The sequence below is a fragment of the Arthrobacter sp. Z4-13 genome (assembly GCF_054792705.1).
On sequence record NZ_CP096459.1, the window covers coordinates 2740547 to 2796501 of the forward strand.

A 55955-nucleotide genomic window follows, 5' to 3' on the forward strand; every position below is an offset into this window, starting at 1 on the left:
GCGATGGACGACGTCGCTCGATTCGACATCGCTGCCACCACCGCACCTAAGAGCGCTGATCAGCTTATCCTCACCGCCGCCGTCGGCATGCACATGCACAGCCAACTGCTGTTGCGACTGCTTGCCTTGGCGCAGGCCAGCCACAGCATCCGCCGCTATGAACCGGACTCGTAATCAAGCCTGCCGGAGGGAAAGTGGTGGGGCGTTCCGCGAAAAGGCGCAGAACGTGATGGGGCGTTCCGCGAAAAGGCGCAGAAGGTGATGGGGCGTCGTGAGAAACGATGCGGGAAGTGATGGGGCGGGTTAAGCGGGGACGCTCCCCCACCCGAAGGTGAGGGAGCGTCCCAAGCGTCAGCAGAACGGGGTTAGCGCTCAAGGTCTCCGCGGATGAAGGCTTCGACCTTTTCGCGGGCGAGGTCGTCGTTGAACTGCTCCGGCGGGGACTTCATGAAGTAGCTCGATGCGGAGAGCAGCGGGCCGCCGATGCCGCGGTCCAGCCCGATCTTGGCGGCGCGGATGGCGTCGATGATCACGCCGGCGGAGTTGGGTGAGTCCCAGACTTCCAGCTTGTATTCGAGCGAGACCGGGGCGTCACCGAAGTTGCGGCCTTCGAGGCGAACGAAGGCCCACTTGCGGTCATCGAGCCACTGGACGTAGTCGGACGGGCCGATGTGGACGTCCTTGGCAGCCAGCTCGGCTTCGACGTTGGACGTGACGGCCTGGGTCTTGGAGATCTTCTTGGATTCCAGGCGGTCGCGCTCCAGCATGTTCTTGAAGTCCATGTTGCCGCCGACATTCAGCTGGTAGGTGCGGTCCAGCGTGACGCCGCGGTCTTCGAAGAGCTTGGCCATAACACGGTGCGTGATGGTGGCGCCGATCTGGCTCTTGATGTCGTCGCCCACGATCGGGACACCGGCAGCGGTGAACTTGTCCGCCCATTCCTTGGTCCCGGCGATAAACACGGGCAGGGCGTTCACGAAGCCCACGCCGGCGTCGATGGCGCACTGCGCGTAGAACTCGGCAGCTTCCTGCGAGCCAACCGGGAGGTAGCACACCATGACATCGACCTTGGCGTCCTTGAGTGCCTGCACAACGTCCACGGGCTCTTCCGTGGACTGCTCGATGGTCTCGAGGTAGTACTTGCCCAGCCCGTCGAGGGTGTGGCCACGCTGGACCGTAACGCCGCTGGGCGGCACGTCGGCGATCTTGATGGTGTTGTTTTCGCTCGCCAGGATCGCATCGGCAAGGTCAACGCCGACCTTTTTGCCGTCCACGTCGAACGCGGCGACGAACTGCACGTCACCCACGTGGTACTGGCCGAACTCAACGTGCATCAGGCCCGGGATCGTGGCCTTGGGGTCAGCGTCCTTGTAGTAGTGGACGCCCTGGACCAGCGAAGCGGCGCAGTTTCCTACGCCGACGATTGCAACACGAATCGGATGTGAAGACACGGAACTCCTTTGAGGACAAACGTCACCGGCCGGGTTCCGCTGCGACTAAAGTACGACGGCGGCCGGCAGGCTCGGCGCCACGCGGCGCCTTTTCATAGTACCCAACAGAGCGGGACCAAGGCTTGTTCCCCGGTCCCGCACACTGGAATGGCAGTAATGAAAATCAGGCGGGCTGCTTCCAGAGGTTGATGTCCGATTCGACGGCGAATTCGTCGATGGCCTCCAGTTCGTCTGAGGTGAACTGGAGGTTGTTCACGGCGGACAGGCTGTCCTCCAGCTGGCTGACACTGGAGGCACCAATCAATGCCGATGTCACGGACGAGCCCTTAGGCTGGTCCCGCAGGATCCAAGCAATGGCCATCTGCGCCAGCGACTGGCCGCGCCCCTCGGCGATCGCATGCAGGCCGCGGATCCGTTCCAGCTTCTCGTCGGTAATGGTGTCCTCGGACAGGAACCGGGCCTTGGCGGCGCGCGAGTCAGCAGGGATGCCGTTGAAGTAACGGTCGGTGAGCATGCCCTGGGCCAGTGGGGAAAAGGCGATGGAGCCGGCGCCTACCTGGTCAAGTGCCTCGTACAGGTTGGGGCTGCCGTTTTCGGTCCACCGGTTGAGCATGGAGTAGCTGGGCTGGTGGATCAGCAGCGGCGTCCCAAGTTCCTTCAGGATGCGTGCCGCCTCAATGGTCTGCTCGGGGGTGTACGAGGAGATGCCCGCGTACAGCGCCTTGCCCGAACGCACAGCGTAATCCAGGGCACCCATGGTCTCTTCGAGCGGGGTTTCGGGGTCCGGCCGGTGGCTGTAAAAAATGTCCACGTAGTCCAGGCCCATCCGCTGCAGCGACTGGTCCAGGCTGGAAATCAGGTACTTGCGGGATCCCCATTCACCGTAGGGGCCGGGCCACATGTAGTAGCCGGCCTTCGTGGAGATGACCAGTTCGTCACGGTACGGCTTGAAGTCGTCTTTGAGGTGCCGGCCGACGTTGGTTTCGGCAGAACCATCCGGCGGGCCGTAGTTGTTGGCGAGGTCGAAGTGGTTGACGCCAAGGTCGAAGGCACGGCGGAGGATGGCGCGCTGCTCGTCAAAGCGCTTGTCGTCACCGAAGTTGTGCCAGAGGCCGAGCGAGATGGCCGGGAGTTTCAGGCCGCTGCGGCCGACGCGGCGGTAGGGCATGGAGTCGTAGCGGTCTTCCGCCGCGGAGTAAGTCATACGTTCCATCCTGCCAGTTGTGACCCGCGCAACAGGTCCAGCCCGGTAAGTTACGCCGCGGGCTGACAACATCAGCCCGCGGCGCAACATTGCGTCCGCAAGAATCAGGACTTCAGGATCGCCGCGCTCCAGGGCGCCAGGGCCAGGGCCTCACCCTCAAGGCCGGTTCCCTCATCCGTGGCCAGCAGGACCGATCCGGAGACGTCGTCCAGCCTGACCTTGGCGTCGGACAGGTTCAGCAGCACCTCGACGCTGCCACGCCGGAAACGCAGCCAGCCCTGGTCGTCGTCGAACGTTACGTCCGTCTCGCCGAAGCCGAGCCCGGCAAGCTCGGCGTGCTCCCGGCGCAGCGCCGTCAGGGAGCGGTAAAGCTCCAGCAACCGGGCGTGGTCACCGCCGGCGGCTTCGTCCCAGTTCAGCTTGGAACGGCGGAAGGTTTCCGGGTCCTGCGGATCGGGCACGACGGCGGGATCCCACCCCATGCGCTCGAACTCCTTGATCCGGCCTTCTGCGGTGGCCTTGCCCAGCTCCGGTTCCGGGTGCGAGGTGAAGAACTGCCAGGGCGTGCTGGCGGCGAACTCCTCGCCCATGAACAGCATGGGTGTGAAGGGAGACGTCAGGGTGAGTACCGCGGCCACGGCCAGCTGCCCGTAGGACAGCGACTGCGAGAGCCGGTCCCCCGTGGCCCGGTTGCCGATCTGGTCGTGGTTCTGGTTGCACACCACCAGGGCGGCAGGGTGAACCAGGGCGGCATTGATGGGCCTCCCGTGGTGGCGGCCGCGGAAGCTGGAGTAGCTGCCGTCGTGCAGGAAGCCGTCCTTCAGCACTTTGGCCAATACCGCCAGGGACTGGAAGTCCTCGTAGTACCCAGTGGTTTCGCCGCTGACGCTCACATGCACGGCGTGGTGGAAGTCGTCACTCCACTGCCCGGCCAGCCCATAGCCGTTCGCATCCCGCGTATAGATCAGGCGCGGGTTGTTCAGGTCCGACTCGGCGATCAGGGTTTTGGGCAGCCCGGTTTCCACCGAGACTGCATCAGCCAGGGCGCCGAACTCCTCCAGGATGTGCACGGCCCGCTCATCGCGGAGCGCGTGCACGGCATCCAGCCGGAGGCCGTCCACGTGGTAGTCCCGGAGCCAGAGCGCGAGGTTATCCAGGATGTACTCCCGCACCACGTCCGAGCCGGGACCGTCCAGGTTGACGGAGTCGCCCCAGGTGTTGGCGTCCCCTTGCTTCAGATACGGACCGAACTTGGGCAGGTAATTGCCGCTCGGGCCGAGGTGGTTGTACACCACGTCCTGGATGACGCCGAGGCCGGCAGCGTGGGCTGCGTCCACAAAGCGCTGGTAGGCGGCGGGCCCGCCGTAGCCTTCATGGACCGCGTACCACTGCACGCCGTCGTAGCCCCAGTTGTGGGTTCCGTTGAAGCCGTTGACCGGCAGCAGTTCAACGAAATCAACGCCAAGATCGGCCAGGTAGCCGAGCTTTCCGGCCGCCGCGTCCAGGGTGCCCTCCGGGGTGAAGGTCCCCACGTGAAGTTCGTAGATCACCGAACCCTGCAGCTCCCTGCCCTTCCAGACGCCGTCCTGCCACGCGTGGGCGGCGGGATCGAACGTCCTGGACAACTGATGGACGCCGTCGGGCAGCCGCCGCGACCGCGGATCGGGCACGGGCTGGCCGTCCCCGTCCAGCAGGTAGCCGTAATCCACGTCGCCCTCAGCCGGAGCGTCCGGGGCGGTCCACCACCCTTCCGAGCCGGGGGCCGTCTCCTTCTTCAGCATGGGATACTGCCGGCCGTCGGCCACCAGGATCACAGAATGAGCGTCCGGAGCCCAGACATCGAAACGCTCGGGCCCAACATTGACGATGGTCATGCCTTTTCTCCATCCACCGGTACCAGCAAAGCCACCGGGTAGGTACCCAGCACGTCAGCCACCGAAACGGTGCCCGGCCCGTACGCGGCGCCAGTCAGCTCGTCACGCACAGCGGCGGGCAGTTCGACGGCGGTGTCCCGCCATCCGCCGGCGGCTGCCAGTCCCGCCGGAAGCCGGGTGGCCAGTGTCAGGGCACCGGTGGCGCCGACGCCGCCGCGATGGAAGGCGAGCAGGTGATCTGCCGCAGCACCTGTCGCTGCCACCGGGCTGTAGCCCTGGAACAGTTCGGGCCGGTCGCGTCGGAGCCGCAGCGCCCGGGAGGTGACCAGGAGCTTGCTGGTCTCGGTACCCGCCGCAGGCAGCGTGCCGGCGTCGAGCTTTGCCAGCTCCGCCTGGCGGAGCTCAAAGTCAACCGGCCGCCGGTTGTCCGGATCCGTCAGGGACCGCTCCCAGAATTCGCTGCCCTGGTAGACATCCGGCACGCCTGGCATGGTCAGCTGGACCAGCTTGGCGGACACGGAGTTGGACGCGGCGCAGGAATCAATCCGTGCCACGAACTCTTCCACCACCCTGGTAACCCGGGCGTCGTCGAACGCAGCGTCCACTGCCGCCTTCACGGACGACTCGAACTCCTCGTCCGGGTCCGTCCATTTAGTGGAGTTGCCGGCCTCCCGGGCTGCCTTCTCCGCGTAGCCCTGAAGCCGTTCCCTGCTCGCCGGCCAGGCACCGATGATGGCCTGCCAGAGCAGGTTCTCGTACGGCCCGTCCGGAATCGGGGCCAGCTCGCGAAGAGTGTTCAGCGTGGCAGTCCACTCCTGCGGCAGTTCGGCGATCACCGAGATCCGGGCCCGGGCATCCTCGCTGCGTTTGGTGTCGTGCGTGGACATGGTGGTCATGGAAAGCGGAAGTTCTTGCTGCCGCCGGGTCATCCGGTGGTGGAACTCCTCGGGAGAGACAGCGAACTCGGTGGGTTCGGCGCCCACCTCCGTCAGCGTGCCCAGCCGGGTGTAACGGTAGAACGCGGTGTCCTCCACACCCTTGGCCATCACCATGCCGGAGGTCTGCTGGAACCGGACCGCGATGGGGTTGGCCGGGTCCAGGAGCAGCGGAAGCAGCGTGCCGATGGCAACCTCCAGCTCAGGCCGGCGGGCGGCTGCGGACTCGCAGGCTTCCTTGAGGATCTCCCCGCCGGTGGGCAGGTATGTCCGGTAGACAGGGAAGGCGGCGATGATTTCGGCCAGAGCGTCTGCCGCCTGTTCGCACGGAAGCCCGTAGGACTCCGGAACCAGGCGCGCCAGCCGCAGCACCTCGGAGCGGAGGATGCCGTCGGCGATCATCCGCTTGGTGCCGCGGGTCATCTCGGCGTAATCAGCGGGGGCTGCTGATTCCCGGAGCTTGGCGTCGAGGTCATCGAGCGCCTGCTGGCCGGCGGGATCAACAAAGACCCGGTCCACGTCTGCCAGGGCGTCGTACCCGGTGGTGCCCTCGGTGGCGAAGTCCTGGGGCAGGACCTCGCCCGGCTCCAGGATCTTTTCCACCAGGATGTAGGCTCCGCCACTGAGGTCTTTCAGCCACCGCAGGTAGCCGGCAGGATCCGCCAGACCATCGGGGTGGTCAACGCGGAGCCCGTCCACAAGGCCCTCATTGAACCAGCGGCCCACTTCGGCATGGGCTTCCTCGAAGACGCGTGGGGTTTCCACCCGGATCCCGGCCAGCGTGGTGACCGCGAAAAAGCGCCGGTAGTTGAGCTCCGCATCTGCGCGCCGCCAGTCAATCAGCTCGTAGTGCTGGCGGCTGTGGACCTCCTGGGGCGAGTCGCCGTCGGAATAGGTCCCTTCGGCGAGCGGGAACCGGTGGTCGTAGTAGTGCAGTTCGCCGTCCTTGACCTCCAGATTGTCCAAGTCCTCACCGGAGCCGAGCATGGGCAGCCGGATCTTTCCACCGGCCAGCTCCCATTCGACGTCGAAGGCTTCGGCGTAGGGCGAGCCCTGCCCTTCCTTCAGCAGCGACCACCACCAGGGGTTCTGCGCCGGCGTTGCGACGCCCACGTGGTTGGGCACGATGTCCACGAGGACACCCATGCCGTGCTCGCGGGCAGCCTTGGACAAGGCCAGGAGGCCTTCCGGGCCGCCCCGCTCCGGATCCACGGCGGAGGGGTCGGTCACGTCGTAGCCGTGGTCCGAGCCCTGCTCCGCCGTCAGGATCGGCGAGAGGTAGATCCAGTCAACGCCCAGGTCCTTGAGGTACGGGACCTTGTCCGCAGCATCAAACAGGGTGAAGCTGCGGCGGATCTGCAGGCGGTAGGTGGATGCCGGGACCCTCATTTCTTCGGGGCCTTCCGTTCGCCGACCTTGGTGGTTTTGCCCGGTTCGGCCACCGCGGGGGTACTGATGGATTCCGTCTCGGCGCTGGCGGTCTGGGACAGCGCGGCGAGGGATGCGGCCACGGAGTGGTCCGGCTCCACTTCAGGAACAGTGTGGGCGCGCAGGACCACCAGGGACTTGGCTTCGACGGGCAGCGGCTGTCCGGCGGAGACGGGTTCGGTGTCCGCGTTCTGCCCGGCGGTGTCGATGATGACGTCCCAGGCCGGCGCATATTCGTCGGACGGGAGCGTGAATTTGACGGTGTCGTCGTGCGCGTTGAAGTACATCAGGAAGTTGACGTCGGTGATCCGGCGGCCGCGGCTGTCCTTGCCCTGGATGCCGTCGCCGTTCAGGAAGACGCCCACGGAACGGCCGAACCCGGCCTCCCAGGCCTCCGGCTTCATGTTCTCGCCGTCCGGATCCAGCCATACGATGTCCGGCAGCCGCTCGCCTTCGCCCCGGAGGACGGGCCGGCCGTCGAAGAACCGGCTGCGGCGGAACGTGGGGTGCTTGGCGCGAAGGGCGTTGACCGCAGAGGTGAACTCCACCAGCGGCTGGTCAATATTCTCCCAGTTGATCCAGGTCAGCTCGGAGTCCTGGCAGTACCCATTGTTGTTGCCCTGCTGGGTGCGTCCCAGCTCGTCGCCGTGCAGGAGCATGGGCACGCCCTGGGACAGCAGCAGCGAGGCGATGAAGTTGCGCTGCTGGCGGGCGCGCAGCGACAGGACCTCAGGATCGTCCGTGGGCCCCTCCACGCCGCAGTTCCATGAGCGGTTGTGGGATTCGCCGTCGTTGTTTCCCTCGCCGTTGGCGTCGTTGTGCTTTTCGTTGTAGGACACCAGGTCGGAGAGGGTGAAGCCGTCGTGGGCGGTGACGAAGTTGATGGACGCGACGGGGCGGCGGCCGGAGTGCTCGTACAGGTCCGCTGAACCGGTGATGCGGGAGGCGAATTCGCCCAATGTTGCAGGCTCGCCGCGCCAGAAGTCGCGGACGGTGTCGCGGTACTTGCCGTTCCACTCGGTCCACTGCGGCGGGAAGTTGCCCACCTGGTAGCCGCCGGGCCCAACGTCCCACGGCTCAGCAATGAGTTTGACCTGGGAGACCACCGGGTCCTGCTGGATGAGTTCGAAGAAGGTGGACAGCTTGTCCACATCATAGAACTCGCGGGCAAGTGTGGAGGCGAGGTCGAAGCGGAAACCGTCCACATGCATCTCGGTAACCCAGTAGCGCAGGGAGTCCATCAGCAGCTGCAGCGAGTGGGGCTGGCGGACGTTCAGGGAGTTGCCGGTGCCGGTGTAGTCCATGTAATGCTTTTCGTCGCCCTCCATCAACCGGTAATAAGCGGCGTTGTCGATGCCCTTGAAGGACAGCGTGGGGCCAAGGTGGTTACCTTCGGCGGTGTGGTTGTAGACGACGTCGAGGATAACCTCGATGCCGGCTTTGTGGAGTGAGCGGACCATGGCTTTGAAGTCCTGGACCTGCTGGCCGGTATCGCCGGTGGAGCTGTAGGTGTTCTGCGGCGCGAAGAAGCCGATGGTGTTGTAGCCCCAGTAGTTGTTCAAGCCCTTGTCCTGCAGGGTGCCGTCATTGACGAACTGGTGCACGGGCATAAGCTCGATCGCGGTGACGCCCAGCTTCTGCAGGTGGGAGATGACGGCGGGGTGGGCCACGCCGGCGTACGTCCCGCGCTGCTCCTCGGGAATCTCCGGGTGCAGCTGGGTAAGGCCCTTGACGTGGGCTTCGTAGATGACCGACTGGTGGTAGGGAATCCGCAGGTTCTGGTCGCCGTCCCAGTCGAAGAACGGGTTGATGACCACGCCCATCATCATGTGGCTGGCGGAATCCTCGTTGTTGATGGTGTCCGGCTCTTCGCCCAGATTGTAGGTGAACAGCGACGGGTCCCAGTCCACCTGGCCGTGGATGGCCTTGGCGTAGGGGTCCAGCAAGAGCTTGTTGGGATTGAAGCGGTTGCCGGAAGCTGGATCGTACGGGCCGTGTACCCGGTAGCCGTACTTCTGGCCGGGCTGGATCTGCGGGATGTAACAGTGCCAGACGTACCCGTCCACCTCGTCCAGCGGGATGCGGGTCTCCTTGCCGTCGTCGTCGAAAAGGCAGAGTTCCACTTTTTCGGCACGTTCGCTGAACAGGGCAAAGTTGGTGCCGGTCCCGTTGTAGGTGGCGCCAAGGGGATAAGCCGATCCAGGCCAGACTTCCATAATGCTCCTCGTGATATTCGGCAGCAGAAGGACATGGGCCCCTGCTGCCGGTGCGAACTAATGCTTACCGTAACGGCTGGGTATGACTATTACGTTTCCGGACCCCAGAGTTACTAAGCGTGCTTACTTTACCCCAAACATAGGGTAAGGAGTCGGCGATTCCGCCAGCAGCGATCGGCCCGCCGCCGCAGGCGGCCGATGCCGCCCTCCCGGCAAGGCCATGCAGTGCGGCTCCCTGCGCGGCCACCACAGCCCAATGCACCTCCGCTTCTGCACCCGACTCCCGGGAGCGTCCGACGCCGAAATCGGATTGGGCGAGCAGCGCGCCAATGATGCCTGCGAGTACGTCGCCGCTGCCGGCGGTGGCGAGCCAGGGCGTGCCGTCCGCCTGGCTGTACACGTCCCCGGAGGGTGCGGCTACCAGGGTGCTGGCGCCCTTGAGCAGGACCGTCGCTCCGGTCAGCGTGGCGGCTCGGCGGGCGGCACCGAGGGTTCCGGCCTCCACAACCGCGCGGTCCGCCTCGACCCCCAGACGCTTCAGCAGTGCGGCGAGCTCCCCTGCGTGCGGGGTCAGGACCACCCGCGGGGCGAGGACAGCGGGAAGGGCGGGCAGGGCGCCGGCATCAGCCACCACGGGCAGGCCGGACCTGACGGCGTCCCGGGCGCGCTGCAATTGTTCGTGGTCCTCGGGCCCCATGCCCGAGCCCACCAGCCACGCCTGCACCCGGTTCTCAGCCACAGTGCCGGTACTGCAGACCACTTCGGGGCAGGACTGCCGGACCAGCTCGGCAACCTCGGGCGGCCCGAGGTACCGGACCATCCCCACCCCAGCTGCCAGGGCACCCCTGCAGGCCAGCACGGCCGCGCCGGGATAATCGGCTGATCCCGCCACCACTCCCAGGACTCCCCGTGAATACTTATGCGCCCGCCGGGCGGGGTTGGGAAGGAGGCCCGCAAGGTCTGCATCTTCGAGCCGGCGCAGGGCGGGGCGGTCAAAATTGTCTTCGATGCCGATGGGCACCACGTGCACCCTGCCGGCGTGATCGGCGCCGGGATCAGCCAGCAGGCCCGCCTTAGCCGCCCCGAACGTTACTGTGACATCCGCGGAAAGCACCGGTTCAGACACCCCGCCGGTATCGGCGTCGACGCCGCTGGGCAAATCACAGGCGACGACAAAACCCGGGGCAGTGCCACCAACCCTGTCCTCGGCGAGGGCGCTGACCAAGTGCGCCGCACTCCCCCGCAGCCCGCCTTTGGCACCGGTCCCCAGCACGGCATCGATGACGACGTCGGCGCGCGCCGCTTCTGCGGCCAGTTCGCCGAGTGCCGCATTGGTAAGGTGCAGGACCCGGCCGCCGGCACGCTCAAAAGCTGCCAACGCCTGGGGATGTGCCGAATCAGCGGTGAGCACCGCCGTCGTCCGCATGCCCCTGGCCGCGAGGAAAGCGCCCGCGTACAGGCCGTCCCCGCCGTTGTTGCCTTTACCGGTGAGCACCACAACGCTCGCACCGTAGACCCGGCGGCTGCGGGTTTTGAGCTCGAGTACCACCGCGAGGGCCAGCCCGTGGGCCGCGCGTCGCATGAGGACGTCGCCCAGGCCGGCAGCGAGGAGTGGTTCCTCGGCTTCGCGAACCTGAACTCCGGTGTAGGCGCTGATCACGGTGTCAGTTGTACCGGTCGGGCGGCCGGTTCAGCCCTCGGCCACGACCGTGGCCGTGGCGATGCCGCCGTCGTGGCTGATGGAGAGGTGCCAGCGCTTGACGCCCTTGGACTCGGCGACTGCCAGCACGGTGCCCTTGACCTGGACAGTGGGGCCGTTGTGGTCCAGGCCGATCCAGCAGTCCTGCCAGTTCATGCCGGCGGGCGCGCCGAGGACTTTGGCCACCGCTTCCTTCGCGGCGAACCGTGCGGCCAGCGACCGGGTGTTCAGCTCCCGCTCGGCGGGGACGAACAGCCGGTCCTTCAGGCCCGGGGTCCGCTCAAGCTGGCGGCCGAACCGCTCGATGTCTACAACGTCTACGCCAATGCCTACGATCATGGCACTACTCTACGGTGAAGCTCCTGTGCTCCCGGTCACGGCTCTCCTGCACGCCCGGTGCGCCGTGACAGACCTCGGGTACAGAGAACGCCCCAGGCCAGTGGCCTGGGGCGTTCAATGGAAAACCGGAGCCGGTCCGCAGTTACTCGACGGTGACGCTCTTGGCGAGGTTGCGGGGCTGGTCCACGTCGTAGCCCTTGGCTGCGGCGAGTTCCGCGGCGAAGATCTGCAGCGGAACGGTGGTCAGCAGCGGCATGAGCAGCGTTGGGGTTTCAGGGACGTAGAAGACGTGCTCGGCGTAGGCCTTCACGGCTTCATCGCCTTCCTCGGCGATCACCAGGGTGCGGGCGCCGCGGGCACGGACTTCCTGGATGTTGGAGACCACCTTGGCGTGCAGCGAATCGCGGCCGCGCGGGGACGGGACCACCACGAACACCGGTTTGCCTTCGTCGATCAGGGCGATGGGGCCGTGCTTGAGTTCGCCGGCGGCGAAGCCCTCGGCGTGGATGTAGGCGATCTCCTTGAGCTTCAGCGCACCTTCCAGCGCAACCGGGTAGCCCACGTGCCGGCCCAGGAACAGGACGGACTGCTCATTGGCCATGCTGCGGGCCAGTTCGCGGAGCGGCCCGGCGCCGTCGAGGATGGTCTGGATCTTCGCCGGGATCTTGTTCAGGTCGGCCAGGACGTCCTTGATCTGCCCGGAGAAGATGTTCCCGCGCAGCTGCGCCAGGTACAGGCCCAGCAGGTAGGCCGCCGTGATCTGCGCCAGGAACGCCTTGGTGGAGGCCACCGCGATCTCCGGACCGGCGTGGGTGTAAAGGACGGCGTCGGACTCACGGGGAATCGTGGAGCCGTTGGTGTTGCAGATGGAGATGGTTTTGGCGCCCTGTTCCCGGGCGTACCGGACTGCCATCAGGGTGTCCATGGTTTCGCCGGACTGGCTGATGGATACCACCAGGGTGTTGGCGTCCAGGATCGGGTCGCGGTAGCGGAACTCGTGCGCGAGCTCCACCTCGGTAGGAATCCGGCACCAGTTCTCGATCGCGTATTTCGCCACGGTGCCGGCGTAGGCGGCCGTGCCGCAGGCCAGGACGATGATCTTGTTGACCTGCTTCAGCAGCTCCGGGTCGATCCGGAGCTCGTCCAGGGTCAGCATGCCGTTGAGGTCAGAACGTCCCAGCAGGGTCTGCCGGATGGCGTCCGGCTGATCGTGGATTTCCTTCTCCATAAAGGAGCTGAAGCCGTCCTTCTTGGCGGAGGCGGGATCCCAGTCAACGTGGTATTCCTTGCCGACGGCCGGGTTACCGAAGAAATCGGTGATCTCCACGGCGTCCGCGGTGATGGTGACGATCTGGTCCTGGCCCAGCTCCACGGCACGGCGGGTGTAGTCAATGAAGCCGGACACGTCCGAGCCCAGGAAGTTCTCGCCCTCGCCCAGGCCCACCACCAGGGGTGAATTGCGGCGGGCGGCCACCACGACGTCGGGCTGGTCAGCGTGGACGGCCAGCAGCGTGAAGGCTCCCTCGAGGCGCTGGCAGGCCAACTCCATCGCGCGGGTGAGGCCGCCGTCGGAGACATCGCCGCCGAGCTTGTCCCGGAAGATGTCTGCCAGCAAAGCGGCGGCCACCTCGGTGTCGGTCTCGGACAGGAATTTCACGCCCTTTTCAATCAGCTCAAGCTTGAGCTCGGCGAAATTTTCGATGATGCCGTTGTGGATGACGGCCAGCCTGCCCTCATCGGCAAGGTGGGGGTGCGCGTTGCGGTCCGTCGGCCCGCCGTGGGTGGCCCAGCGGGTATGGCCGATCCCGGTCACCGTCTCCGGCAGCGGTCGTTCCTCCAGCTCGGCGATCAGGTTGCTCAGCTTCCCCGACTTCTTCCGGAACTCGATCAAGCCCTCGGACACCACGGCGACCCCCGCGGAGTCGTAGCCCCGGTACTCCAGGCGGCGAAGTCCCTCAAGGACAACATCCAGCGCACTGTGACTTCCACCGTTATTAGAACGGCCCACGTATCCTACGATTCCACACATAAGGTCAAGACTATCGGCAGGGACCGTCAGATCTAAACCCAGGCGTCGCCGTGGAGCCGCTTCCGTGGCGCACTCCGCCCGTGCGGGCGCGTACCCGCATTTCGCTCTCAGCCGGGCTGGGGGCAGAATCTCTAAAGTGACTGTGCAACGCAATGACGCGAACGGCGAAGGCGTCTCCCCGTTCGTTGAGCTGGACCGGCAGACCTGGTCCCGGCTCGCAGACGAGATGGAACAGCCCCTTAACCAGGAGGACATTGTCCGTCTGCGCGGCCTTGGCGACCCGCTGGATATCAAGGAAGTCCGGGAGGTCTACCTGCCGCTCTCCAGGCTGCTGCACCTGTATGTCGAGGCCGCCGGCCAGCTGCACGCCGCCACCACCACGTTCCTGGGTGAGCAGACCCAGCGCACTCCGTTCGTGATCGGCGTGGCGGGGTCAGTCGCTGTCGGAAAGTCCACCATCGCCCGCGTGCTCCGCGAAATGCTGCGCCGCTGGCCGGGCACCCCGAATGTGGAACTCATCACCACTGACGGTTTCCTCTACCCGCTGGCCGAGCTGAAGCGCCGGCAGCTGCTGGAGCGCAAGGGCTTTCCGGAGTCCTACGACCGGCGTGCGCTGCTGCGCTTTGTGAGCGAAATCAAGGGCGGTGCCGAGGAAGTGCGGGCGCCCTGGTACTCCCACGTCACGTACGACATCGTTCCCGGCAGGGAAGTGGTGGTCCGCCGCCCCGATGTTTTGATCGTGGAAGGGCTTAACGTTCTGGCTCCGGCGCGGCCCCGGCATGACGGCCGGCAGGGGCTGGCGCTGAGTGATTTCTTCGACTTTTCCATCTACGTGGACGCCAAGACCTCCTACATCGAGGAGTGGTACGTGGACAGGTTCCGCAAGCTCCGCACCACGGCGTTCGCGCAGCCGGAGTCCTACTTCCACCGCTACGCAGCGCTGTCCGACGACGAGGCCGAGAGCACTGCCCGGGACATCTGGAAGCGCATCAATGAGCCCAACCTGGAGGAGAACGTCCTGCCTACGCGCGGCCGCGCCCAGCTGGTGCTCACCAAAGAGGCAGACCACTCGATCCGCCGCATGCTGCTCCGGAAGGTCTAGCACAGGTGTGCTACAACTGCGCGTCCTCCTCTGGATCTGCTGAAACTGGGTCCAGCCGCCGCAGCTTTGCGCGCTTCCTCGCGGCGGCAGCAGGCCTCACTGTGCTGACCGCCTGCACGCCGGAGGCACCCGGGGCGGCGGCGCCGTCGTCGGGCTCCCCTTCTGCTTCACCTTCGCTGCCGCAGCCTCCCTCTGCACCCCCGACGCCGACGCCGACGGCGGAGGCCACGACGGCGGCAGCGGCCCCTCCAGAGCCGTCCCCGGCGCCGTCGCCCTCCTCCGCCTTGCCGCGGCAGTTCTCCCTGACGGATCCGGCAAGTCCTTGGCTGGTGGTCAACAAGCACCGGCCGCTGGTCCCGGCCGAGTACGTGCCCGCTGACCTGGTGCAACCCGCCGTTGCGGCGACGGTTTCCGGCGAGGCTGCGCTGCTGAACAGCACGGCGGCGGCCGCAGCCGAAGCGATGTTCGCGGCAGCCATGCGGGACGGCGTGTCCATGGTGCTGGCGAGCGGCTACCGCTCCCACGCCACGCAGGTGGTCACGTACAACGGCTACGTTGCCGCGCGTGGCCAAGCCGACGCGGACACGGCCAGCGCCCGGCCGGGATACTCCGAGCACCAGACAGGGTGGGCGTTCGACATCGCCGACGGCGGGGGCGCGTGCGCTTTCCAGCCGTGCTTCGCGGACCAGCCCGCGGCCGTGTGGGCGAAGGCGAACGGACACCGGTTCGGGTTCGTGGTGCGCTACCCGTGGATGTTCCACCCGGTCACGGGCTACTACTACGAGCCGTGGCACCTGCGGTACATCGGCGTGGAGGCCGCCACGGACATGCTGAACCGCGGCATCAGCACGCTGGAAGAGTACTTCGGCGTGGAGGCCGCGCCGGGGTATCCCTAACTGTCATATGCAGCTCAGCGCGGTGTACTACGTTGGATCGTATGTTGACAGGATTCAAGAATTTCATCATGAAGGGCAACGTCGTTGACCTTGCCGTGGCCGTTGTAATGGGTGCCGCGTTCGGCGCCGTCGTGACATCTGTTGTGGAAGGCCTGCTCACCCCGCTCATCGGACGCCTCTTCAGCGCAAAGGGCATCGAGGACATGCAGTGGGAGGGATTCATGTACGGGTCCGTCATCTCCTCCATCATTTCGTTCCTACTGATCGCCGCGGCCATCTACTTCGTTGTGATTCTGCCGATGAACCTGATGATCGAGCGGCGTAACCGGCAGCTCGGGATCAACCAGGACGTGAAGGACGAGTCGGCCGAGGACCCCCAGATCGCGCTCCTGACGGAAATTCGTGACGCACTGAAGGACCGCACGGCCTAGGCACTGCTACCGAAAAGAGCGTCCCACCTCCTGGCGGAGGCGGGACGCTCTTTATCTGTTGGGGGGGGGTTACTCGGAGACGAGTTCCAAAGCGAGTTCCGCCCGCACCACCTGGGCCAGGTGGTCGGCGATGGAGTGGGCAGTCTCTTCGTCGGCAGCCTCTACCATCACGCGCACCACGGGCTCGGTGCCGGAGGGCCGGAGCAGGACGCGGCCGGTATCGCCGAGGGCGGCCTCCGCCGCTGCCACGGCCTGGGCCAGCACTTCGCTGCCGCCAACCCTGGTGCGGTCCACGCCCTTGACGTTGATCAGTACCTGCGGCAGCTTGGCCATCACCGTGGCCAGTTCCTTCAGCGGCTTTCCGGTCAAGGCAATCTGGGCTGCAAGCTGCAGTCCGGTGAGCACGCCGTCACCGGTGGTGGCGTGGTCGGCGAAAATGACGTGCCCGGACTGTTCGCCGCCCAGGTTGAAGCCGCCGTCGCGCATTTCCTCAAGAACGTACCGATCCCCTACTGCAGTTTCGCGGATGCTGATGCCGGCTTCGCGGAGCGCGATCTTCAGTCCGAGGTTGCTCATGACCGTGGCCACCAGGACGTCGTCCTTGAGCTTGCCTGACGCTTTCAGTGCAACCGCGAGGATGGCCATGATCTGGTCGCCGTCCACTTCGTTGCCCTCGTGGTCTACCGCGAGGCAGCGGTCAGCGTCGCCGTCGTGCGCGATCCCCAGGTCGGCGCCGTTCTTCACGACGGCTTCCTTGAGGGAATCCAAGTGGGTGGAGCCGACGCCGTCGTTGATATTGTGGCCGTCCGGGTCTGCGCCGATGACCACGACGTGTGCGCCGGCGTCCTTGAACACCTGGGGCGAGCAACCGCTGGCGGCGCCGTGGGCGCAGTCCAGGACAACCGTGAGGCCGTCCAGGCGGTGCGGCAGGGTCTGGAGGAGGTGGACGATGTAGCGGTCCTCGGCGTCGGAGAATCGTTGGATACGGCCGACGTCGGCGCCAACGGGACGCACAGCCGCCTTGGACATCTGCGCCTCGATGGCGTCCTCCACCTCGTCGGGGAGCTTCTGGCCGCCGCGGGCGAAGAACTTGATGCCGTTGTCCGGTGCAGGGTTGTGGGAGGCGGAGATCATCACACCGAAGTCTGCGTCCAGGTCGGCTACCAGGTAAGCGGCGGCGGGGGTGGGCAGGACGCCGGCGTCGTAAACGTCAACGCCCGAGCTGGAGAGCCCGGCCTCCACCGCAGCGGCGATGAATTCGCCGCTGGCCCGCGGGTCGCGGGCCACCACGGCGCGCGGCCTGGAGCCGTTCGTATTGCGGTCGTGGCCAAGCACGACGGCGGCCGCTTGGGCCAGCTGCATGGCCAACTCGGCTGTCAGCAGGCCATTGGCCAGCCCCCGGACACCATCAGTTCCAAATAATCTAGACACCGGTCAAGTCTAGAGGATTGGGGTGCTGCGGCTTGAAACGGCTGGCCAGGAGCACTTTAAGGCGGCTTCAGCAGCGCAACATTGGCGGCTTAACGGCAGAAGCCCGCCCCGCCAAAGGGCGGGACGGGCTTCTGTGCAAGCGGGATTTAGCGCTTGGCAAGCGGATTTAGCGCTTGTGGAGCCGAGCGCTGAAAAGCGCCGCGGGCCCCGGGATGAGGTCGCGCCAGCGGCCCCATCCCGGGAAGGCGCCTTTTTAGCGCTTGGAGTACTGCTGAGCCTTGCGGGCCTTCTTGAGGCCGGCCTTCTTACGCTCGATGACGCGGGCGTCACGTGAGAGGTAACCGGCCTTCTTCAGGGTGGCGCGGTTGTTCTCGACGTCGATCTCGTTCAGCGAACGGGCGATGCCGAGGCGCAGTGCACCGGCCTGGCCCGAGATGCCGCCGCCGTGGATGCGGGCGATAACGTCGTAGGCGCCTTCGAGATCAAGGATCTTGAAGGGCTCGTTGACGTCCTGCTGGTGCAGCTTGTTCGGGAAGTAGTTGTCCAGCGCGCGGCCGTTGATGGTCCACTTGCCGGAGCCGGGAACAACGCGAACGCGTGCAACGGCTTCCTTGCGGCGGCCAACTGCTGCGCCGGCAACGGTCAGGGCCGGGCGCTCCTTCTTCGGCGCGGCTGCGTCAGCAGCTGAGCTTTCAGAGGTGTAGCTGGTCAGGGTTTCCTCAGCCTCAACGGCTTCGGTGGTCTCTTCGTTCTGAGCCACGATTCTCCTTGTATAGATAAGTTGTTTGGTGGCCAGGACTACTGGGCGACCTGGGTGATTTCGAAAGTCTTGGGCTGCTGGGCGGCGTGCGGGTGCTCAGCACCGCGGTACACCTTCAGCTTGCCCAGCTGCTGTGCAGCGAGGGAGTTCTTCGGGAGCATGCCCTTGATGGCCTTCTCAACGGCGCGGACCGGGTTGGATTCCAGCAGTTCCGCGTAGTTGACGGAGGTCAGGCCGCCCGGGTAGCCGGAGTGGCGGTATGCGCGCTTCTGCTCCAGCTTGGCGCCGGTGAGGGCAACCTTTTCAGCGTTGATGATGATGACGAAGTCGCCCATGTCCATGTGGGATGCATAGGTGGCCTTGTGCTTGCCGCGCAGCAGGATTGCGGTCTGGCTTGCAAGACGACCAAGGACAACGTCTGTGGCGTCAATGACGTGCCACTGGCGGTTGATATCGCCGGGCTTCGGGGTGTACGTACGCACGGTGTTTGCCTCGTTCTTGTTCTGGCGTTCTTGTTTAGGTGTCACTAGCTCGTGCACCTACTGTCTGCGCGCTACCGGAACAGAGGTGAGGGCTCTATGTAACCAGTCATCCTGAAGTTCCGAATGTGCACGTTGAGTAGTTATCCTGCAACCGGATTCTCAAGCGGGCACGCACCATCGGAATAGGACACGCACAACGACTACCAAGATTAGCGCGTTAAGGGGTTCAGGGTCAAAATGGGGTAGCCGGACGCGGGGGCTGGGATGTTTCCGCACGTGCCGGGCCCGTCCAGCCAGGGAGCTTCGGTGTTGATAGTAGGAACTGCCGGAGGTGCCGGTCCGCTTTTTGCCGTCGCCGCCGGCCTGCTCGGCGCACTCCTATGCATAGTGACTGAGCTGCTCATTGCACGCTTCCTCCCCCGCCTCGGCGGGCTTCCGGCTGTAAGGACAAGAATTACGACGGCAGCCCTCACCGGAGTCCTTTGCGCGGCCCTTGCGCTGCGGATCGGATTGGACTGGGCTCTGCCCGCTTTCGTGGTACTGGGTGTGCTCGCCGTGCAGCTGGGGCGGATAGACCTGGCCCACCACCTGCTGCCGAACCCCCTTGTTTTGGCCCTGCTCGTTGCCGGCCTGGCGCTCTTCGCCGTAAGCAGCCTGGCCTCGGCAGGCTGGTCCCCGCTGCTCCGCGCAGCCGCCGGAGCCGCAATCTTGTTCGTCATCTACCTGGTTTTGGCGCTAATTTCCCCCAGCGGCATCGGAATGGGCGACGTGAAGCTCGCCGCACCCGTAGGCCTGTACTTGGGCTACTTGGGCTGGAGCCAACTCTTCTATGGCGGCGCCCTCGGCTTCGTGCTGGGAGGGATTTTCTCCGTCGTTTTGATTTCTTTTAGGCGCGCCGAAAAATCCTCCGAGGTGGCTTTCGGCCCATCGATGCTTGCGTCGGCACTTGGTGCCGTTCTGTTCTCTGCCTGACGCCTCCGCGGTCGCTCCCCGCTCCCCTGATCTCCGCAGGAGAAAAGTAGCCCGGCTTGCCAATCCAAGTAGTTTCGCACTTTGGGCGTTTTCTGACTGAGTACATTCTTGCCGAATTACTTGTTAACCCCCAGCTGAAGACGGGTATGCCTACGCATTGATGCCTTTCCGCTTCGAATGCAATTCTTTTGCTATCGAAGTGCCGGCCCTTTCGCGCAATCAGGGGGCGCCGGGATTCGAGGAATTATTCCATCGAATTTAAGGAAATTATAATGAACATTCTCATGGTCTCGGTTCTTGCTTTTGTTTCCGGAGTCAAGGACCGGCTGTCACCTGAAAAAGGCGCCACGGCAACGGAATACTCGCTGCTCATTGCTTTCATCGCTTTCCTCATCATCGGCGGCGTGACGTTCTTCGGCACCTCTCTCAGTGGCTGGTTCAACACGCTGGGTGGAACCGTGGCTGGCTGGAATAACTAAAAGCCGACACCACTCATCTGATGTGCCGCGTTCGGTCGAGTCGGGCGCGGCACATCTTCCTCAACCAGCTGCGCCTATTCGCGGAGGGACCCAGTGAAAAGCAGCAATCTAGGAACCCACAGCCGGGAGCGCGGCGCTGTAGCCGTCGAGTTCGCCCTCGTTGCACCCATACTCTTGGCGCTCGTTGCCGGCATCGTCGAGTTTTCACACGCCTACAACCTGCAAATATCGGTAACCCAGGCCGCTCGGGAAGCCGCCCGAACCATGGCTATCAAGGACGACCAAAGCAAGGCTGCCCTGGCTGCCGTTGCCGGAGCCCCTGGGTTGAACGGCGGAGACTTTGAACTGGCATTCACGCCAGACGCTTGCAGCGATGAGGACGCTATGACAGTGACAGTCACATATCCTGCCGCCACCCTGACGGGGCTCTTTGGCAGCACCGTGACCGTCACTGGAGTAGGAGCAATGCGATGCGGCGGCTGAGAGACACTCCAGCCCAACATGAGAACGAGCACGGCGCGGCGGGTGTCCTCGTTGCAGTCGTGATGCTGGTGCTGATCGGTGCCGGCGCCCTCGCAGTGGACGTGGGCCAGATCTATGCGGAACGTGCGCAATTGCAGAATGCCGCAGATTCCGGCGCACTGGCCGTGGTCGAAGCCTGTTATGAGACTCCCTGCAGCCAAGACGACGCCGAAACCATCGCCGAAAGCCTGGCCAACGCCAACTCGGACGACGGCCAATCAAACGTTGCTGAGGTCGACCTATCCGTCGCAGACCAGGTGACGGTCCGGACCACGACTCAAAGCGGCAGCAACAGCTTCCTCACAAAAATGTTCGCCAGCGCCCTGGATGCACCGGCCGTGACCGTCGGTGCGCACGCGACAGCTAGCTTCCTATACCCGCCAACCGGAGTTTCCATCCTGCCGCTGGTGTTCGCTACCTGTGAGTTCATGGACGACGGCGAGCCACACAAGATACTCACTCACGCTGGTGCTGCCGGCGGCCCAGGTCCGGGCAAGGACGGAGACAAAGGCAAGGACAAAGGCGAGAAAGCAGGCGGCGACGAATCCGGGCCAAAGAACCCCGCGGACTGCAACTCCACCAATCCCTCCGGACAAATCGTTCCGGGAGGCTTCGCCTGGCTCAACCCCAATCGCGACGTGGATTGTGAAGTGCACGCCACCGTCGGTGAGTGGAGCGACGGCAGCGAGGGACTTGCCATACCTACGGAATGCAAAGACCTGTTCGATCCCGGTGCCACACCCTCACTAAAGGACCGGACGGTGGCACTCCCCGTCTACGCCTACACCTGCGAAGGGATGGCCAAGTGCACCGGCAGCCACACCGAATACATGATCGAAAAATGGGCCGGATTCAAAATTGAACGCTGGAACTTTCCAGGACACAGTTATGACCCCTCCCCCAGTGTATTCGCCGGCGGGGAAACCGGACTCTACGGAACATTTGTCGGATACGCAGCAGACCCCTCCCTGTTTACGGGCGGGTCATCAACTCCAAATGGCAACGTCGTTGTCATTGATCTTATCGATTAGTCCTTTTGAAGGGGAATAAAGTGAAAGCTCGCCTACTGGGAGGCATCGCCGCATTAATCGTGGCAATAGTCGGAACCGTATTTCTGGTCAGTTACGTTCAGAACGCAGACAAACGCGCCCTCGCAGACACCGAAACGGAAACCGTCTACGTCGTCGAGAAAGCCGTTGCTGCAGGCACTGGGATGGACAAAATGGCGGACGCCGTCGTCAAGAAGGAAGTCCCAAAGTTGGCCATCGCAGCAGGTGCGGTCACTGACCTCAAGGACGTCAACGAGAAAGTTACCGCAGTGGCCCTGGTGCCCGGTGAGCAGCTGCTCTCCGCCCGTTTCGTGGAAGCCGATGCCTTCCTGGGTCCGTCCCGGGTGCAGGTGCCCGCCGGCATGCAGGAAATAACACTGAAACTTCCCATCGAACGGGTGGTGGGAGGCAAAATCTCCGCCGGAGACACAGTGGGGGTTTTCCTATCGGCCGATGCCGGCGCCGGAGGCGCCAGCGGAACCCAACTCACATTCCACAAGGTCTTGGTGACGGCGGCCCAGTTCAGCAACGGCAGCGCAGCGAAGACCCAGGATGAATCGGCGGAGGGGGAAAAGAACGCCGGAGCCCTGACAGCCAAGAAGTCGGCCACTTCGGATGACACGTACATGATTACCTTGGCCCGTAACTCTGCCGACGCCGAACGCATCGTTTTCGCGACCGAGTTCGGCAACGTCTACCTCTCGAAGGAACCAGCCAACGCCGTCGAGGCGAGCTCAGGGGTCGTTACCAGCGCAAGGCTGTTCCGATGAGCCGCTTCGTCCTCATCACGCCAAACGCTGACTTCGAACATCGGATGCAGCTGGCTGTCGCCGGCATGCATGGTTCCCTCCAGGTGTTCCAGGCCGATTATCTTCCCGACGGTCCCCACGAATTCCTCCGCCAGCTCGTGGGCGAACCGCCCGAAGTCCTGATACTGGGCCCGGGGCTTCCCGAGGAGGGATCCCTCAAGCTCGCGGCAGTCATGGATCTGCAGTACCCGGAGATCAGTGTGATCCTCGTAGTCCCCGAAACCACCGAAGTGGTTTTGCAGGCAATGAGGTCCGGTGTACGGGACCTCCTGGACCCAACAGCGGACCCTGACTCCATCCGGGTCATGCTGGAGCGCGCAAGTCTCGCCGCCGCCGGCCGCCGTCGGGGTTTGGCTCCTGGAACGTCCGAACACGCCGACCATGGAGCCGGCGGAAGGGTCATTGCGGTCATGTCGCCTAAAGGAGGTGTCGGGAAGACCACCGTGGCCACGAATTTGGCTGTCGGTCTTGGGAAGTCGGCTCCAATGAGCGTGGTGATCGTTGATCTGGATCTCCAGTTCGGTGACGTTGCCAGTGGGCTCTTGTTGGAACCCGAACACACCATCACCGACGCTGTGGTGGGCGCAGCAAGCCAGGATTCCATGGTCCTCAAGACCTACCTGACGGTGCACCCTGCCGGGATCTATGCCCTCTGCGCCCCACGGAATCCGGTCGAAATGGACAAGATTTCCGGCGAACATGTCACCCGGCTGATCAGCCAGCTTCGCGAGGAATTTCACTACGTTGTGGTGGACACCGCCCCAGGCCTGGGCGAGCACGTCCTGGCGACGCTCGAGCAGGCAACCGATGCGGTGTGGATCTGCGGCATGGACGTACCGAGCATCCGCGGCCTCAAGACGGGGTTCCAAATCCTGGCAGAACTGAACTTGCTGCCTGAAAAGCGCCATGTGGTCCTGAACCTGACGGACCGCCGCGCCGGGCTGACACTGCAGGACATCGAAGCCACCATTGGCGCCCCTGTGGATGTCGCACTCCCCCGATCCAAGACGCTGCCCTTTTCCACGAACAAGGGAGTTCCCGTTTTGCAGGACGGCAGCCGGGATTCGGCCGCAAAAGGACTCCGCCAGCTGGTGGAGCGCTTCAAACCCAACTGGGAAGAAAGACCCCACAAGAAGCTCCATCGAAGGGCGGTAGTCCAGTGAACCTCACCGACCGGTTTCATCAGCTCCGTGGCGAGGCCAAGGCCGAACCCGAGAGTTCCAAGCCGTTCCAAGGGGCATTCCAGCCGAAGCTGCCCCCCGCGACTCTGGGGCAAAAGCATGAGGCGCAGACCGCCGAAGCTGCTGCGAGCGCCACGGCAGCCCTGGAACAACCACAAACCGCTTCTGTCGCCAGTGAAGCCCTGAATGCCCTCAAGGAACGGGCAACCCAAACGCTGTTTGAACGGCTGGGTTCACGGATCACGGATTCGTCACTTGAGGACCAGGAGTTGCACCAGTTCGTCCGCGATGAATTGAAGGTCGTTGTGGACGAGGAGCAGGTTCCGCTGTCCACGTCCGAGCGGCAACGGCTGATCCGCGAAATCATCGACGACGTCCTGGGGCACGGACCCATCCAGCGTTTCCTCGACGACCCCACCATCACTGAGGTTATGGTGAACCGCTACGACCAGGTGTATGTGGAACGTCAGGGACGCCTCCTGGTAACAGACACGAAGTTCAGTTCGGACGAGGCGCTCCGCCGTGTGATCGAGCGTATTGTCTCGAAGGTGGGCCGCCGTATCGACGAGTCGTCGCCACTGGTTGATGCCCGGCTTTCTGACGGCTCCCGGGTCAACGCGATCATTCCGCCGCTTGCTGTCAACGGGCCTGCCCTTACCATCCGCAAGTTCGGGCGTGATCCGCTGACCGTGCAGAACCTGATCACGCTGGGCAGTCTCTCCCCCGAGATGGCGGAGCTCCTCCAGGCCTGTGTGCTTGCCAGGATGAACATCATCGTCTCGGGCGGTACGGGTACTGGAAAAACGACGCTCCTCAATGTGCTGTCCTCGTTCATCCCGACCGACGACCGCATCGTGACAATCGAGGACGCCGTGGAGCTCCAGTTGCAGCAGGAGCACGTGGTGCGCCTGGAGAGCCGGCCGCACAACATTGAGGGCAAAGGTGAGGTCTCCATCAGGGACCTGGTGAGGAACTCTCTCCGCATGCGGCCGGACCGCATCGTCGTGGGCGAAGTCCGCGGCGGCGAATGCCTGGACATGCTTCAGGCCATGAACACCGGCCATGACGGCTCCATATCGACGGTGCACGCCAACTCGCCTCGCGACGCCATCGCCCGCCTTGAAACGCTGGTCCTGATGGCTGGCATGGACATCCCTCTCCGTGCGATCCGCGAACAGGTGGCTTCCGCCGTGAACCTCATCGTGCACATCACCCGGCTGCGCGATGGCTCCCGAAGGGTCACTCATGTCACTGAGGTCCAGGGAATGGAAGGCGACATCGTGACCCTTCAGGATGCCTTCGTCTTCGACTATTCGGCAGGCGTGGATGCCAACGGTCGGTTCCTGGGTAAACCAATTCCCACCGGCGTACGTCCGAGGTTTACCGACCGGTTCGACGAGCTTGGCATCCACGTCTCGCCAGCTGTCTTCGGCGCCGCACTGCCCGGCCGTGCTCCTGCCAGGGGGCGGTGACCGTGGCAAACGACGCGGCGTTCTTCGTCGCCGGCCTGTTGTTGCTTTATCTGGCCATTTTCCTGGTGTTCGTCGTGGCATTGAGGTCAACGTCAGCCCTGCCGATGTCCCGACGGCGGCCGGACGCACCGGCACCGCGCACGATCCTTAGCAGGTTGACCGAACAGGCCGTGGGAGCCTTGGACAAAGGCATCAAGAAGCGGGGTTCCGGGCCGCTGAGCCAGGAGCGGTTGGATGAATGCGGACTGAAAAAAGAGCCGGGCGACTACCTGCTGATGGCCGGTGTTATCACCCTGACTCTTGCAGTCCTCGGGTTCTTCCTTAGCGGCCTGTTCGCAGCTGTGCTGCTGACGGCGCTCACGCCTCTCGCCCTCCATGTAGTGCTGAATGTGCTTGCCGGCCGCCGCCGGGCCCAGTTCGACGGGCAGGTCCCGGACACCCTCCAGATGTTCGCCGGAAGCCTGCGTGCCGGACACAGCCTCCTTCGTGCCGTGGACGCCGCCGCCCAGGAAAGCCAGCCTCCGATGTCTGAGGAACTGAGCCGCATCGTCAACGAGACCAGGATCGGCCGGGACTTGGGAGAGTCATTGGCAGACGTCGCACGGCGCACGCAAAGCGAGGATTTCCTCTCCATCTCTCAGGCCATCGACATCCACCGTGAGGTCGGCGGGGATTTGGCCGAGGTGCTGGACCACCTAGGCGATACCGTCCGTGACCGCAACCAGGTGAGGGGCCAAGTTCGCGCACTGAGTGCAGAGGGCCGGATGTCCGCCATCGTCCTGATGGCACTGCCGATAGTGATGTTCATTGGGCTCACCCTGTTCAACGACATGTACTCCCAAATTTTTACCAGCACCTTGCCTGGCTACCTCATGATCGCGGCCGCCGCCGTGCTGCTGACAATGGGTGGCTTCTGGCTCAAAAGCATCGTCAAACCGAAGTTTTAGAAAGGAGCCACCGTTATGCAACCTCTTGCATATGCAGCAATCCTGGCCGTGATCGCTCCCCTGACGGTCATGACGTGGTTTGCCTTCACTGGCGACCGAGCCGGCCTTCGCAATGTCCAAGCCAACCTCGGCAGGACCTCCAAGGCGAAGGGTGCCGCGCTCAGCACCAACGAAAAGCTCGCGCTGGCAAGCCAGCGGATCATGCCCAAGGGCTACGCCGGTTGGCTGGACAGGCAACTGGCAGGTGCAGGACGCCCGAAGGACTGGCCGCTGGCCAGGCTCATCATGGTCAAACCGCTCCTGGCCTTTGCCGGGGCGGTAGTAGGTTTTGTGTATTTTGCGGGTTCTCCTTCTGCTCCCCGCTTCCTGGCAATATTGGGGATTGCCGCCTTGTGTTACTTCACGCCGGATCTGCTGGTGCGTAACCGTGCTCAGAAGCGCCGGGCGGCGATTCGGCTGGAGCTGCCGACGGCTTTGGACCAGATGCTTATCTCCGTCCAGGCAGGTTTGGGGTTTGAAGCAGCAATGGGCCGGGCTGGCGTGAACGGCAAGGGCCCGATGGCTGAAGAGCTCGTCCGGACCCTGCAGGACATCCAGGTAGGGCTCTCCCGTAAGGACGCCTATCTCGCAATGGCAGAGCGCGTTGATGTACCGGATGTCCGCAGCTTTATCCGGGCGGTTGTCCAGGCCGATACGTACGGAGTGGCCATTGCCGGTGTGTTGAAGGCGCAGGCGGGAGACATGCGCATCAAGCGAAAGCAGCGCGCCGAAGAACATGCGATGAAGATGCCGGTGAAGATGCTCTTCCCGCTCATCTTCTTCATCCTGCCCACTCTTTTCATCGTGGTTCTCGGCCCCACGGTCATGAGCATTATCTCCATTTTCAGCAGCTGATTACGGCCGGAGCAGCGCAGTCCCCGTTGCCGGCCTGACGGCAACACAAAGACCGGACCCCCTCGGATCCCAGAACTGAGGGGGTCCTTTGTGCGCCGGAAAGAGCCTGCAAAATGCAAGGTTGGCGCAGTGAAGCCGCAGGAAATACAAAGCTTGGGAAGGCTTGGCGCAGGAAGTGGCAAATTCCGCGCCCTGAGCGGAAATCGCACTGCATCCTATTTACAGAGCTGGTGACAGACCAGCTTTCCCCCCACTCGCTCAGGAGTCCCAAATGCTTGCTTTCTTCTCCAACACCGCTGCCCGCATCCGCCGCGATGAAAAAGGCGCCACCGCCGTCGAATACGGCATCATGGTCGCCCTCATCGCCGTCGTTATCGTCGTCGCCGTGAGCCTCATTGGCGGCAACTTGAACGCTGCATTCAAGGAGGTACAGTGCAGCGTTGGCGGCGGGAAATACACGGCCGGGGCAAAGGCCACCGATACTTCCTCAGAGGTTGTGGGGTCTTGCGTCTACCCAACGTAATAAAGGCTCTGTGACGCATAAGAGTAGCGGCGGCGATCGAGCCGCCGCTACTCAGTTTCTCCGAGTAAACCGCCGTGTGGAAGGGCATAGCATGTACGGGGAATCCGAGCGGGGTGCAGCCGCCGTAGAGTTTGCCCTTCTGGTACCAATCCTCATCATGTTGGTCTTCGGCATTATGGAGTTTGGCCGCGCTTACAACGTCCAGATGTCACTGACAAACGCTGCCCGTGAGGGTGCCCGCAGCTTGGCAATCACAAAAAACGAAGACACTGCCCGTACGGCGGCAAAGAACGCAGCACTGCACTTCAGCCCGGCCCTTCAGAACGGCAATATCACCTTCAGTCTTACAGCGGGGACTTCGGGCTGTCCCACAAACTCGCAATCCACGGTGACCATCAGGTACAACCTCAGCACGATGACGGGCATTGCGGGACCGTTCGCCATGACAGGGACAGGAACAATGCTGTGCGGCGGATAGCATCCCGTGCTGACAATGAACGGGGCGGAATAGCCGTCCTCGTTGCCATACTCATGGTGGTGCTACTCGGTTTCGCGGCCATCTCAATTGATGTCGCCAAACTCTACTCGGAGCGCGCCCAGCTGCAGAACGGCGCAGATGCGGCCGCGTTGATGGTGGCCCAAAAGTGCGCCAAGAATGAAGCCGACACAAACTGTTCGGCAACATCACCCTTGGCGGCAGAACTGGCCAACCAGAACGCCCTGGATAGCCTCAGCAATGTGAAGGCCATCGCTCTCGATAAGCCCGGCCGCACCGTCCAGGTGACAGCAGGGGCAAAAGAAAACGGCACCACCACGAACAGCGTGTCCATGTTCTTCGCCGGGGTGTTGGGCTTTCCCACTTCCAAGGTATCAGCATCATCGAGCGTACGTTGGGGTAGCCCTGTCGAGGGCACCACACCCTTCCCGCTGGCATTTTCGATATGCCAGGTTTCCGGGATGGTGGGTGGTGGCACGCAATTGCTGCAGAACCATTCCGCTAACGCCAACGCAGACTGTCCGCTTGGGCCTGCGGGAAAGACGGTTCCTGGAGGTTTCGGCTGGATCGTCCAAAACAGTGGACAATGTGGCGGCCTGGTAAACCTGGCCGTGAATCAAAGCGGCAGCGACACAGGCAACGACGGGCCCTCCAATTGTGATGCGGTGCTCAACAAGTGGGCTGCCGACATTAGCGCCGGGAAAACCGTGACTGTACTACTGCCGGTATACGAAGACGTTAGCGGAACGGGCTCCGGAGCCTCCTATGACTTGTTGGCCTTCGCCTCGTTCAATGTGCAGGGATGGGCATTCAGCGGCGCGGATAAGCTTCCGCTGGTCTACAACAGTGCATCTTCACCCGACATAGATTTGCAGTGCAAGGGCAATTGCCGAGGCATCATCGGCAGCTTCGTTGAGTATGTCTCCCTGGCGGACGGCTACAAGCTAGGCCCAGTAAGCACATTCGGCGCCACCGTCGTCGAACTCACCAGCTAATCCAATGCAGTTCCGTAGAATCAAAAACCCCAGGAGCAGTTCGTGAAGTCTCGGTTGTTGGCAGGAGTGGCAGCGGCAGTCCTCGCCATCGTCGGTGCGTTTTTGATTATTTCCTATGCACAGGGCGCGGACCAGCGGGCGGTCAAGGACCTCGAGCCAATGGCGGTCCTGGTGGTGAAGACGGCGATCCCCGCGGGCACTCCCGTTGAATCGATGACGGCCTCGCTGGCCACGGAGCAGCTTCCGGCAGCCGCAGTGACCGACTCCTCCCTCACATCCCTTGCAGATTCAACGGGCAAGGTGGCCGCCGTCGACCTCGTCCCCGGCGAACAACTGGTTGCCGAGCGCCTGGTCGCTCCCGAGGAGCTTAAGACATCAGGATCTGTAAAAGTTCCAGCCGGCCTCCAGGAAGTGTCCTTCCAGCTGGAACCGGACCGCGTGGTAGGCGGGCGGCTCGCCCCTGGCGACCATGTCGGCATCTTCGTGTCCTTCGATTCCGGCGCCCTAGAGGCCCGGGCTGACAAGGAAACCACCAAGTTGACCGTCCGCAAGGCGCTCGTTACAGCCGTCCAGCGGGCGCCCGAGGCAGCGCCGGCGGCCGCACCTGCGCCGACGGCGAGCGCGGACCCGAACGCGGCCGACCCGAAGGACACCACCCTGCCAACCGGCTCCCTCATGCTTACTGTTGCCGTCAGCGATGTTGACGCAGCCAAAATCGTCTTCGCCGCAGAGTACGCCAAAATGTGGCTCAGCAAGGAGCCCACCAACGCCACCGACAGCGGCCCCCGGATCATTGAGCGGACCGAGGTCTACAAGTGAGCCGCTTCGTCCTAATAACACCCAACACGGATTTTGACAGCCGCCTGAGGCAGGCCGTGGCTGGTGGCCTCCAAGGGGGTGTGCAGACATTCTTCACGCACGTCCTGCCCGCAGGCCCCTACGACCTGTTCGCGCAACTCAACCAGGAGCAGCCCGAGGTCCTTATCCTGGGACCGGATGTACCCATCGACGAGGCGCTCCGCCTGGCCACCGTGCTCGACGTCCAGGTGCCGGATCTTACGGTTCTTTTGGTCAGCGAACCTGACCCGGAGCTTATCCTTCAGGCCATGCGCGCCGGTGTCCGGGACATTCTCAGTCCGTCCGGCGACCCCGCCCAGCTGCGGGTGCTGTTGGAGCGCGCCTGCCAGTCCTTCGCCAGCCGCCACCGCGCGGGCCAGCCGCAGCAGGCCCAAAGCAGCAGGGGACGTGTGATCGGCGTCTTCTCCCCCAAAGGCGGCGTCGGGAAGACCACCATCGCGACAAATCTCGCGGTAGGCCTCGGCAAAGTGGCGCCGATGAGCGTAGTAGTGGTGGACCTTGACCTGCAGTTCGGTGATGTTGCCTCCGGGCTTTACCTCAGCCCGGAGCACACCGTCACCGATGCGGTCTCCCCCGCTGCCAGCCAGGACACCCTGGTGCTCAAGGCATTCCTCACCGTGCATCCCTCAAGCATTTATGCCCTGTGCGCACCGGATAACCCGGTCGAAGCCGACCACATCTCTCCTGAGCAGGTCACCCGCCTGCTGGAACAGCTGGCGGAGGAATTCCAGTACGTTGTTGTGGACACCGCCCCCGGCCTGCCTGAAATAGGGCTGGCGGCCATGGAGGCCTGCACCGACGTCGTTTGGGTGAGCGCCATGGACATCCCCAGCGTCCGCGGCCTGCGCTCCGGACTGGACATCCTTCGCCAGCTCGAGATCCTGCCCGAGGGACGGCATGTGGTCCTGAACATGGCGGACGCCAAGTGCGGGCTCTCCGTCCAGGACATCGAATCCACTATCGGTGCTCCGGTCGACGTTAGCGTCCCGCGGTCCCGTGCCGTGGCGTTCTCCACCAACCGTGGCGTTCCCGTCCTGCAGGATGCCAAAAGGGATCCCGCCGTCAAGGGCCTTACCCAGCTTGTGGAGCGCTTCAGCTCCTCGCCCAAGAGCCAGCGGCAAAACCACCGCCGGGTGGTGGTCTAGATGAAGCTGTCCGAGCGCATCCAGGCTGCCCAGGCAAAGTCCGAACCTGCCGCCGCCCCAACTACGGCTGTGGCCTCCTTCGGCGCGCCCCCTCCGGCCCCAACGTCTCCTGCCTTAGCGCCGAAGGCGGCCCAGGCTGGGGCCGCCACGGCTCCTGCGCCTTCGAGTAACCTACGGCAGGCCAAACCAGCGCCCCACGAGCCGGCCGTCAAGCCTGCCCAGCCGTCCGCTGTGCAGCACGAGGTCTTCAAGCCGAGAACCCAACAGCCGGTGGATGCCTTTGCGGCCCTCAAACAAAGGGCGGCGACCGCCCTTTTCGAGCGGATGGGAGCCCGCTTTAACGACTCCACCATTACCGAAAAGGAACTGCGCAGCACGGCCCGCGAGGAACTCATCCGCATCATCGACGCGGAGCAGGTTCCGCTGACCGTGGACGAGCGTTCCCGCCTCGTCGCAGACGTCGCCGACGACGTCCTCGGCTACGGTCCGCTGCAGCGGTTGCTGGACGATCCGGCGGTCACCGAAATCATGGTGAACCGCATGGACCAGATCTATGTCGAACGCAAGGGAACGCTGACCCTGAGCGAGTCCCGGTTCAGCTCGGAGGAACACCTCCGCAAGGTGATCGAACGGATTGTCTCCAAAGTGGGGCGGCGCATCGATGAATCGTCTCCCCTGGTTGACGCGCGCCTGGAAGATGGCTCCCGCGTCAATGCCGTCATTCCTCCGCTGGCCGTTGGCGGATCTTCGCTGACCATCCGTAAGTTCAGCAAGGTTCCACTGACGGTGCAGAACCTCATCGATTTCGGCACCCTCACCCCGGAAATGGCCGAACTGCTCAACGCCTGCGTCAAAGCCAAGCTCAACATCATCGTCTCCGGCGGTACCGGCACCGGCAAGACCACGCTGCTCAACGTTCTGTCATCGTTCCTTCCGGCCGATGAGCGCATCGTGACCATCGAGGACGCCGTCGAACTCCAGATCCAGCAGGACCACGTGGTGCGGCTTGAAAGCCGGCCGCCGAACACCGAGGGCAAAGGCGAAGTGACCATCCGTGAACTGCTCCGCAACTCGCTGCGTATGCGGCCCGACCGCATCGTGGTGGGCGAGGTCCGCGGCGGAGAATCCCTGGACATGCTCCAGGCGATGAACACCGGACACGACGGTTCACTCTCCACTGTCCACTCCAACTCCCCCCGCGACGCCGTCGCGCGGCTGGAAACCCTCGTGCTTATGGCCGGTATGGACCTGCCGCTCCGGGCCATCCGGGAGCAGATCGCATCCGCCGTCAACCTGATCATTCAGATCTCCCGTCTCCGCGACGGTACCCGCCGCATCACCCACGTCACCGAGGTCCAGGGCATGGAGGGCGACATCGTCACCCTCCAGGACGCCTTCGTGTTCGACTATTCGGCGGGCCTGGACCAGCACGGCCGTTTCCTCGGTTCACCCATCCCCACCGGCATCCGGCCGCGCTTCATCGACCGCTTTGAAGACATGGGGATCCACGTCTCCGCTGGCGTCTTCGGCGCCCCTTTGGCCTCCAGCGGAAGGGTCTGACGTGGTCCTCACGATTGGAATCATCCTCGTCATCGCCGCCATCGCCCTGGCAGGCGTAACTGTGATGATCCCCCGCACGCCGGCCCTGCCGCTGGACCGCCGCCAGCCATTCCGAACGGAGTCAGACTCGCAACTGACGCGCTTCGCCGGGCAGGCCGTCCAGGGAATCGAGCAGTTTCTCGCCAAGAGGAATGTCCGCTTCTTCAACCGGGAGAGCCTCGAAAACGCAGGCCTCCGGCTGAGCCAGGCGGACTTCCTGCTCCTGGTGATGATCGGCGCTTTCGTGGGCGGGCTGATGGGCTTGGTCGTCGCCGGCCCCCTGCTTGCCATCCTTCTGGTGATCGCGGCGCCCTTCGCAGCCCAACTGGTGCTTGGCATCCTCACCGGAAAGAGGCGCGCCCAGTTTGGTGACCAGCTGGGTGACACCCTGCAGTTGCTCTCAGGCAGCCTCCGTGCCGGCCACAGCATCCTCCGGGCCATCGACGCCGCAGCGAATGAGTCCCAGGCACCCACATCCGAAGAGATGCGGCGGATCGTTTCGGAAACCAGCCTGGGACGGGACCTGCTGACTTCGCTGAACGACACTGCAGAGCGCATGCAGAGTGAAGACTTCGTCTGGATCAGCCAGGCCATCCAGATCAACCGGGAAGTGGGTGGCAACCTGGCTGAAGTACTGGACCAGGTCAACGAAACCATCCGCGAGCGCAACGAGATCAAAGGCCACATCAAGTCCCTCGCAGCCGAAGGAAAGTTTTCCGCTTACATCCTGATGGCACTCCCCGTTGGCATCGTGGCCATGCTGATGGTAGTCAGCCCGGGCTACATGGACAAGATGACTTCCACGGTGCTGGGGTGGGTCATGATCGTCGCCTCGATCATCATGATGACCATCGGCGGCCTCTGGATGCGCAAGATTATCGACCTGAAGTTTTGAGCCTACGATGAGCCCTCTGATAGCCCTCGCCCTCCTGCTGATTTGCCTGCCGCTCCCTTATCTCGCCTGGTCCGTGCTTTCTGTCGACAGGAAGGGCCAGGCCGTTGCCCGCGACATTTTGTCCCGTGGCGCCCACCGCGCCGAGGTGGAGAAGAAGAGCAGCAGCGGCTTCCTCGAAAAGATCGGCCGCCGCCTCACCCCCGCCGGCTACGTGCACAAGCTGGACCACCTGCTCTCTTTGGCTGGCCGCCCGGCGAACCTTCCCCTGGGCCGGGTCCTGGCGGCCAAGCCTGCCCTTGGCTTACTGGGCGGCCTGATCGGGCTGTGGCTGAGTTCCGTGGGAACGACGCCGATCATCAAGCTCGTGGGGCTGTTCGTCCTGGTCCTGGGCTACTTCATTCCGGACCTGCTCCTGTACAGCAAAGGGCAGGAGAGGCAGAAGGTCATGCAACTGGAACTGGCCAACACCCTCGATCAAATGCTGATCTCGGTGGAAGCCGGCCTTGGTTTCGAAGGCGCCATGGCCCGGGCTGGGGAGAACGGCAAAGGCCCGCTGGCGGAGGAACTGGTACGGACCCTGCAGGACATGCAGGTGGGCCGCAGCCGCCGCGAGTCCTACCTCGCCCTCGCCGAGCGGACCAACGTCCCGGAACTGCGCAGCTTCGTCCAGGCAGTGGTGCAGGCGGACACCTACGGCATCGCCATCAGCCGGGTCCTTCGGGTCCAGGCGAAGGTGATGCGCGTCAAGCGGCGTCAGCGGGCCGAAGAAAAGGCCATGAAGCTGCCCGTTATGATCCTGTTTCCGTTGCTTTTCTTCATATTTCCGGTGCTGTTCATTGCAATTCTGGGGCCAGCAGTCATCAACACCATTGAGACATTCAGCGGTCAGTAGGACCCCATGGTCCCGCTGCAGGCATCCCTCAAGGTTTACACAGGATCATGCGAAATAAGACGACCGACTCATTCCAGGAAGTAGCCTTGAAGAATGCACAGTCCAGATCCCGGCTCCAGCGACAGGAGCGCAGCTGCGACACCACCGCAGTCCGGGATCACAGCAATTACCGGTTCCGGGCTTTCGCAGGCGGGGGCCGGACTGTTGCCGCTGGTTGATGCGGCAGTGCTGGAGGAGTTGGAAGACGAGCTTGCCGGCTCCGGACTCGCCCAGCGCTTCGCCCGGGACTACGCCGCCATGTGGGACCAGCGCTGCTCGCGGCTTGCTGCTGCGGTGGCCAGCCAGGACAGTGAGTCAGCACTTGATGCGGTGATCAGCCTGAAGATCAGCTCCGCCATGGTGGGTGGAGTGCGCCTGGCGAAACTGGCCGAACTGCTGGAGGTGCTGATCCGCCAGGGTGAATTTGGCCAGGGCCAGGTCCTCATGGAGCGGGTTGCCCAGGACGGCGGCCAGACAGTGTCCGAACTCCAGGCCACGTACATCCTCAAAAACGGCTAGCCTTCCCCGCCCGGCGCCAGGCTTTGGTCCGCCCTTCCTGGCGTCCGGCCTACTTGGCGTCCGGCCTGCTCGGTGCCAGCCGGTAACCAACGCCGCGCACGGTCTGCAGCCAGCGAGGCGAGACCGCATCTTCTTTCAGCTTCCGCCGCAGGTTGCCGATGTGAACCTCGACGGCGCGTTCGTCGGCTTCGCTGATGTAGGTGTCCTCGTCATAGAACTCGCCGCGGACCGCACGGACAAGGTCGGCCCGCGTGCAGACAGCCCCGCGGCCGCGGAGGAGGACGTGGAGCAGGTCAAACTCGCTGCGGGTGAGCCCCAGCGGCTCCCCCTTGATGTCCACCGTCCGCGTCCGGTGGTTCAGGGCCAGGCCGTTGTGATGCAGGACGGCGGAGTCCTCAGGCCGGACCGCGACTGCCACAGGGGGCGCCGCTCCCCACGCGGATGGCGCGGAATTCTGGTGGCCGTTGACTTCGTGCCGAGGCCTGCGCATCATCGCCGCCACACGTGCCCTCAGCTCGCGGGGCCGGAATGGTTTGGCGATGTAATCGTCGGCACCGGCGCTAAGGGCGGACAAAAGGTCGGGCTCCTCGGTCCTGCCGGTCAGCATCACTACGTAGGCGTTGCTGAAATTGCGGATCCGGCGCAGCACTTCGAACCCGTCGATGTCCGGCAGTCCGATGTCCAGGGTCACCACGTTGGCCTGCTTGTCCCGGACCACTTCCACTCCGGCCCGCCCGTCAACCGCTGTATGCACCTCGAAGCCGGCCTGGCTCAATACCCCCTCAAGGAGGTTGCGCACGTCGGCGTCATCTTCAATTACTACAGCAACACCAAGATCGTCCATTACTATCCCTGAGCCAGGCGGTTATGGCCCCCCCATTAGCCCAGCGCCAATGCTCATACCCGCTCCAACCCTTTATACGCTACAAGTAAGCGTGGGTCATGACATCCTTTTCAACATTGCATTTCAAAAGTCAATTATTATGACAAGCATGTGGATTACGAGCCGGCAAGGATGTGCTCCGTTGCCCGGCAGAAATTCGTACGCACAGGCGGCAGATATTCACGTGAAGATCCGCATCGGCCCGAGCAGGCTCCATGGCTGAGCGGCTTTTTCCACGCGGGCCCGCCCGCTTCTTCCAGCGGCTCGGGCCGAGGCGGCAGGTTGCGCTGTGCCAGCTGCCCCTGACCTTGATCGTGGCAGCCCTTGCAATCGCCACCCCGTTTGCCTGGCCAACGCTGCTGCACAGCCCCCTCTTTTTGACCGGGATATTCCTGTCCGGCGCCCTCTTCCTCAGCTGCCTCCTCGTCCCGTGGGAACGGCTGATGCACCGCCCCTACCTCCTGATCCCCATCCTGGACTTCGTGGCGATCGGGCTGCTGCGGAACGGGGCAGCTCCCCTGCTGCCGGGCCTGGCCGTGCTGGCGGTGTTCCCCGTTATCTGGCTCTCCGCCTCCGGCATGCTCACCCGCAGCAGCCTGGTCCTGAGCTTCTTCGGCCCCATGCTCATCATGGTTCCCTCGCTGGCAGGACGATTCCCCAACCTGACCGCCTCGGACGTCACCAGCACCTTCCTCTTTCCCCTAATGACGCTCGCCGTGTCGCTGGCCATCAGGTTCGCCAGCGTCCACGTCCGGCTGCAGCAGCGCGAGCTGGCGGAGAAGGACAGGGAGCTCCGGAAGCTGCTCCGCGAGAGCAGGGAGCGTGAAAAGCTGCTCATGACGGTCCTGGACGCCACCGACGTGGGAATTGCCGCCGTCGACCGCTCCGGCCACTTCCTGGTGTCCAACAACAGGCAACGGAACTTCCGCCAGGCCACCCACGCCGACGACGCCGTCCCCGGCCAGGGCCACCAGCTCATCTTCGGGCAGGACAGGCGGACCCTGCTGCCCCCGGAGAAGCGTCCCATCAGCCGCGCCATCGCCGGCGAATCCTTTGCCGACTACCTCGTGTGGGCCGGGGAGGGAGCAGAGCAGCGGGCCATCACGACGGCGGCCCGGCCGCTGGTGAGCGAGGACGGCCAGCTCACCGGTGCTGTAGTCGTTTACAGTGACGTCACCGGCTGGGTGGAGGCGCTGGCCGCGAACCAGGAGCTTGTCTCCAACGTGACGCACGAGTTCAAGTCCCCCCTGAACTCCATCATCGGCAACATTGACCTGATGCTCGACGACGTCGCCGCCTTGCCGCCGCAGGTGGCCCATCGGCTGCTGGTGGTTCAGCGGAACGCCGAGCGTCTGCTGGCGCTCGTGGCGGACCTGTCGGCTTCTGCGTCCGCTGCACTCAACGTCCACCCGAAGCGGACGGACCTGGCCAGCCTGGTGGAAACCAGCATCGGTTCCGCGCAGGCCCAGGCGGAGCATGCGAACATCTCGCTTACAGCCGATGTTCCCTCGCCCCTGTGGGCCTACGCGGACCCGCTCCGGATCGGGCAGGCACTGGACAACCTCGTGTCCAACGCCATCAAGTACTCTCCCGACGGCGGGAGCATCAGCATCAGCGCCCAAAGCACCAAGGAGTGGGTGCAGCTCAGCGTCAGCGACACCGGGATGGGAATCAGCGGCGAGGATACCGCCAGGGTCTTCAATCGTTTCTACCGGACGGAGTCCGCCAAGGGCGCGGCCATCGCCGGAGCCGGGCTGGGCCTGTCCATCACCAAAATGATCGTAGAACGCCATGGCGGGAAGATCTCCTGCGCCAGCGGCCAGGGGCAAGGCAGCACCTTCACCCTGACCCTGCCGGCGGAAGGCCCGCCGCCGTCGTTCTAGTGGGCCCGACGCGCCCGCGTGAGCTCCGCACGGGCCAGCAGCTCGTCGTCGGACGGGTAAGCCACTTCCTCCAGCACCAATGGGTGCGGCGCCGCCAGCACGGACTTGGCGTCGCGCTTCTGCGCCAGCAGCCGCTCGTGAAGCCAGCCCGGCTCCTCCACGCCCTCCCCCACGTACAGCGCGGAGCCGATGAGGGCGCGCACCATGTTGTGGCAGAAAGCGTCAGCCTGGACGGTGGCCACGATGACGCCGTCTTCCCCGCGAACGAACTCGAAGCGCTGCAGCTCGCGGATGGTGGTGGCTCCCTCGCGGGGTTTGCAGAAGGACAGGAAGTTTTGCAGCCCCAGCAGCTTGAACGCACCCTCGTTCAGCAGCGAAACGTCCAGTGGGTTCTTGTGCCATAGCGTGGAGTACCGGCCGAGCGGATCCCACCGGGCGGGGCCGTCGGCGATGCGGTAGCTGTAGCGCCGCCAGAGCGCGGAGAAGCGTGCGTCGAAGCCGGGGGGCGCCAGGGAGATCCGGTGCACCTCCACTGCCCCGGTAAGGTCACCGAGCACCCGGCTCAGCGCCCCGCGCATCCGGCGGAGCATGGCGACGGCGGGCTCAAGTTCGTGCCCGCGCGGCAGTCCCTGCCACTCGGCGTCCGTCAGGTCCAGGTGGATCACCTGGCCGCGGGCGTGCACGCCGGCATCGGTGCGGCCGGCAACGGTCACCCGGATCGGGCGCCGGAGCAGCAGGTGCAGCGCCTCCTCAAGGACGCCCTGGACCGTCCGAAGTCCTGGCTGCAATGCCCACCCGCTGAAGGGGCCGCCGTCGTACGACACATCAAGCCGGATACGCAAAAACCCGCCGCCCCCCAAAACGGGGGCCGCGGGTTTTTGGTCGTTCATAGACTTAAGTCTATGCGAAGGAAGTCAGCGAATTACTTCGCGTCCTTCTCTTCAGCAGCCGGAGCCTCAGGAGCTTCCTCGGCGGCCGGAGCCTCTTCGGTAGCAGCTTCTTCAGTTGCGGCTTCTTCAGTTGCGGGAGCCTCAGCAGCTTCGGTCTCGGCAACCTCAGCCTCGGGAGCTTCCTCGGCAGCCGGAGCAGCCTTGTCTGCGTCGCGCTTGGCAGCCGCGGTAGCCTCGGCTACAACAGCCTGCTTGGCGGAAACCGGCTCAAGGACCAGCTCGATGACAGCCATGGGAGCGTTGTCGCCCTTGCGGTTGCCGATCTTGGTGATGCGGGTGTAGCCGCCGTCGCGGTTCTCCACAGCCTGGGCGATGTCGGTGAACAGCTCGTGGACGACGCCCTTGTTGCTGATCAGGCCGAGGACGCGGCGGCGGGAAGCGAGGTCGCCACGCTTGGCGAAGGTCACCAGGCGCTCTGCGTACGGCTTCAGGCGCTTGGCCTTGGTCACCGTGGTGGTGATCCGCTTGTGCTCGAACAGTGCTGCTGCCAGGTTCGCGAGCATGAGGCGCTCGTGAGCCGGGCCGCCTCCGAGGCGCGGACCCTTAGTGGGGGTAGGCATAATTGTTTCTCCTCAAATGGAAGCCGTGGGCTGTGCACACCATGGTGCCTGCCCGCCGGCCAAGGTCTGGTTTAGAGTTCGTCGTCGCCGAAGGCGGCGTCGTCCTCTTCGATTGCTGCGGCGCGTGCTGCGAGGTCAAAACCGGGAGGCGAGTCCTTGAGGGACAGGCCCAGTTCAACCAGCTTTGCCTTGACCTCGTCAATGGACTTGGCACCGAAGTTGCGGATGTCCATCAGGTCAGCCTCGGAGCGTGCAACGAGTTCACCCACGGTGTGGATGCCCTCACGCTTGAGGCAGTTGTAGGAACGGACGGTGAGGTCCAGATCCTCGATCGGCAGGGCCATGTCGGCTGCCAGGGCAGCGTCGGTGGGTGACGGGCCGATCTCGATACCTTCAGCTGCGGTGTTCAGCTCACGTGCCAGACCGAAGAGCTCCACCAGGGTGGTGCCTGCGGAAGCAACGGCATCGCGCGGGGCGATGGCCTGCTTGGTCTCGACGTCGACAATCAGCTTGTCGAAGTCGGTGCGCTGCTCAACACGGGTTGCTTCCACGCGGAAAGTAACCTTCAGCACCGGCGAGTAGATGGAGTCGACCGGGATACGGCCAATCTCTGCGTCGCCGGCCTTGTTCTGAGCTGCCGAAACGTAGCCGCGGCCGCGCTCGATGGTCAGTTCGAGTTCGAACTTGCCCTTCGAGTTCAGCGTGGCGATGTGCAGATCCGGGTTGTGGAATTCGACGCCGGCCGGCGGAGCGATGTCCGCGGCGGTGACGACTCCGGGGCCCTGCTTGCGCAGGTAAGCAACAACCGGCTCATCGTGCTCAGAGGAGACCGACAGGCTCTTGATGTTCAGGATGATCTCAGTGACATCTTCCTTGACACCCGGAACCGTGGTGAACTCGTGCAGCACGCCATCGATCCGGATGCTGGTTACAGCGGCACCGGGGATGGAGGAGAGCAGGGTACGGCGGAGGGAGTTACCGAGGGTGTAGCCGAAGCCCGGTTCCAGCGGTTCAATGATGAAACGCGAACGGTTTTCGGAGACTACCTCTTCGGAGAGGGTGGGGCGCTGTGCAATGAGCACTTAGGTTTCCTTTCGGCGAGCATCCGCTATATGACGCAACACAGGTGGTGGAAATTCGGTCTGAAGACTTAACGCGCTGGGCTTGCCCGGACCATCAACGGTCCGGGCAAGCTCAGGCGGCGTCGAAAGCCTTAGACGCGGCGGCGCTTCGGCGGGCGGCAGCCGTTGTGCGCAGCGGGGGTGACGTCCTGGATGGAGCCAACCTCGAGGCCTGCGGCCTGCAGCGAACGGATCGCGGTCTCGCGTCCGGAACCCGGTCCCTTGACGAAAACGTCAACCTTGCGCATGCCGTGCTCCTGAGCACGCTTGGCAGCAGCTTCGGCAGCCATCTGGGCTGCGAACGGGGTGGACTTGCGTGAGCCCTTGAACCCGACCTCACCAGAGGAAGCCCAAGAGATAACAGCGCCGCTCGGATCCGTGATGGAAACGATGGTGTTGTTAAACGTGCTCTTGATGTGCGCCTGGCCCAGCGCGATATTCTTTTTGTCCTTCTTACGCGGCTTGCGAACCGCGCCACGAGTCTTCGGGGGCATTATTTCTCCTACAGAAAGTTATTGGGGAAAGTACCGTTAATCCCGGACGGGATTTTAACGGGCCTTCTTCTTGCCGGCGACGGTGCGCTTCGGGCCCTTGCGGGTACGGGCGTTGGTCTTCGTACGCTGTCCGCGTACGGGCAGGCCCTTGCGGTGGCGCAGGCCTTCGTAGCTGCCGATTTCAACCTTGCGGCGGATATCTGCTGCTACTTCGCGGCGAAGGTCACCCTCAACCTTGTAGTTGCCTTCAATGTAGTCACGCAGCTCAACCATCTGTGCATCAGTCAGGTCCTTGACGCGAACGTCAGCGCTGATGCCAGTGGCAGCCAGGGTTTCGTGTGCACGGGTCTTGCCCACGCCGTAGATGTAAGTAAGCGCAATTTCCAGCCGCTTTTCGCGGGGAATGTCTACGCCAGCGAGACGAGCCATAGTGGCAGTGCTCCTTGAATAAACCGGAGGTCGTAAGCAGTACACCCGCACGTTCTGTGCGGCCCCGGCCTCCGACCGGGGGTTAGCTGTCCGGACTCTTTCGAGCTAAATGTTCCAGATCAGCTTGTGCTGCCTTTATTTACTTGCGTGGGTTAGCAACCCAGGATTTCCTTCAGGGAAGGAAATTAGCCCTGGCGCTGCTTGTGGCGCGGGTTCTCGCAGATCACCATGACCCGGCCATTACGGCGGATCACTTTGCACTTTTCGCAGATCTGCTTGACGCTCGGCTTGACCTTCATGGCATTCCTTTGCGTGTAACAGTTGGTCAACTGGAGCGGCGCTCAGCTTGCACTGAAGCCGCCCAGCAATTTACTTGTAGCGGTAGACGATACGACCACGGGTGAGGTCGTACGGGCTCAGCTCCACCACTACGCGGTCCTCCGGGAGGATCCTGATGTAGTGCTGACGCATCTTTCCAGAGATGTGTGCCAGTACGATGTGCTTGTTGGTGAGCTCAACGCGAAACATCGCGTTAGGCAGCGCCTCGGTCACAACGCCTTCGATCTCAATGACCCCGTCCTTCTTGGCCATACCCTCCGCTAACTGTTGTTGCCGCAGTCCTGCCGGATTGCACCGGGCATGACCACGAACGTTTTTGTTGGATCGATTGTCAGTTCCAGGCCCCAAAAGGGCGTGGCAGTCCAGACAACCAACAAACAACACTACTCTGTATCGCCGTAAAAGTTAAATCGGCAATGGTAACCTACTCGGCGGCGTACACACCATAATCCCCGGCCGGAGTGCTCACCGCTTGCGCACTGGCCACGCCGTCCAGAATGGCCAGGCGTACGACGTCGGCTGCCGCACTCTGCAGCGTAATCAGACTGATCTGCCGGGCAGCTTCGTCGGTCCGGTCCAGGTGCACAGCCCCCGTCGCGAGGGAAAAGACGATGTCCCCATCGGCCAGCGTGTGGCTCGGGTTCAATGCGCGGGCAATTCCAGCATGCGCGGCCGAGGCCGTCCTCTTGCACTCGGCCACGTCCAAAATCGCATTGGTGGCAACGACGACGAGGGTGGTGTTGAGGGGCGGCGTACCGTCGGCGGCTTCCGCCCCAGCGGCCGAAGCCCTCTGGGTCGATGTGCCAACCGGCAGTCCCAGCGCATTCACAACAGCCAGCGCGCCGACAACAACACCGCTCCCGAGGGTGATCGATGCACTGCCCAATCCGCCTTTGTACGTCCTGGCGATGACCGCTCCGGTGCCGGCACCCACGTTGCCGCATTCGACGTCGTGCCCTTCCGGTTGTGCCGCGGCGGCGACGGTGGCCGCGTAGCCCATGTCCGCCGTCGGGCGCGCCGAGAAGTCGCCGCCGCGGCCGAGGTCGAAGATCGCGGCGGCCGGGACGATCGGCACCACTCCCCCGGGCACTGCGAACCCCCGGTTGTTTTCCTCGCACCAGCGCTGTGCACCGGAGGCGGAGGCAAGGCCGTAGGCGCTCCCGCCGGTGAGCACCACGGCGTCCACTGCGCTGACCAGAGTGGTGGGGTCGAGAGCGTCAGTTTCGTGCGTGGCCGGCCCGCCGCCCTGGACGTCCACCGAACCAACTGTGCCCGGCGGCGGCAGGACCACCGTCACCCCGCTCAGCCAGCCGTCGTCGGCCTTCTGTACGTGGCCAATCCGGATGCCTGGCACGTCGGTGATTGTTCCCATGGCACCCATTGTGCCCTTCCCCTCGCTGGCGACGCGGATATTCTCCGCCAACGCAGAAAATCCCTGGCGACACCCTCATTCGGGGGTCGCCAGGGACTTTGCGCGTCGCAGGGGACAGTGCGCGTCCTTACGGGATCGGTACGGGGGTGACACCGAGGGGCACCAGGTGCTCCGCGCCGCCGTCGGGCGCTGAAAGCACCCAGATGCCCTTGTCGTGGACCGCCACGGAGTGCTCCCACTGGCAGGAACGCTGGCCGTCCGTGGTGACGACGGTCCAGTCGTCCTCCAGCACGGCGGTGTCGATGCTGCCGCGCACCAGCATGGGCTCAATTGCCAGGCACAGGCCCGGCCGTATTTTGGGACCGCGGTGGCTGGTGCGGTAGTTCAGCACGTCCGGCGGCATGTGCATTTCCGAGCCGATGCCGTGGCCCACATAATCTTCGAGGATGCCCAGCGGTTTGCCCGGGACGGACGACACGTAGTCGTCGATGGCTGCACCGATGTCGCCTACGTGCTTGCCGCTGGCCAGTGCCGCGATACCCCGCCACATGGCTGCCCGGGTGACGTCCGAGAGGCGCTGGTCCTCGGGGTCGGCAGTGCCCACGATGACGGTCCGGGCAGAGTCCGAGTGCCAGCCGTTGACGATCGCGCCGCCGTCGATCGAGATGATGTCGCCGTCGTGGAGCATGCGGCTGCCGGGGATGCCGTGCACCACCTCCTCGTTCACCGAGGTGCAGATGGTGGCCGGGAAGCCGTGGTAGCCGAGGAAGTTGGACTTTGCGCCGGCTTCGTTGAGGACGGCCGCGAAAACGTCATCAAGGTGCTTGGTGGTGACTCCGGGGACGGCTGCTGCAACGGCGGCGTCCAGGGCACGGCTGAGGACCAGGCCTGCCTCGTGCATGGTGCGCATCTGGGCGTTGGTCTTGTATTCGATGCGGGGCTGGCCAAAGGCCATGGTGTTTCCTTTCAAATGGCTGAGGCTCCTCCCGTTTACCGGGAGGAGCCTCGGAAAAGCTTTGCCTGGATCAGGCTGCCTGAGCGGCCTTGATGGCCTGCATTACGCGGTCCGTGACCTCGTCGATGGGGCCGATGCCGTCCACCTGGGTGAGAATGCCGCGTTCGGCATACTTGGCCACTACGGCTTCGGTCTGCTCGTGGTAGAGGTCAAGCCGGTGGCGGATGACGGCTTCGTTGTCGTCGCTCCGGCCCGTCTCCTTGGCGCGGCCCAGGAGCCGGTGCACCAGTTCCTCGTCGTCGGCAGTCAGCTGCAGGACGACGTCGAGCTTCTCTTCGCCCTTGGCGAGGATCTCGTCAAGGTAGTCCACCTGCGCGGTGGTGCGGGGGTAGCCGTCCAGCAGGAAGCCGCTTTCGACGTCGGCCTCGCCGAGCCGGTCGCGCACCATCTTGTTGGTCACGCTGTCCGGAACGAAGTCGCCGGCGTCCATGTACTTCTTGGCTTCAATGCCAAGCGGCGTTTCGCCCTTTACGTTTGCACGGAAGATATCGCCGGTGGAGATCGCCACAACGCCGAGGCGCTCCGAGATCCGCTCCGCCTGCGTTCCTTTTCCGGAACCCGGAGGTCCAATAATCAGCATTCTCGTCATCGCAAAAGCCCTTCGTAGTGACGTTGTTGTAGCTGCGCATCAATCTGCTTGACGGTCTCCAGGCCAACGCCCACCATGATCAGGATCGAGGTGCCACCGAACGGGAAGTTCTGGTTCGCGTTGATCAGTACCAGTGCCACCAGCGGAATCAGCGCCACGAAGCCCAGGTACAGGGCGCCAGGCAGGGTGATCCGGGAAAGCACGTACTGCAGGTAGTCCGCGGTGGGTTTGCCGGCGCGGATACCTGGGATGAAGCCGCCGTACTTCTTCATGTTGTCCGAGACCTCTTCAGGGTTGAAGGTGATCGCGACGTAGAAGTAGGTGAAGAAAACGATCATGGCGAAATAAAGCACCATGTAGATGGGCTGGTCACCGCGGACCAGGTTGTTGTTGATCCATTCCACCCACGGCTGGAGCTGTTCGCCCTGCCGCGGCTGGTTGAACTGGGAGATCAGGCCCGGCAGGTACAGCATGGACGAAGCGAAGATCACCGGGATAACGCCGGCCATGTTGACCTTGATGGGGATGTACGTGCTGGTACCACCCACAGTGCGGCGGCCAATCATCCGCTTGGCATACTGCACGGGCACGCGGCGCTGCGACTGCTCAACGAACACCACGAGGGCCACGGTCAACAGACCCACGGCGAGGACCATAAAGAACGTTCCGGGACCCTGCGAGCTCCAGATGGCGCCGAGGGAGGTGGGGAACGTGGCGGCGATGGACGTGAAGATGAGCAGGGACATGCCGTTGCCCACGCCCTTCTCGGTGACCAGCTCGCCCATCCACATGATCAGGCCGGTGCCGGCCGTCAGGGTGATGATGATCAGAATGGTGGTGATGACGCTGCTGTCCGGGATGATCGGCAGGTTGCAGCCGGGCAAGAGCTGCCCGGAACGCGCCAGGGAAACCAGGGTGGTGGCGTTCAGCAGGCCCAGGGCGATGGTGAGGTACCGCGTGTACTGGGTCAGCTTGGACTGCCCCGACGCACCCTCTTCGTAAAGCTGCTGGAACCGGGGAATGACCACCCGGAGCAGCTGGACGATGATGCTTGCCGTGATATACGGCATGATGCCGAGGGCAAAGATGGACACCTGGAGCAACGCGCCGCCGCTGAACAGGTTAACGAGCTGGTACAGGCCACCTGCGGTCTGACCGTTCTGCAAGCATTGCTGGACATTCTGGTAGTCCACACCTGGCGAGGGAATGAAGGCACCCAAGCGGAAGATGGTGATGATTCCCAGCGTGAACAACAACTTGCGTCGCAGATCAGGCGTGCGAAAGGCCCGGCCAAATGCGCTAAGCAAGCGTCCTCCTGGTGGTATTAAGAGTGGTGTGATGGGGATCTATGAATCCCAACAACCGAGTCTAACGGTTGGATGTGCCATGCGAACAATCCGTAGACGCGCGCAAGCGGTGGATGGCGGCAATAATACGCCGGGCGGATGTGAAAAACTCCCGGTCTCCAGGGCCTGGGGCCCCGGAAACCGGGAGTTCAACAACGGGCTAGGCGCCCACCTGCTCTAGAGAGCGGTGGTGCTTCCGCCTGCTGCAGCAATCTTTTCAGCGGCGCTGGCCGAGAATGCGTGGGCGGTGACGTCAACCTTGACGGTGATGTCGCCGGTGCCAAGCACCTTGACGGGCTGGTTCTTGCGAACGGCACCCTTTTCGACCAGGTTCTCCACGGTGACTGCGCCACCTTCCGGGAACAGCTCGTTGAGCTTGTCCAGGTTTACAACCTGGAACTCAACCCGGAACGGGTTCTTGAAGCCGCGCAGCTTCGGCAGGCGCATGTGCAGCGGCAGCTGGCCGCCGGCAAAGCCAGCCTTGACCTGGTAGCGGGCTGCAGTACCCTTCGTGCCACGACCGGCGGTCTTACCCTTGGATCCCTCACCACGACCAACGCGGGTCTTGGCGGTCTTGGCACCCGGTGCGGGACGCAGGTGGTGAACCTTCAGGGCGTTCTGCTTCTCAGCAGCGGCGCTCTGAGCCTTTTCGGCATTGTTCTCTGCCATTTACTTCGCCTCCTCTACCTTTACCAGGTGCGGAACCGTGTTGAGCATTCCGACGGTCACGGCGTCGGCGGTGCGGACAACAGTGTGTCCGATCCGCTTCAGGCCGAGGGACCGCAGGGTGTCGCGCTGGTTCTGCTTGCCGCCAATGGCGGACTTGATCTGAGTGATCTCCAACTGGGTGTCGGAGGGAATCAGGTTCTTAGCCATAACTAGACACCTGCCTTCGAATTCAGGAGGGCCTTCACCAGTGCCGGCGGAGCGATCTCGTCGAGGGGCAGGCCGCGGCGTGCTGCCACTGCTGCCGGCTCTTCGAGGCGCTTCAGGGCATCAACGGTCGCGTGAACGATGTTGATGGCGTTGGAGGAACCGAGCGATTTGGAGAGGATGTCGTGGATGCCCACGCACTCCAGTACTGCACGGACCGGGCCACCGGCGATAACACCGGTACCGGCGGAGGCCGGACGCAGCATAACGACGCCTGCAGCAGCCTCACCCTGTACGCGGTGCGGGATGGTGCTGCCAACGCGGGGAACCCGGAAGAAGGACTTCTTGGCTTCTTCTACGCCCTTCGCGATTGCGGCAGGAACTTCCTTAGCCTTGCCGTAGCCAACGCCGACCATGCCGTTGCCGTCACCGACGACGACCAGGGCGGTGAAGCTGAAGCGACGACCACCCTTGACCACCTTGGAGACGCGGTTGATGGTGACGACGCGCTCTACGAACTGGCTCTTCTCGGCTTCACGGCCGCCGTCGCGGCCGCCACGGCCACCACGGTCGCCGCGGCCCTGGCCACGGTCGCCACGCTCGCCGCGACGAGCGCCGCCACGGCGGTCGTCGGCAGCTGCGGGAGCAGTGGTCTCAGTGGCAGCTACGGCTTCAGTAGCCTTCTGATCTGCAGACACAGTGTCCTTTTCCTTGTTTGCTTCCGTCACAGTGACAGCCCACCTTCACGTGCACCGTCAGCGACGGCGGCGATCCGGCCGTGGTACTTGTTACCACCGCGGTCGAAGACAACAGCTTCGATACCGGCAGCCTTGGCACGCTCGGCGACGAGTTCGCCAACGCGCTTGGCCTTGGCAGTCTTGTCGCCGTCGAATGCACGAAGGTCGGCTTCCAGAGTGGAGGCGCTCGCTACGGTCAGGCCCTTGGTGTCATCGACAACCTGGACGAATACGTGGCGTGCGGAACGGTTGACGACCAGACGAGGACGTACAGCCGTACCGGAGATGCGCTTACGGATACGAAGCTGGCGGCGGCTGCGCGAAGCAGACTTGCTCTTGTTCGTACGCTTCTTGTTAATTGAGATGGCCATGGTTACTTACCAGCCTTTCCGACCTTGCGGCGGATGACTTCGCCGGCGTAACGGATGCCCTTGCCCTTGTAGGGGTCCGGCTTCCGCAGCTTGCGAATGTTGGCAGCAACCTCGCCGACCTGCTGCTTGTTGATACCTGAAACAGAGAGCTTGGTCGGGGTCTCAACTGCAAAGGTGATGCCCTCCGGTGCGGAGACATTGACCGGGTGGCTGTAACCCAGAGCGAACTCAAGGTCAGATCCCTTGGCCTGAACGCGGTAACCGGTACCAACGATTTCAAGCTTCTTCTCGTAGCCCTTGGTAACGCCCTCGATCATGTTGGAGATCAGGGTGCGGGTCAGGCCGTGGAGTGAACGGGAGGCGCGCTCGTCGTTCGGGCGGGCGACAGTCAGGGTGTCTGCTTCCAGGGAAACCTCGATCGGGCTGGCCACAGTGTGGTTCAGCTCGCCCTTGGAACCCTTGACGCTGACGACAGAGCCGTCAACCTTGACCTCAACGCCGGCAGGAACGGTGATGGGGAGACGTCCAATACGTGACATTATTCTCTTCCTTTCCCGTTACCAGACGTAAGCGAGGACTTCGCCGCCCACGCCCTTCTTGCCGGCCTGCTTGTCAGTCAGGAGGCCGGAAGAGGTGGACAGGATTGCGACACCCAGGCCACCCAGCACGTGCGGCAGGTTGGTGGACTTTGCGTAAACACGCAGGCCCGGCTTGGAAATACGACGAACACCAGCGATTGAACGCTCGCGGTTCGGTCCGAACTTGAGCTCGATGGTCAGCTTCTTGCCAACCTCAGCGTCTTCTTCCTTCCAGCCGGCGATGAAGCCTTCGGCCTTGAGGATGTCAGCAACGCGTGCCTTGAGCTTGCTGTACGGCATGGACACGGAATCGTGGTATGCCGAGTTTGCATTGCGCAGACGCGTAAGCATGTCTGCGACAGGATCTGTCATTGTCATGGTGGGCTCTTGCCCTTCCTCATAACGGTTTCCGCGGTGCTGCTTTTACAGCCGCACCGCCGGACCTTTTACGTAGTTAGATTAGTCTTCGGCCTTGAACGGGAAACCAAGCGCCTTAAGCAGCGCGCGGCCTTCGTCATCGGTCTTGGCAGTGGTGACAACCGTGATGTCCATACCGCGGACGCGGTCAATCTTGTCCTGGTCGATCTCGTGGAACATAACCTGCTCGGTCAGACCGAAGGTGTAGTTGCCGTTACCGTCGAACTGCTTGCCGGAGAGACCGCGGAAGTCCCTGATACGGGGCAGTGCGAGGCTGACCAGACGGTCCAGGAATTCCCACATACGGTCGCCACGCAGGGTAGCGTGTGCACCGATGGGCATGCCTTCGCGCAGCTTGAACTGTGCGATCGACTTGCGGGCCTTGGTTACCTGCGGCTTCTGGCCGGTGATCTGGGTGAGGTCGCGGACAGCGCCGTCGATCAGCTTGGAGTCCTTGGCGGCATCTCCAACACCCATGTTCACAACGACCTTGACGAGGCGCGGAACCTGGTTGACGTTTTCGTACTTGAATTCCTCAATGAGCGTGCTCTTGATGGATTCGGCGTACTTGGTCTTCAGACGAGGAACGATCTTCGTTGCCGGAGTCTCGAGAGTCTCAGTCATTAGATGTCCTTCCCTGAGCTCTTGGCCACGCGGACGCGCACTTCGCGCTGAACACCATTGCGCTCAACGGTCTCGGTGCGGAAGCCGACGCGGGTGGGCTTCTTGGTGGACGGGTCAACCAGAGCCACATTGGAGATGTGGATCGAAGCTTCAACAACCTCGATGCCACCGGTCTTGGTGCCGCGCTGCGACTGACCGACCTTGGTGTGCTTGGTTACGCGGTTGATGCCTTCGACCAGCACGCGGTTGGTCTCGGGGAACACGCGCAGGACCTTGCCCTGCTTGCCGCGGTCGCCGCCGCGCTCAGCCTTGGCGCCAGTGATGACCTGAACGAGGTCACCCTTCTTGATCTTAGCCATGGACTAGAGCACCTCCGGAGCCAGAGAAACGATCTTCATGAACTTCTTGTCACGCAGTTCACGACCAACCGGTCCGAAGATACGGGTACCGCGGGGGTCACCGTCAGCCTTCAGGATCACAGCTGCGTTCTCGTCAAACTTGATGTAGGAACCATCCGCACGGCGGCGTTCCTTCTTGGTACGGACGATGACTGCCTTGACAACATCGCCCTTCTTTACGTTGCCGCCCGGGATTGCATCCTTGACGGTTGCGACAATGACGTCGCCAATGCCTGCGTAGCGACGGCCAGATCCACCGAGAACGCGAATGGTAAGGATTTCCTTAGCACCCGTGTTGTCGGCGACCTTGAGTCGCGACTCCTGCTGAATCACTATTTACTCCTTGCGTCGCGCCGGTTCTCAGACCGAAAATCTTCCTACGGAATGAGCCTTGCGGAACGGTTGATCGGGGTGTCTCTTGACCTGCCTGGATTTTGCCAGACCAGGCCTAAACTCCCGTGCCAGAAGCAGTTGCTCCCATCCGGTCCAGAAAATCCTGGGCGCAAGGGGGCACTATGCTGTGGCACGCTTGTTTACGAGGTTGATGTCGGCGCGCGAAAGGCGCCATACAAACTCAAAATCTTAGCACGTTTTTCGTTTATCCCCATATCACCGCCGGCGCTCCCCCGCAAGACGGACGACGGCGCCACTCACGGCAGCCTTTCGGCCCACCATGCCTGCCACTCCCCCCACGAAGAGGCCCCGCGCCGTCGGCCGCCCAGCAAAAGCGCGTCAGACGCGCCATCACCTTCCGCAGCTCTCCCGGCAACGCGCCATCACCTCCCGCAAGTTTCCCGGCGAGGCGCCATCACCTCCCGCAAGTTTCCCGGCAACGCGCCATCACCTCCCGCAAGTTTCCCGGCAACGCGCCATCACCTCCCGCAGCCCTAGGCGAGAGGTGATGGGGCGTTCTTCAAAAAACGACGGGAAGTGATGGGGCGTTCTTCAAAAAACGACGGGAAGTGATGGCGCGTTCTCCAAAAACGACGGGAAGTGATGGCGCGTTCTCCAAAAACGACGGGAAGTGATGACGCGTTCTTCAAAAAACGACGGGAAGTGATGGCGGGTTGTGTGGGCGGGGCGGCGAGGGACGGACGACGGCGCCACTCGCGGCAGCCTTTCGGCCCGCCATCCCTGCCACTCCCACTCCCCCGCGAAGAGGCCGCGCCGCCGTCGTGCGTTCAAGAGAAGCCCGCCCCACCGTTAACGCGGAAACCCCCGCTCCCAAAGGGAGCAGGGGCTTCCGGATACCGAAGCAGCAGGTGCTACTTGGCCTTCTCGAGGATTTCCACGAGCCGCCAGTTCTTGGTGGCGGACAGCGGACGGGTCTCGGCGATGACAACGAGGTCGCCGATGCCGGCGATGTTCTCTTCGTCGTGGGCCTTGACCTTGGAGGTACGGCGGATGACCTTGCCGTACAGAGCGTGCTTCACGCGGTCTTCAACCTGGACAACGATGGTCTTTTCCATCTTGTCAGAGACCACGTAGCCGCGACGCGTCTTGCGGTAACCGCGCTGCTCAGCCGTGGCTGCGGTAGCAGTTTCGGTCACGTTCTCGTCCTTTTCACTCACTTGGCATCCTCCTCGGTCTCAACCGTTTCAGCCTTGTCGGCCTTCTTGGTTGCTGCCTTCTTGGACTTCTTCTCTTCCTTGGCTTCCACAACCGGTGCGGCAACCTCGGCACGAATGCCCAGCTCGCGCTCACGGAGCACGGTGTAGATGCGGGCGATGTCCTTCTTTACCGCGCGCAGACGACCGTGGTTCTCCAGCTGTCCGGTGGCGGACTGGAAACGCAGGTTGAACAGCTCTTCCTTGGCCTTGCGGAGTTCTTCAACGAGACGCTCGTTGTCGAAACCGTCCAGCTGTGCGGGAGCCAGATCCTTGGATCCTACTGCCATTTCTATTCACCACCTTCGCGACGCAGAATGCGTGCCTTCAACGGGAGCTTGTGGATTGCCAGGCGCAGGGCCTCGCGTGCTACCGATTCTTCGACGCCGGAGATCTCGAAGAGAACCCGGCCCGGCTTGACGTTTGCGACCCACCATTCCGGTGAACCCTTACCGGAACCCATGCGGGTTTCGGCAGGCTTCTTGGTGAGGGGACGGTCCGGGTAAATGTTGATCCAGACCTTACCGCCACGCTTGATGTGGCGGGTCATCGCGATACGTGCAGACTCGATCTGACGGTTGGTGACGTATGCCGGGCTCAGGGCCTGGATGCCGTACTCACCGAAGGAGACCTTGGTGCCGCCCGTAGCAGCGCCGGAACGACCCGGGTGGTGCTGCTTACGGTGCTTGACTCGACGTGGGATAAGCATTTAAGCCTGTCCTCCTTCTACTGCTGCAGCGGGTGCAGCCTCAACTGCCGGTGCTTCAGCAGCAGGAGCTGCGTCAGCGGCCGGACGGTCGTTGCGACGGCGGCGGTCACCACGGTCAGCGCCGCTCGGGCGGCCCGGGCGATCGCTGGGGCCGCGGCCGCGGGACGGAGCAGCAGCTGACTGCTGAGCCAGTTCCTTGGCCGTGAGGTCGCCCTTGTAGATCCAGACCTTCACACCGATGCGGCCGAAGGTGGTCTTGGCTTCGTAGAAGCCGTAGTCGATGTTCGCGCGGAGGGTGTGCAGGGGCACACGGCCTTCGCGGTAGAACTCCGAGCGGGACATTTCAGCGCCACCCAGTCGACCGGAGCAGGCGATACGGATGCCCTTGGCACCTGCACGCTGTGCGGACTGCATGGCCTTCTTCATCGCGCGGCGGAAAGCCACACGCGAAGTCAGCTGCTCAGCAACGCCCTGGGCAACAAGCTGTGCTTCCATCTCGGGGTTCTTGACCTCGAGGATGTTCAGCTGAACCTGCTTGCCGGTGAGCTTTTCGAGCTCGCCGCGGATGCGGTCTGCTTCTGCTCCACGGCGGCCGATGACGATGCCCGGGCGGGCCGTGTGGATGTCCACGCGGACACGGTCACGGGTGCGCTCGATCTCAACCTTGGCGATACCGGCGCGCTCCATGCCCGTGGACATGAGCTGGCGGATGCGGATGTCTTCGCGAACGAAGTCCTTGTACCGCTGGCCGGCCTTGGTGCTGTCAGCGAACCAGTGCGATACGTGATCGGTGGTGATGCCGAGTCGGAACCCGTGCGGGTTTACTTTCTGTCCCACTTAGCGAGCCTCCTCTTTCTCCGGGGTAGCGACTACCACGGTGATGTGGCTGGTGCGCTTCTTGATCTGAAATGCACGACCCTGGGCACGCGGCTGGAACCGCTTCATGGTCGGGCCTTCATCAACAAACGCTTCGCTGATGATGAGGTCGCCTTCGTCAAACGCCACGCCGTCGCGGTCCGCGAGGACCCGGGCGTTGGAGATTGCCGACTGAACTACCTTGAATACCGGCTCCGAAGCTGCCTGCGGGGCAAACTTCAGAATTGCCAGAGCCTCATTCGCTTGCAAACCACGAACAAGGTTGACGACGCGCCGGGCCTTCATAGGCGTTACGCGGATGTGGCGCGCAATTGCCTTGGCTTCCATTGCTTTCCTTCTCTCGTCTTTGACGTAAGTGCAGGCGCCTAGCGGCGCTTGCCCTTACGGTCGTCCTTGACATGGCCGCGGAATGTCCGCGTGGGAGCGAATTCGCCGAGCTTGTGCCCGACCATCGACTCAGTGACAAACACCGGGATGTGCTTGCGTCCGTCGTGTACGGCGATCGTGTGCCCGAGCATGTCGGGGATGATCATCGAACGGCGGGACCAGGTCTTAATGACGTTCTTAGTGCCCTTTTCGTTTTCCCTGGCTACCTTCACAAAGAGGTGCTGGTCAACGAAAGGACCTTTTTTCAGGCTGCGTGGCATGTGTCCAGGCTCCTATCGCTTGTTCTTGCCAGTACGACGGCGACGCACAATAAGCTTGTCGCTCTCTTTGTTGGGGCGGCGCGTGCGGCCTTCCCGCTTACCGTTCGGGTTGACGGGGTTACGTCCACCGGACGTCTTACCCTCGCCACCACCGTGCGGGTGGTCAACCGGGTTCATGGCGACACCACGGACGGTCGGGCGGACGCCCTTCCAGCGCATACGGCCAGCCTTGCCCCAGTTGATGTTTGACTGCTCGGCGTTGCCCACCTCGCCGACGGTTGCGCGGCAGCGCACGTCAACGTTGCGGATTTCACCGGAAGGCAGACGCAGCTGGGCGAAGCGGCCTTCCTTGGCGACGAGCTGGATGGATGCACCGGCGGACCGGCCCATCTTGGCGCCGCCACCCGGACGCAGTTCAACTGCGTGGATGACGGTACCCACGGGGATGTTACGCAGGGGCAGGTTGTTGCCAGGCTTGATGTCAGCGTTGGCACCTGCTTCCACCATGTCACCCTGGGCCAGCTTGTTCGGCGCGATGATGTAACGCTTGGTGCCATCAACGTAGTGCAGGAGGGCGATGCGAGCCGTACGGTTCGGATCGTACTCAATTTCAGCAACGCGGGCGTTGACGCCGTCCTTGTCGTGGCGACGGAAGTCGATCAGACGGTACTGGCGCTTGTGTCCGCCACCCTTGTGACGGGTGGTGATCTTACCGGTGTTGTTACGGCCACCCTTTTTGGGCAGCGGACGTACCAACGACTTTTCCGGCGTCGACCGCGTGATTTCGATGAAGTCCGCTACGCTCGAGCCACGACGGCCCGGGGTAGTCGGCTTGTATTTACGGATTCCCATAATTTATTTCCTCGTTAAAGTGGTCTCCGCTACGCGAGCGGACCGCCGAAGATGTCGATAGTGCCTTCTTTGAGGGTGACAATCGCACGCTTGGTGTTCTTGCGGGTACCCCATCCGAATTTGGTGCGCTTGCGCTTACCGGCACGGTTGATGGTGTTGATCGATTCGACCTTGACGGAGAAGATTTTCTCCACGGCCAGCTTGATCTCGGTCTTGTTCGACCGGGGGTCCACCAGGAAGGTGTACTTGCCCTCGTCGATCAGGCCGTAGCTCTTTTCCGACACGACGGGCGCAAGCACGACGTCGCGGGGATCCTTGATGGTGGCTGCACTCACTTGGCATCCTCCTCGTTCTTTGCCACTGCCTTGCCGGCAACGAATGCTTCGTAGGCAGCCTTGGTGAAGACAACGTCATCAGACACGAGAACGTCGTAGGTGTTCAGCTGGTCTGCGTACAGAACGTGAACACCGGCGAGGTTGCGCACGGACAGTGCAGCAACATCGTTGGCGCGCTCGATGACAACCAGCAGGTTCTTGCGGTCAGAAACGCCGCGCAGCGTTGCAAGTGCAGTCTTGGCCGAAGGCTTGTCGCCCTCAACCAATTCGGCAACAACGTGGATGCGTCCGTTACGCGCCCGGTCAGACAGTGCGCCGCGAAGTGCAGCAGCAATCATCTTCTTGGGGGTGCGCTGGCTGTAGTCACGCGGGGTGGGACCGTGGACAATGCCACCGCCGGTCATGTGAGGAGCACGGATGGAACCCTGACGGGCGCGGCCGGTACCCTTCTGCTTGAACGGCTTGCGTCCTGCACCGGAAACCTCAGCGCGGGTCTTGGTCTTGTGGGTACCCTGGCGAGCAGCAGCGAGCTGGGCAACGACAACCTGGTGCAGCAGCGGCACGTTGGTCTGAACGTCGAAGATCTCTGCGGGCAGGTCAACCTGGACAGTGTTAGCCATTGGACTAGGCTCCCTTCACGGCGGTGCGTACGAGTACGACCTGGCCGCGGGCGCCGGGAACGGCACCCTTGATAAGGAGCAGCGACTTCTCGACGTCAACCGCGTGGACCGTGAGGTTCAGCGTGGTGTGACGAACGGCGCCCATGCGGCCGGCCATTTTCATGCCCTTGAAGACGCGGCTCGGGGTGGATGCGCCACCGATTGAACCGGGCTTACGGTGGTTCTTGTGGGCACCGTGGGAAGCTCCAACGCCGTGGAAGCCGTGACGCTTCATAACACCGGCGAAGCCCTTACCCTTGGTGGTGCCGATGACGTCGATCTTCTGGCCGGCTTCGAAGACCTCTACGGAGAGCTCCTGGCCCAGCTCGTACTCAGCAGCATCTGCGGTACGAAGTTCGACGACGTGGCGGCGAGGCGTGACGCCTGCCTTCTCAAAGTGACCAGCCAGCGGCTTGGTGACCTTGCGGGGATCGATCTGGCCGTAGCCGATCTGAACGGCTACGTAGCCATCAGCTTCTGCATTGCGCAGCTGGGTGATGACGTTCGAATCTGCCTGGACCACAGTGACGGGGATGAGCTTGTTGTTCTCGTCCCAGACCTGGGTCATGCCGAGCTTCGTGCCCAGCAGGCCCTTTACGTTACGGGTTGCGGTCATAGTCTCTCAGCACCTCCCTACAGTTTGATTTCGATGTTCACGTCGGCCGGCAGGTCGAGACGCATAAGCGAGTCAACAGCCTTCGGCGTGGGATCGATGATGTCGATAAGAC

Annotated in this window: 66 protein-coding genes (2 of these 66 running past the window's edge); 23 read left to right on the plus strand and 43 right to left on the minus strand. The window is 63.4% G+C overall.

Annotated elements, in window-relative coordinates:
* Positions 1-174, plus strand: the end of a protein-coding gene (locus M1E07_RS14365) for a MerR family transcriptional regulator (protein ID WP_461187337.1). 450 nt of this gene lie to the left of the window's left edge; only the last 174 of its 624 coding nucleotides appear in the window; its start codon lies beyond the left edge, outside the window; its stop codon occupies positions 172-174.
* Positions 175-365: 191 nt separating this feature from the next.
* On the opposite strand, the gene M1E07_RS14370 is transcribed toward M1E07_RS14365, so the two are convergent.
* From M1E07_RS14370 to glmS, 8 genes are all read right to left on the minus strand, one after another.
* Positions 366-1451 (minus strand): inositol-3-phosphate synthase, encoded by a 1086-nt coding sequence (locus tag M1E07_RS14370; RefSeq protein ID WP_461187338.1) that lies wholly within the window; start codon positions 1449-1451, stop codon positions 366-368.
* Between the two features lie 163 nt (positions 1452-1614).
* A complete protein-coding gene (gene mgrA, locus M1E07_RS14375) occupies positions 1615-2655 on the minus strand; it encodes an L-glyceraldehyde 3-phosphate reductase (protein ID WP_461187339.1) in 1041 nt (346 codons plus the stop codon).
* Between the two features lie 104 nt (positions 2656-2759).
* On the minus strand, positions 2760-4529 hold the full coding sequence (gene treZ / locus M1E07_RS14380; RefSeq protein ID WP_461187340.1) for a malto-oligosyltrehalose trehalohydrolase: 1770 nt from the start codon (positions 4527-4529) through the stop codon (positions 2760-2762).
* On the minus strand, positions 4526-6853 hold the full coding sequence (gene treY, locus M1E07_RS14385) for a malto-oligosyltrehalose synthase (RefSeq protein WP_461187341.1): 2328 nt from the start codon (positions 6851-6853) through the stop codon (positions 4526-4528). Before treY ends, treZ begins: the two co-directional genes overlap by 4 nt.
* The gene (glgX, locus tag M1E07_RS14390) at positions 6850-9108 is read right to left on the minus strand and encodes a glycogen debranching protein GlgX (RefSeq protein ID WP_461187342.1); all 2259 of its coding nucleotides are present in this window, start codon (positions 9106-9108) and stop codon (positions 6850-6852) included. The genes treY and glgX overlap by 4 nt, the downstream gene beginning before the upstream one ends.
* A 64-nt stretch (positions 9109-9172) precedes the next feature.
* Positions 9173-10768 (minus strand): NAD(P)H-hydrate dehydratase, encoded by a 1596-nt coding sequence (locus tag M1E07_RS14395; RefSeq protein WP_461187343.1) that lies wholly within the window; start codon positions 10766-10768, stop codon positions 9173-9175.
* Positions 10769-10798: 30 nt separating this feature from the next.
* The gene (locus tag M1E07_RS14400; protein ID WP_461187344.1) at positions 10799-11146 is read right to left on the minus strand and encodes a holo-ACP synthase; all 348 of its coding nucleotides are present in this window, start codon (positions 11144-11146) and stop codon (positions 10799-10801) included.
* Between the two features lie 142 nt (positions 11147-11288).
* Positions 11289-13175, minus strand: a complete 1887-nt coding sequence (glmS, locus tag M1E07_RS14405; protein ID WP_461187345.1) for a glutamine--fructose-6-phosphate transaminase (isomerizing) — start codon at positions 13173-13175, stop codon at positions 11289-11291.
* A 136-nt stretch (positions 13176-13311) separates the two neighbouring features.
* Between glmS and coaA the strand changes: the two genes are divergently transcribed.
* The 3 genes from coaA to mscL are packed head-to-tail and all read left to right on the plus strand — an operon-like array spanning position 13312 to position 15604.
* Positions 13312-14277, plus strand: coding sequence for a type I pantothenate kinase (gene coaA, locus M1E07_RS14410; protein ID WP_461187346.1), 966 nt, complete (start codon positions 13312-13314; stop codon positions 14275-14277).
* 5 nt (positions 14278-14282) lie between these two features.
* Entirely contained in the window at positions 14283-15173 is an 891-nt protein-coding gene (locus M1E07_RS14415; RefSeq protein WP_461187347.1) for a M15 family metallopeptidase, read from the plus strand.
* Positions 15174-15214: 41 nt separating this feature from the next.
* Entirely contained in the window at positions 15215-15604 is a 390-nt protein-coding gene (mscL, locus tag M1E07_RS14420) for a large conductance mechanosensitive channel protein MscL (RefSeq protein ID WP_461187348.1), read from the plus strand.
* 69 nt (positions 15605-15673) lie between these two features.
* Here mscL and glmM read toward each other — a convergent pair whose 3' ends face one another.
* The 3 genes from glmM to rplM form a co-directional block, all read right to left on the minus strand.
* Complete coding sequence (gene glmM / locus M1E07_RS14425) at positions 15674-17035, minus strand: phosphoglucosamine mutase (RefSeq protein WP_461187349.1); 1362 nt, start codon at positions 17033-17035, stop codon at positions 15674-15676.
* A gap of 253 nt (positions 17036-17288) precedes the next feature.
* On the minus strand, positions 17289-17795 hold the full coding sequence (gene rpsI, locus M1E07_RS14430) for a 30S ribosomal protein S9 (protein ID WP_050684362.1): 507 nt from the start codon (positions 17793-17795) through the stop codon (positions 17289-17291).
* A 38-nt stretch (positions 17796-17833) separates the two neighbouring features.
* Positions 17834-18277, minus strand: coding sequence for a 50S ribosomal protein L13 (gene rplM / locus M1E07_RS14435; protein ID WP_009358699.1), 444 nt, complete (start codon positions 18275-18277; stop codon positions 17834-17836).
* A 306-nt stretch (positions 18278-18583) separates the two neighbouring features.
* Between rplM and M1E07_RS14440 the strand changes: the two genes are divergently transcribed.
* The 18 genes from M1E07_RS14440 (at position 18584) to M1E07_RS14525 (ending at position 34563) form a co-directional block, all read left to right on the plus strand.
* Positions 18584-19249 carry a prepilin peptidase gene (locus M1E07_RS14440; protein WP_461187350.1) on the plus strand — a complete coding sequence of 222 codons (666 nt, stop codon included), beginning with the start codon at positions 18584-18586 and terminating at the stop codon, positions 19247-19249.
* A gap of 272 nt (positions 19250-19521) precedes the next feature.
* On the plus strand, positions 19522-19728 hold the full coding sequence (locus M1E07_RS14445) for a Flp family type IVb pilin (RefSeq protein WP_461187351.1): 207 nt from the start codon (positions 19522-19524) through the stop codon (positions 19726-19728).
* 93 nt (positions 19729-19821) lie between these two features.
* Positions 19822-20211 carry a TadE family protein gene (locus tag M1E07_RS14450; RefSeq protein WP_461187352.1) on the plus strand — a complete coding sequence of 130 codons (390 nt, stop codon included), beginning with the start codon at positions 19822-19824 and terminating at the stop codon, positions 20209-20211.
* Entirely contained in the window at positions 20199-21281 is a 1083-nt protein-coding gene (locus tag M1E07_RS14455; RefSeq protein WP_461187353.1) for a pilus assembly protein TadG-related protein, read from the plus strand. The genes M1E07_RS14450 and M1E07_RS14455 overlap by 13 nt, the downstream gene beginning before the upstream one ends.
* 20 nt (positions 21282-21301) lie before the next feature.
* A complete protein-coding gene (cpaB, locus tag M1E07_RS14460; protein WP_461187354.1) occupies positions 21302-22069 on the plus strand; it encodes a Flp pilus assembly protein CpaB in 768 nt (255 codons plus the stop codon).
* Positions 22066-23271: an AAA family ATPase gene (locus M1E07_RS14465; protein ID WP_461187355.1), complete on the plus strand. Its 1206-nt coding sequence runs from the start codon at positions 22066-22068 to the stop codon at positions 23269-23271. Before cpaB (M1E07_RS14460) ends, M1E07_RS14465 begins: the two co-directional genes overlap by 4 nt.
* Positions 23268-24761, plus strand: a complete 1494-nt coding sequence (locus M1E07_RS14470; RefSeq protein WP_461187356.1) for a CpaF family protein — start codon at positions 23268-23270, stop codon at positions 24759-24761. The genes M1E07_RS14465 and M1E07_RS14470 overlap by 4 nt, the downstream gene beginning before the upstream one ends.
* A 2-nt stretch (positions 24762-24763) precedes the next feature.
* Positions 24764-25708: a type II secretion system F family protein gene (locus M1E07_RS14475; protein WP_461187357.1), complete on the plus strand. Its 945-nt coding sequence runs from the start codon at positions 24764-24766 to the stop codon at positions 25706-25708.
* A gap of 15 nt (positions 25709-25723) precedes the next feature.
* Entirely contained in the window at positions 25724-26602 is an 879-nt protein-coding gene (locus M1E07_RS14480) for a type II secretion system F family protein (protein WP_461187358.1), read from the plus strand.
* Positions 26603-26873: 271 nt separating this feature from the next.
* Entirely contained in the window at positions 26874-27125 is a 252-nt protein-coding gene (locus M1E07_RS14485) for a Flp family type IVb pilin (protein ID WP_461187359.1), read from the plus strand.
* A gap of 91 nt (positions 27126-27216) precedes the next feature.
* The gene (locus M1E07_RS14490) at positions 27217-27603 is read left to right on the plus strand and encodes a TadE/TadG family type IV pilus assembly protein (RefSeq protein ID WP_461187360.1); all 387 of its coding nucleotides are present in this window, start codon (positions 27217-27219) and stop codon (positions 27601-27603) included.
* A complete protein-coding gene (locus M1E07_RS14495; RefSeq protein WP_461187361.1) occupies positions 27591-28616 on the plus strand; it encodes a pilus assembly protein TadG-related protein in 1026 nt (341 codons plus the stop codon). The genes M1E07_RS14490 and M1E07_RS14495 overlap by 13 nt, the downstream gene beginning before the upstream one ends.
* Positions 28617-28658: 42 nt before the next feature.
* The gene (gene cpaB / locus M1E07_RS14500) at positions 28659-29435 is read left to right on the plus strand and encodes a Flp pilus assembly protein CpaB (RefSeq protein ID WP_461187362.1); all 777 of its coding nucleotides are present in this window, start codon (positions 28659-28661) and stop codon (positions 29433-29435) included.
* Complete coding sequence (locus M1E07_RS14505; protein ID WP_461187363.1) at positions 29432-30619, plus strand: AAA family ATPase; 1188 nt, start codon at positions 29432-29434, stop codon at positions 30617-30619. The genes cpaB (M1E07_RS14500) and M1E07_RS14505 overlap by 4 nt, the downstream gene beginning before the upstream one ends.
* Complete coding sequence (locus M1E07_RS14510) at positions 30620-32179, plus strand: CpaF family protein (protein WP_461187364.1); 1560 nt, start codon at positions 30620-30622, stop codon at positions 32177-32179.
* A 1-nt stretch (position 32180) separates the two neighbouring features.
* Positions 32181-33113: a type II secretion system F family protein gene (locus tag M1E07_RS14515; RefSeq protein WP_461187365.1), complete on the plus strand. Its 933-nt coding sequence runs from the start codon at positions 32181-32183 to the stop codon at positions 33111-33113.
* A gap of 7 nt (positions 33114-33120) precedes the next feature.
* Positions 33121-34005 (plus strand): type II secretion system F family protein, encoded by an 885-nt coding sequence (locus M1E07_RS14520; RefSeq protein ID WP_461187366.1) that lies wholly within the window; start codon positions 33121-33123, stop codon positions 34003-34005.
* Between the two features lie 93 nt (positions 34006-34098).
* Positions 34099-34563 carry an Hpt domain-containing protein gene (locus M1E07_RS14525; protein WP_461187367.1) on the plus strand — a complete coding sequence of 155 codons (465 nt, stop codon included), beginning with the start codon at positions 34099-34101 and terminating at the stop codon, positions 34561-34563.
* Between the two features lie 49 nt (positions 34564-34612).
* On the opposite strand, the gene M1E07_RS14530 is transcribed toward M1E07_RS14525, so the two are convergent.
* Positions 34613-35407 (minus strand): response regulator transcription factor, encoded by a 795-nt coding sequence (locus M1E07_RS14530; protein WP_461187368.1) that lies wholly within the window; start codon positions 35405-35407, stop codon positions 34613-34615.
* Between the two features lie 254 nt (positions 35408-35661).
* On the opposite strand from M1E07_RS14530, the gene M1E07_RS14535 reads away from it, so the two are divergent.
* A complete protein-coding gene (locus tag M1E07_RS14535) occupies positions 35662-37329 on the plus strand; it encodes an ATP-binding protein (protein WP_461187369.1) in 1668 nt (555 codons plus the stop codon).
* Here the strand turns inward: M1E07_RS14535 and M1E07_RS14540 are convergent.
* The 31 genes from M1E07_RS14540 to rpsJ form a co-directional block, all read right to left on the minus strand.
* Entirely contained in the window at positions 37326-38219 is an 894-nt protein-coding gene (locus M1E07_RS14540) for a tRNA pseudouridine synthase A (RefSeq protein ID WP_461187370.1), read from the minus strand. The two genes, M1E07_RS14535 and M1E07_RS14540, sit on opposite strands and share 4 nt — an antisense overlap.
* Before the next feature lie 32 nt (positions 38220-38251).
* The gene (gene rplQ / locus M1E07_RS14545) at positions 38252-38839 is read right to left on the minus strand and encodes a 50S ribosomal protein L17 (RefSeq protein ID WP_461187371.1); all 588 of its coding nucleotides are present in this window, start codon (positions 38837-38839) and stop codon (positions 38252-38254) included.
* Between the two features lie 71 nt (positions 38840-38910).
* A complete protein-coding gene (locus M1E07_RS14550) occupies positions 38911-39921 on the minus strand; it encodes a DNA-directed RNA polymerase subunit alpha (RefSeq protein WP_461187372.1) in 1011 nt (336 codons plus the stop codon).
* Positions 39922-40052: 131 nt separating this feature from the next.
* Entirely contained in the window at positions 40053-40454 is a 402-nt protein-coding gene (gene rpsK / locus M1E07_RS14555) for a 30S ribosomal protein S11 (protein WP_018760435.1), read from the minus strand.
* 54 nt (positions 40455-40508) lie between these two features.
* Entirely contained in the window at positions 40509-40883 is a 375-nt protein-coding gene (gene rpsM, locus M1E07_RS14560) for a 30S ribosomal protein S13 (RefSeq protein ID WP_461187373.1), read from the minus strand.
* Positions 40884-41068: 185 nt separating this feature from the next.
* Complete coding sequence (gene rpmJ / locus M1E07_RS14565; RefSeq protein ID WP_009358722.1) at positions 41069-41182, minus strand: 50S ribosomal protein L36; 114 nt, start codon at positions 41180-41182, stop codon at positions 41069-41071.
* A gap of 70 nt (positions 41183-41252) precedes the next feature.
* Entirely contained in the window at positions 41253-41474 is a 222-nt protein-coding gene (gene infA, locus M1E07_RS14570) for a translation initiation factor IF-1 (protein WP_009358723.1), read from the minus strand.
* Between the two features lie 172 nt (positions 41475-41646).
* Positions 41647-42594: a P1 family peptidase gene (locus tag M1E07_RS14575; protein ID WP_461187374.1), complete on the minus strand. Its 948-nt coding sequence runs from the start codon at positions 42592-42594 to the stop codon at positions 41647-41649.
* A 127-nt stretch (positions 42595-42721) separates the two neighbouring features.
* Positions 42722-43549, minus strand: coding sequence for a type I methionyl aminopeptidase (map, locus tag M1E07_RS14580; protein WP_461187375.1), 828 nt, complete (start codon positions 43547-43549; stop codon positions 42722-42724).
* A 70-nt stretch (positions 43550-43619) separates the two neighbouring features.
* Positions 43620-44189, minus strand: a complete 570-nt coding sequence (locus M1E07_RS14585) for an adenylate kinase (protein ID WP_461190408.1) — start codon at positions 44187-44189, stop codon at positions 43620-43622.
* Between the two features lie 5 nt (positions 44190-44194).
* On the minus strand, positions 44195-45505 hold the full coding sequence (gene secY / locus M1E07_RS14590) for a preprotein translocase subunit SecY (protein ID WP_461187376.1): 1311 nt from the start codon (positions 45503-45505) through the stop codon (positions 44195-44197).
* A 216-nt stretch (positions 45506-45721) separates the two neighbouring features.
* On the minus strand, positions 45722-46213 hold the full coding sequence (rplO, locus tag M1E07_RS14595; protein WP_461187377.1) for a 50S ribosomal protein L15: 492 nt from the start codon (positions 46211-46213) through the stop codon (positions 45722-45724).
* Positions 46214-46420 carry a 50S ribosomal protein L30 gene (rpmD, locus tag M1E07_RS14600; RefSeq protein ID WP_028269574.1) on the minus strand — a complete coding sequence of 69 codons (207 nt, stop codon included), beginning with the start codon at positions 46418-46420 and terminating at the stop codon, positions 46214-46216.
* 2 nt (positions 46421-46422) lie between these two features.
* Complete coding sequence (gene rpsE, locus M1E07_RS14605; protein ID WP_461187378.1) at positions 46423-47145, minus strand: 30S ribosomal protein S5; 723 nt, start codon at positions 47143-47145, stop codon at positions 46423-46425.
* Positions 47142-47525, minus strand: a complete 384-nt coding sequence (rplR, locus tag M1E07_RS14610) for a 50S ribosomal protein L18 (RefSeq protein ID WP_079596676.1) — start codon at positions 47523-47525, stop codon at positions 47142-47144. Before rplR ends, rpsE begins: the two co-directional genes overlap by 4 nt.
* A gap of 2 nt (positions 47526-47527) precedes the next feature.
* A complete protein-coding gene (rplF, locus tag M1E07_RS14615) occupies positions 47528-48064 on the minus strand; it encodes a 50S ribosomal protein L6 (RefSeq protein WP_387545494.1) in 537 nt (178 codons plus the stop codon).
* Positions 48065-48082: 18 nt separating this feature from the next.
* Positions 48083-48481: a 30S ribosomal protein S8 gene (gene rpsH / locus M1E07_RS14620; RefSeq protein ID WP_050054318.1), complete on the minus strand. Its 399-nt coding sequence runs from the start codon at positions 48479-48481 to the stop codon at positions 48083-48085.
* Positions 48482-48562: 81 nt separating this feature from the next.
* On the minus strand, positions 48563-49144 hold the full coding sequence (rplE, locus tag M1E07_RS14625) for a 50S ribosomal protein L5 (RefSeq protein ID WP_307094343.1): 582 nt from the start codon (positions 49142-49144) through the stop codon (positions 48563-48565).
* A complete protein-coding gene (rplX, locus tag M1E07_RS14630; protein WP_104042536.1) occupies positions 49144-49503 on the minus strand; it encodes a 50S ribosomal protein L24 in 360 nt (119 codons plus the stop codon). The genes rplE and rplX overlap by 1 nt, the downstream gene beginning before the upstream one ends.
* Before the next feature lie 3 nt (positions 49504-49506).
* Positions 49507-49875, minus strand: a complete 369-nt coding sequence (gene rplN / locus M1E07_RS14635; protein WP_024366126.1) for a 50S ribosomal protein L14 — start codon at positions 49873-49875, stop codon at positions 49507-49509.
* A gap of 932 nt (positions 49876-50807) precedes the next feature.
* The gene (gene rpsQ, locus M1E07_RS14640) at positions 50808-51113 is read right to left on the minus strand and encodes a 30S ribosomal protein S17 (RefSeq protein WP_066293283.1); all 306 of its coding nucleotides are present in this window, start codon (positions 51111-51113) and stop codon (positions 50808-50810) included.
* Positions 51110-51439: a 50S ribosomal protein L29 gene (rpmC, locus tag M1E07_RS14645; protein ID WP_163161897.1), complete on the minus strand. Its 330-nt coding sequence runs from the start codon at positions 51437-51439 to the stop codon at positions 51110-51112. Before rpmC ends, rpsQ begins: the two co-directional genes overlap by 4 nt.
* Positions 51440-51441: 2 nt before the next feature.
* Positions 51442-51858, minus strand: coding sequence for a 50S ribosomal protein L16 (gene rplP / locus M1E07_RS14650; RefSeq protein WP_013601829.1), 417 nt, complete (start codon positions 51856-51858; stop codon positions 51442-51444).
* Positions 51859-52695, minus strand: coding sequence for a 30S ribosomal protein S3 (gene rpsC / locus M1E07_RS14655; protein WP_461187379.1), 837 nt, complete (start codon positions 52693-52695; stop codon positions 51859-51861).
* Positions 52696-53061, minus strand: coding sequence for a 50S ribosomal protein L22 (gene rplV, locus M1E07_RS14660; protein ID WP_009358304.1), 366 nt, complete (start codon positions 53059-53061; stop codon positions 52696-52698).
* Positions 53062-53099: 38 nt separating this feature from the next.
* Entirely contained in the window at positions 53100-53381 is a 282-nt protein-coding gene (gene rpsS, locus M1E07_RS14665) for a 30S ribosomal protein S19 (protein WP_003803803.1), read from the minus strand.
* Positions 53382-53393: 12 nt separating this feature from the next.
* Positions 53394-54233, minus strand: coding sequence for a 50S ribosomal protein L2 (gene rplB / locus M1E07_RS14670; RefSeq protein ID WP_309073219.1), 840 nt, complete (start codon positions 54231-54233; stop codon positions 53394-53396).
* Positions 54234-54262: 29 nt separating this feature from the next.
* The gene (gene rplW / locus M1E07_RS14675; protein ID WP_011692807.1) at positions 54263-54568 is read right to left on the minus strand and encodes a 50S ribosomal protein L23; all 306 of its coding nucleotides are present in this window, start codon (positions 54566-54568) and stop codon (positions 54263-54265) included.
* Positions 54565-55188 carry a 50S ribosomal protein L4 gene (gene rplD, locus M1E07_RS14680; protein ID WP_050054311.1) on the minus strand — a complete coding sequence of 208 codons (624 nt, stop codon included), beginning with the start codon at positions 55186-55188 and terminating at the stop codon, positions 54565-54567. The genes rplW and rplD overlap by 4 nt, the downstream gene beginning before the upstream one ends.
* 4 nt (positions 55189-55192) lie before the next feature.
* Positions 55193-55843, minus strand: a complete 651-nt coding sequence (gene rplC, locus M1E07_RS14685; RefSeq protein WP_013601833.1) for a 50S ribosomal protein L3 — start codon at positions 55841-55843, stop codon at positions 55193-55195.
* A gap of 17 nt (positions 55844-55860) precedes the next feature.
* Positions 55861-55955: the final stretch of a 30S ribosomal protein S10 gene (gene rpsJ, locus M1E07_RS14690; protein WP_003803825.1), read on the minus strand. 214 nt of this gene lie beyond the right edge of the window; 95 of the gene's 309 nt are visible here — the last part of the coding sequence; its start codon lies off the right edge, out of view — the gene reads right to left on this strand; its stop codon occupies positions 55861-55863.

Coding starts and splice junctions, on each gene's coding strand:
- rpmD (WP_028269574.1), bottom strand. CDS start 46,420: ATGGCTAAGAACCTGATTCCCTCCGACACCCAGTTGGAGATCACTCAG.
- rplB (WP_309073219.1), bottom strand. CDS start 54,233: ATGGGAATCCGTAAATACAAGCCGACTACCCCGGGCCGTCGTGGCTCG.
- rplR (WP_079596676.1), bottom strand. CDS start 47,525: ATGGCCATCTCAATTAACAAGAAGCGTACGAACAAGAGCAAGTCTGCT.
- treZ (WP_461187340.1), bottom strand. CDS start 4,529: ATGACCATCGTCAATGTTGGGCCCGAGCGTTTCGATGTCTGGGCTCCG.
- M1E07_RS14540 (WP_461187370.1), bottom strand. CDS start 38,219: ATGAACGACCAAAAACCCGCGGCCCCCGTTTTGGGGGGCGGCGGGTTT.
- M1E07_RS14525 (WP_461187367.1), top strand. CDS start 34,099: ATGCACAGTCCAGATCCCGGCTCCAGCGACAGGAGCGCAGCTGCGACA.
- rpsM (WP_461187373.1), bottom strand. CDS start 40,883: ATGGCTCGTCTCGCTGGCGTAGACATTCCCCGCGAAAAGCGGCTGGAA.
- M1E07_RS14530 (WP_461187368.1), bottom strand. CDS start 35,407: ATGGACGATCTTGGTGTTGCTGTAGTAATTGAAGATGACGCCGACGTG.
- rplC (WP_013601833.1), bottom strand. CDS start 55,843: ATGACCGCAACCCGTAACGTAAAGGGCCTGCTGGGCACGAAGCTCGGC.
- M1E07_RS14575 (WP_461187374.1), bottom strand. CDS start 42,594: ATGGGAACAATCACCGACGTGCCAGGCATCCGGATTGGCCACGTACAG.
- M1E07_RS14455 (WP_461187353.1), top strand. CDS start 20,199: ATGCGGCGGCTGAGAGACACTCCAGCCCAACATGAGAACGAGCACGGC.
- M1E07_RS14400 (WP_461187344.1), bottom strand. CDS start 11,146: ATGATCGTAGGCATTGGCGTAGACGTTGTAGACATCGAGCGGTTCGGC.
- rpmJ (WP_009358722.1), bottom strand. CDS start 41,182: ATGAAGGTCAAGCCGAGCGTCAAGCAGATCTGCGAAAAGTGCAAAGTG.
- treY (WP_461187341.1), bottom strand. CDS start 6,853: ATGAGGGTCCCGGCATCCACCTACCGCCTGCAGATCCGCCGCAGCTTC.
- M1E07_RS14535 (WP_461187369.1), top strand. CDS start 35,662: ATGGCTGAGCGGCTTTTTCCACGCGGGCCCGCCCGCTTCTTCCAGCGG.
- rplV (WP_009358304.1), bottom strand. CDS start 53,061: ATGGAAGCCAAGGCAATTGCGCGCCACATCCGCGTAACGCCTATGAAG.
- M1E07_RS14445 (WP_461187351.1), top strand. CDS start 19,522: ATGAACATTCTCATGGTCTCGGTTCTTGCTTTTGTTTCCGGAGTCAAG.
- M1E07_RS14485 (WP_461187359.1), top strand. CDS start 26,874: ATGCTTGCTTTCTTCTCCAACACCGCTGCCCGCATCCGCCGCGATGAA.
- M1E07_RS14480 (WP_461187358.1), top strand. CDS start 25,724: ATGCAACCTCTTGCATATGCAGCAATCCTGGCCGTGATCGCTCCCCTG.
- rplO (WP_461187377.1), bottom strand. CDS start 46,213: ATGGCAGAGAACAATGCCGAAAAGGCTCAGAGCGCCGCTGCTGAGAAG.
- M1E07_RS14465 (WP_461187355.1), top strand. CDS start 22,066: ATGAGCCGCTTCGTCCTCATCACGCCAAACGCTGACTTCGAACATCGG.
- mgrA (WP_461187339.1), bottom strand. CDS start 2,655: ATGACTTACTCCGCGGCGGAAGACCGCTACGACTCCATGCCCTACCGC.
- M1E07_RS14490 (WP_461187360.1), top strand. CDS start 27,217: ATGTACGGGGAATCCGAGCGGGGTGCAGCCGCCGTAGAGTTTGCCCTT.
- rplF (WP_387545494.1), bottom strand. CDS start 48,064: ATGTCACGTATTGGACGTCTCCCCATCACCGTTCCTGCCGGCGTTGAG.
- glmS (WP_461187345.1), bottom strand. CDS start 13,175: ATGTGTGGAATCGTAGGATACGTGGGCCGTTCTAATAACGGTGGAAGT.
- infA (WP_009358723.1), bottom strand. CDS start 41,474: ATGGCCAAGAAGGACGGGGTCATTGAGATCGAAGGCGTTGTGACCGAG.
- rpsS (WP_003803803.1), bottom strand. CDS start 53,381: ATGCCACGCAGCCTGAAAAAAGGTCCTTTCGTTGACCAGCACCTCTTT.
- rpsH (WP_050054318.1), bottom strand. CDS start 48,481: ATGACAATGACAGATCCTGTCGCAGACATGCTTACGCGTCTGCGCAAT.
- rpmC (WP_163161897.1), bottom strand. CDS start 51,439: ATGGCAGTAGGATCCAAGGATCTGGCTCCCGCACAGCTGGACGGTTTC.
- M1E07_RS14510 (WP_461187364.1), top strand. CDS start 30,620: ATGAAGCTGTCCGAGCGCATCCAGGCTGCCCAGGCAAAGTCCGAACCT.
- mscL (WP_461187348.1), top strand. CDS start 15,215: ATGTTGACAGGATTCAAGAATTTCATCATGAAGGGCAACGTCGTTGAC.
- rpsK (WP_018760435.1), bottom strand. CDS start 40,454: ATGCCCCCGAAGACTCGTGGCGCGGTTCGCAAGCCGCGTAAGAAGGAC.
- map (WP_461187375.1), bottom strand. CDS start 43,549: ATGGCCTTTGGCCAGCCCCGCATCGAATACAAGACCAACGCCCAGATG.
- rplX (WP_104042536.1), bottom strand. CDS start 49,503: ATGGCTAAGATCAAGAAGGGTGACCTCGTTCAGGTCATCACTGGCGCC.
- rplQ (WP_461187371.1), bottom strand. CDS start 38,839: ATGCCTACCCCCACTAAGGGTCCGCGCCTCGGAGGCGGCCCGGCTCAC.
- M1E07_RS14520 (WP_461187366.1), top strand. CDS start 33,121: ATGAGCCCTCTGATAGCCCTCGCCCTCCTGCTGATTTGCCTGCCGCTC.
- glgX (WP_461187342.1), bottom strand. CDS start 9,108: ATGGAAGTCTGGCCTGGATCGGCTTATCCCCTTGGCGCCACCTACAAC.
- rplP (WP_013601829.1), bottom strand. CDS start 51,858: ATGCTTATCCCACGTCGAGTCAAGCACCGTAAGCAGCACCACCCGGGT.
- rplE (WP_307094343.1), bottom strand. CDS start 49,144: ATGACTGAGACTCTCGAGACTCCGGCAACGAAGATCGTTCCTCGTCTG.
- rplD (WP_050054311.1), bottom strand. CDS start 55,188: ATGGCTAACACTGTCCAGGTTGACCTGCCCGCAGAGATCTTCGACGTT.
- M1E07_RS14585 (WP_461190408.1), bottom strand. CDS start 44,189: ATGCTGATTATTGGACCTCCGGGTTCCGGAAAAGGAACGCAGGCGGAG.